Here is a 57,671-nt window from a genome sequence, read left to right on the forward strand (position 1 = left end):
TTTACCCGTTCACGAGTTTGATGCAGTTGTAATTGGTGCTGGCGGTGCAGGTATGCGCGCAGCATTACAGATTTCACAGTCTGGTAAATCATGTGCACTGTTATCTAAAGTATTTCCAACCCGTTCTCACACTGTGTCTGCGCAGGGTGGTATTACCGTAGCACTTGGTAATTCACACGAAGACAACTGGGAATGGCACATGTATGACACCGTTAAGGGCTCTGATTATATCGGTGACCAAGACGCAATCGAATACATGTGTAAAACTGGCCCAGAAGCAATTATTGAAATGGAGAACATGGGTTTACCGTTCTCGCGTTTCGAAAATGGTAAAATCTACCAGCGTCCTTTTGGTGGTCAGTCTAAAAACTTTGGTGGAGAGCAGGGCGCACGTACCGCGGCTGCAGCTGACCGTACTGGTCACGCACTTCTTCACCTTCTTTACCAGCAAAACGTAAAGAACAAGACCAAAGTATTCTCTGAGTGGTATGCACTAGACCTAGTTAAAAACCAAGACGGCGACGTTGTGGGTTGTACCGCAATTGATATCGAGTCTGGAGAAGTGGTTTACTTCAAGTCTCGCGCTGTTGTACTAGCAACAGGCGGTGCTGGTCGAATCTACGCATCTACTACAAACGCACACATCAATACTGGTGACGGTGTTGGTATGGCACTTCGTGCAGGCGTTGCGGTTCAGGATATGGAAATGTGGCAGTTCCACCCAACGGGTATAGCTGGCGCAGGAACATTGGTAACAGAAGGTTGTCGTGGTGAAGGTGGTTACCTCCTAAACAAAGACGGCGAACGTTTCATGGAACGTTATGCACCTAACGCGAAAGACCTTGCTGGTCGTGACGTTGTTGCGCGTTCAATGATGACTGAAATTCGTGAAGGTCGTGGTTGTGAAGGCCCATGGGGTACTCACATTAAGCTTAAGCTTGACCACCTTGGTAAAGACGTTCTTGAGTCTCGTCTACCTGGTATCCTTGAACTTTCACGTACGTTTGCACACGTTGACCCAGTGAAAGAGCCAATTCCAGTAATTCCTACTTGTCACTATATGATGGGTGGTATTCCTACAAATGTTGATGGCCAATGTCTAACGGTTGATGAAAACGGTAACGACAAGGTTGTTAACGGTCTATTTGCTTGTGGTGAGATTGCATGTGTATCTGTACACGGTGCGAACCGTCTTGGCGGTAACTCACTACTTGACCTTGTTGTATTCGGTCGCGCGACTGGTTTACATCTTGGTAAGACATTGTCTGAAATGGCACCAACGCGCGACGCATCAGAGTCTGATCTTGAAGCTTCTATGACGCGTTTCAATCGTTGGGAAAATTCAGAGAAAGGTAAGGGCGAAGACCCAGTTCAAATTAAGAAAGACTTGCAGAAATGCATGCAGCTTAACTTCTCAGTATTCCGTGAAGGTGAAGCAATGGCGGAAGGTCTTAAAGAGCTTAGCGAAATTCGCGAGCGTCTTAAGCATGCACGCCTTGACGACAAGAGCGCAGACTTCAATACCCAGCGTATTGAGTGTTTAGAGCTTGATAACCTAATGGAAACCGCGTACAGCACAGCAGTAGCAGCGAACTTCAGAACGGAAAGCCGTGGCGCTCACAGCCGCTTCGACTTCCCGGACCGTGATGATGATAACTGGTTATGCCACAGTATCTACGATCCGAACACTGATAAAATGCTTAAACGTGAAGTGAATATGGCGCCTAAGCTTAGGGAAGCATTCCCGCCTAAAGTGCGTTCATATTAAGAGAGGCAACGATCATGCAATTAACTTTTTCGATTTATCGTTATAACCCAGAAGTAGATGCGAAGCCTCGCATGCAAGACTACACTCTAGAAGTAGAGGAAGGTCAGGACATGATGGTGCTAGACGCGCTACTTGCACTTAAAGAGCAAGATCCGACGCTTTCTTTCCGTCGCTCGTGCCGCGAAGGTGTATGTGGTTCAGACGGTGTGAACATGAACGGCAAAAACGGCCTAGCGTGTATTACTCCGCTTTCTGCACTGGGCAAAGGTAAAATAGTAGTTCGTCCACTTCCAGGTCTACCGGTAGTACGTGACCTTGTTGTTGATATGACGCAGTTCTATACACAATACGAGAAGATTAAGCCGTTCTTAATCAACGACAGTAAGCAACCGCCAGCGCGCGAGCACTTACAGTCGCCAGAGGAGCGTGCAAAACTAGACGGTCTTTACGAGTGTATTTTATGTGCATGTTGTTCAACTTCATGCCCGTCATTCTGGTGGAACCCTGATAAGTTCATCGGTCCTGCTGGTCTGCTTCACGCTTATCGTTTCCTTATCGATAGCCGTGATACAGCAACTGAAGAGCGTCTTAACGACCTTGATGATGCGTTCAGCGTATTCCGCTGTCACGGTATCATGAACTGTGTAAGTGTATGTCCTAAGGGCTTAAACCCAACTAAAGCAATAGGCCAAATTAAGTCTATGCTTTTACAACGGGCTGTTTAGTACTATATTCTGTTAACTTCCTAAAGTTACAGATAGTGATGCTCTAAATAGCCATCCCAAAAGGATGGCTATTTTTTTATATATTCGCTGTTATAACACTTGGTTATGCTGAGAATAACCTTATAATACATCTTGATTGTTAACTAGATTTTATAAAACGTAGCAAGGCAAATTAAATGCAAGAAAGCGTGATGAAAGCGTGGTGGGATTCCTCGCACATGGCAGGTGCCAACGCTGCCTATGTTGAAGAGTTGTATGAAACCTATTTAGAAGACCCGCAAAGTGTCTCTGAAAATTGGCGACAAATCTTCGATAACCTCCCCAAAGTCGATGGCGTAGAGTTAGAAACCAATCATACAACAATTAAAAATCAATTTAGGCAACTTGCTGCGTTAGGGCCTACAGCCCGCATGTCTAGTCCGTCTGTGCCTTCTGCAAGTGTTTCAGACGACAGGCAAGTTAAAGTTCTTCAGTTAATTAACGCGTTCCGCTTCCGCGGGCACCAGCACGCTAACTTAGACCCTCTTGGTCTATGGAAACAAGAGCGTGTTCGCGACCTTGAATTATCTCACCACAGCCTTTCTGAACAAGATTTTGATTCAGTCTTCAATGTAGGGTCTTATGCTATTGGCAAAGATTCTATGCCGCTTGGTGAACTGTTTAAATCGCTTAACCGCACTTATTGTGGCTCTATCGGTGCAGAATATATGCACATCACTGATACCGAGCAGAAGCGTTGGTTACAACAAAAAATTGAATCTGTTCAAGCAAAACCTGAAATTTCTCGCGATGAGAAGTTAGGCATTCTTAAAGGCCTTACTGCGGCTGACGGAATGGAAAAGTATTTGGGTTCTAAATTCCCAGGTGCAAAGCGTTTCTCGCTAGAAGGTGGCGACGCACTTATTCCAATGCTTAAAGGTTTAATTACCAAAGCAGGCACTGCGGGTACCAAAGAAGTGGTTATCGGCATGGCTCACCGTGGTCGTTTGAATGTTCTAGTTAACGTGCTGGGTAAAAACCCTTCTGTCCTGTTTGACGAATTCTCAGGTAAGCACGACGACTCACTAGGTGCGGGTGACGTTAAGTATCACGCAGGCTTCTCTTCAGATTTTGCAACGCCTGGTGGCAACGTTCACTTAGCGCTAGCATTTAACCCGTCTCACCTTGAAATCGTTAACCCAGTAGTAATGGGGTCAGTACGTGCACGTCTTGCTCGCCGCAACAACGACACCAATACTGTACTTCCAATTACTATTCACGGTGACTCGGCAATAGCAGGTCAGGGTGTAGTTCAAGAAACCTTCAACATGTCACAAACTCGTGGCTTTGCTGTGGGTGGTACAGTTCGAATCGTGGTAAACAACCAGGTTGGTTTCACGACGTCTAAAACTGAAGATACTCGTTCTACACAATACTGTACTGACATTGCTAAAATGGTACAGGCGCCAATTTTCCACGTGAACTCTGACGATCCTGAAGCGGTTGCCTTTGTTACACAGCTTGCGCTTGAATACCGTAATAAGTTTAAGAAAGACGTTGTAATTGATTTAGTTTGTTACCGTCGTCATGGTCACAACGAAGCGGATGAGCCAAATGCTACGCAGCCGTTGATGTACCAAAAAATTAAAAAGCATCCAGTTCCACGCGTAATCTATGCTGATCAGCTAATTGCTGAAGGTGTGATAGAACAACGCGATGCAGATCGTTATGTTGAAGAGTACCGTGAAGCTCTTGACCATGGCGCGTGCGTTGTTGAAGAGTGGCGTCCGATGACAGAGCATAGCGTTGACTGGTCTCCGTACCTTGGTCACGACTGGGATACGCCTTACGATGGAGCGCTTTCAGTTGAGAAGCTTAAAGAGCTTGGTGAGTCAATCACTACTATTCCTGAAGAGCACAAGCTTCAGTCTCGTGTAAACAAGCTTTACCAAGACCGTAAAGCGATGGTCGCGGGTGAAAAGCTACTTGATTGGGGTATGGCAGAGAACTTAGCTTATGCCACTATCGTAGATGCCGGCGAAGATATTCGTATTACAGGTCAGGATTCAGGCCGTGGTACTTTCTTCCACCGTCACGCGGTATTGCACAATCAAAAAGACGCATCGACGTATATGCCACTACAGCATATTCGTGAAGGTCAGGGTGAAATTGAAATTTACGACTCTGTGCTTTCGGAAGAAGCAGTAATGGCATTTGAGTATGGTTATGCGACAGCAGAGCCTACATGTCTGACTATTTGGGAAGCCCAGTTTGGTGATTTCGCTAACGGTGCGCAGGTTGTTTTTGACCAATTCTTAAGCTCTGGTGAAGCGAAATGGGGCCGTTTGTGTGGTCTAACCGTTTTACTGCCCCATGGTTATGAAGGTCAGGGACCAGAGCACAGTTCTGCACGCCTTGAACGTTTCCTTCAAATGTGTGCTGATCACAACTGGCAAGTGTGTGTGCCTTCTACACCTGCGCAGGTTTATAACATGCTTCGTCGCCAAGTGGTGCGCCCTATGCGTAAGCCACTTATCGTAATGTCGCCTAAGTCACTATTACGTCATCCTCTTGCGGTATCTTCACTTGAAGAGCTAGCAGAAGGTAAATTCCATAACGTAATCGGTGAAATTGATGATATCGATCCGAAGAATGTGAAACGTGTCGTTATGTGTTCGGGCAAGGTTTACTACGATTTGTTAGACCAGCGCCGTAAAAATGAGCAAACAGACGTTGCAATCATCCGTTTAGAGCAACTTTATCCATTCCCACAAGAAGAATGCGCTAAAGTTGTGGCACAATACAGCCATGTAAAAGATTGGGTTTGGTGTCAAGAAGAGCCTCAAAACCAAGGCGCTTGGTACTGTAGCCAACACCACTTCTGGCAAGCAATTCCAGATGGTGCAAAATTAACATATGCAGGCCGTGATGCATCCTCGTCACCTGCAGTAGGTTATGTATCCGTTCACAACCAGCAACAGAAAGCCCTGGTTGAAAACGCACTCACAATTAAATAAGGAACAGTAATGACAATTGAGATAAAAGTTCCGGTTCTACCTGAGTCAGTTGCCGATGCCACCATTGCAACCTGGCACGTAAAGGCCGGTGACGCAGTTAAACGAGACCAGAACCTGGTTGATATTGAAACTGATAAAGTGGTTTTAGAAGTTGTGGCGCCAGCGGACGGTACAATTGGTGAGATCCTAAACGAAGAGGGTGCAACTGTTTTAGGCGAACAAGTTATTGCTAAACTAGAAAAGGGCGGAGCGGCTGCACCGGCTGAAGCCAAAACAGAAAGCAAAGCAAAAGACGATTCAAAATCAGACGCGGCACCAGCGGCTTCTGGTAAAACTTCTGATGTTAAAGTGCCAGTACTTCCAGAATCTGTAGCTGACGCAACTATCGCTACATGGCACGTTGCTGTAGGTGAAGCTGTTTCTCGCGACCAAAACCTGGTTGATATCGAAACTGATAAAGTCGTGCTTGAAGTTGTGGCACCAGCAGACGGCTCTCTTGCAGAAATTCTTGCAGAAGAAGGCGCTACGGTAACTGCTGAAGAAGTAATTGCAAAATTTGTAGAAGGTGCTGCAAGCGGCGCTTCTGCTCCGGCGGCATCAAGCGATAACGACGACAGTGACGACAGTAGCGATGCGCTTAGTCCATCAGTACGTCGTTTACTTGCTGAAAAAGGCGTTGACGCAGCTAAAGTGAAAGGTACAGGTAAAAACGGCCGTATCACTAAAGAAGACGTTGAAAAGTACCTTAAAGGTGGCGAAAGCTCAGCAAAAGCAGCACCTGCTTCAACTGAATCTGTATCAGCAGAATTGCCAACGGGTAACCGTACTGAGAAGCGTGTTCCAATGACGCGTCTTCGTAAGACTATTGCTAACCGTCTTCTAGAAGCGAAGAACTCTACGGCAATGTTAACTACGTTTAACGAAGTTAACATGAAGCCAATTATGGATCTTCGTAAGCAGTATCAAGACAGCTTCGAGAAGCGTCACGGTATTCGTCTTGGTTTCATGTCTTTCTATGTGAAAGCGGTAACCGAAGCACTTAAACGTTTCCCTGAAGTTAACGCGTCAATCGACGGTGATGACATTGTTTATCACAACTACTTCGACGTATCGATTGCTGTTTCTACACCGCGTGGCCTTGTGACACCAGTACTTAAAGATACTGACACACTAGGCATGGCAGGTGTTGAAAAAGGAATTAAGGAACTAGCACTTAAAGGCCGTGACGGTAAGCTGTCATTGGCTGAACTACAAGGTGGTAATTTCACAATCACCAACGGTGGTGTGTTTGGTTCACTAATGTCTACACCAATCATTAACCCGCCACAGAGCGCTATCTTGGGTATGCATAAAATCCAAGACCGCCCAATGGCTGTTAATGGCAAAGTAGAAATTCTACCAATGATGTACCTAGCGCTTTCTTATGACCACCGTATTATCGATGGTAAAGAATCAGTAGGTTTCTTGGTAACCGTTAAAGAGATGCTAGAAGATCCAACACGTCTACTTCTAGACGTATAAGACTTTCGTCTCACGGAATTGTGGTTAGGCGCTTAGCTTGTGTATGCTTGCTTTGCGCCTAACGCAACGCTGATATTTGCCCTATAATATCAGTCAAACTAATCAAGTCGCATTTGCGGCTTTTGTCTTACTAAAAATCGGATAGAAACACCATGAATTTGCATGAATACCAAGGTAAGCAGCTATTCAAAGAATACGGTTTGCCTGTTTCTGAAGGATACGCAGCAGACACTGCTCAAGGTGCTGTAGAAGCCGCTGACCGAATTGGCGGAAACGAGTGGGTAGTTAAGTGTCAGGTACACGCGGGCGGTCGCGGTAAAGCTGGCGGTGTAAAGCTAGTTAAAAACAAAGACGACATTCGCGCTTTCGCTGAAAACTGGCTTGGCAAAAATTTGGTGACTTTCCAGACTGACGAAAACGGTCAGCCTGTGAGCAAAATCCTAGTAGAATCTTGCACAGATATCGCTAACGAGCTTTACCTTGGTGCAGTAGTTGACCGTACAACCCGTCGCGTTGTATTCATGGCTTCTACTGAAGGTGGCGTTGAGATTGAAACTGTTGCAGAAGAGACTCCAGAAAAAATCCTTAAAGCTGAAATCGACCCAATTGTTGGTCCTCAGCCTTACCAAGCACGCGAAATGGCGTTTAAACTTGGTCTTTCTGGCGTTCAAATCAAGCAATTCACTCAAATTTTCCTTGGCCTAGCTAAGATGTTTGAAGAGCTTGACGTTGCCCTAATCGAAATTAACCCGCTAGTTATCAAAACTGACGGTAACCTACACTGCCTAGACGCAAAAGTAGGTATCGATGGAAACGCGCTTTATCGTCAGCCTAAGCTGAAAGATATGCAAGATCCTTCACAAGAAGATGCGCGTGAAGCTCACGCTGCTCAGTGGGAACTAAACTACGTAGCACTAGACGGTAACGTAGGTTGTATGGTTAACGGTGCAGGTCTAGCAATGGGTACCATGGACATCGTAAACCTACACGGTGGTAAGCCAGCTAACTTCCTAGACGTTGGTGGTGGTGCAACTAAAGAGCGTGTTGCTGAAGCATTTAAAATCATCCTTTCTGATGACAATGTTAAAGCGGTATTGGTTAACATCTTCGGTGGTATCGTTCGTTGTGACATGATCGCTGAAGGTATTATCGGTGCAGTTAAAGAAGTTGGCGTTAAAGTGCCAGTTGTTGTGCGCCTTGAAGGTACCAATGCAGAACTTGGCCGTGAGGTTCTAGCGAACTCAGGTCTTGATATCATCGCTGCTGAATCGCTAACTGATGCAGCACAGAAAGTTGTTGCTGCAGCGGAGGGCAAATAATGTCTGTATTAATTAATAAAGATACTAAAGTAATTTGTCAGGGTTTCACTGGCGGTCAGGGTACATTCCACTCTGAGCAAGCAATTGCTTACGGTACGCAAATGGTTGGTGGTGTAACACCAGGCAAGGGCGGTACTGAGCACCTAGGTCTTCCAGTATTCAATACTGTACGTGAAGCGGTAGAAGCAACTGGCGCAACTGCAACAGTTATCTACGTACCAGCTCCTTTCTGTAAAGATTCAATCGTTGAAGCTGCAGATGCGGGTATTGAGCTAATCGTATGTATCACTGAAGGTATCCCAACGCTAGACATGCTTTACGTTAAAGAATACGTTGAAGCAAAAGGCGTTCGCATGATTGGTCCAAACTGCCCAGGTGTTATCACTCCTGGAGAGTGTAAGATTGGTATCATGCCTGGTCATATTCACAAGCCTGGTAAAGTAGGTATTGTTTCTCGCTCTGGTACGCTTACGTACGAAGCAGTTAAACAAACTACTGACGAAGGTTTCGGCCAGTCTACTTGTGTTGGTATCGGTGGTGACCCTATTCCTGGTTCTAACTTCATCGACATCCTTCAGATGTTCCAAGACGATCCGCAAACTGAAGCTATCGTAATGATCGGTGAGATCGGCGGTACTGCTGAAGAAGAAGCTGCGGCGTTCATCAAAGCGAATGTAACTAAACCTGTTGTTTCTTACATCGCTGGTGTTACTGCTCCTCCAGGCAAGCGTATGGGTCACGCTGGTGCAATCATCGCAGGCGGTAAAGGTACTGCTGATGAGAAGTTCAAAGCACTAGAAGACGCAGGCGTTAAAACTGTTCGTTCACTTGCCGATATCGGTAAGGCACTTCGCGAAACAACTGGTTGGTAAGCTAACGCTTTACAAACTTGTTTAAAAGCCCGCCTAGCGCGGGCTTTTTTGTGCCCGTTTATTAACATTTCTTCAAGTTTACATGTAACAAAATTACAACTATTTGCGCCAAAAGCCCGAAAATACGCATTTTGTGTTGTTAAATTACATATTAATGTGCATATCCTTTGTTAACGCCGTGTTGCACAAATTTTATTGAATACGTATGCAGGCAATTGTGCAAACCCTAGGTCCTCTATAGCATTATGCCGACGAGATGTATTGTCATTTAATTGTCATAAGAACAACAAAAAGACAACAACTATAACCGTATGGGACACCCGTTTTATGAAACAATTTAAACCCAACCTAATTAAAGCTGCGCTTATTTCAGGCGGTATGGCGTTTGGTAGTGCACCAGCGTTTGCGCAAGATGCAAACACTGATGCTGTTGATGAAGCAAACCTTGAAGTAATTCAGGTTAGCGGTATTCGCGGAAGCCTTCAGCGTGCTCAAGCGATCAAGATGGATAACACTTCAATCGTTGAAGCGCTATCAGCAGAAGATATTGGTAAGCTTCCAGATACTAGTATTGCAGAATCAATAGCACGTCTTCCTGGTGTTACTGGTGAACGTCGTAACGGTCGTACCAGTGGTATCTCTGTTCGTGGTTTTAACGAAAACTATGTAGGAACGTCTTTAAACGGTCGTGAACTTCTAGGTATGGGCGACAACCGCGGGGTTGAGTTTGACCTTTACCCAACGGAAATCATTTCTAACATTCTGGTATATAAAACGCCAGAAGCGGGTATGACTACTCAAAACATCGGTGGTTCAATTGACCTTCAAACGGTTAAGCCTCTAACGGCAGAAAGCACGTTTACTGTAAACGGCACGTTCGAGAAAAATGCCGAAGACTCTCCAAACCCTGATTTTGACAACGACGGTCACCGTATATCTGTTAACTTTGTAGACCAGTTCGCCAACGACACAATTGGTCTAGCTTTGACAGTTGCAAGCATGGAATCTCCTCGTCAAGAACAACACTTCCGTGGCTGGGGTTATGCAGGTGTAAACCTTGATAATGAACGTCGCGACCTTGACTCTGTAGAAGTACCAGAAGGTACGGTAGTCCTAGGTGGTCACGACTCATTCCAACGTTCAGCTATGCTAGAGCGTGATTCAATCGCCGCAGTAGTTGAATGGGCGCCAACTGATAAACTTAATATCCAACTTGATGCGCTTTATATCGATTTCGTAGAAGACGACGTTCGTCGTGGTCTTGAAGAAGGCGGTGCAGAGTGGGGTACAAGTGCTTACACTATTACAGGTGTAGAGAACGGTTTAGTTACTAGTGGTTATTCTGACGGTTTCTATAGCGTTGTACGTAACGATGCACGTCGTCAAGAAGCAGACCTCACTACTGTAGGTATTAATGCTGAATACCAAATCAATGACTCTTGGACACTAGAACTTGATTACTCTACAGGTAAAGTAGAAAAAGAAATCATTGATGTAGAAAGTTATTCTGGTGTCGGTCGTGCTGGTACTGAAGGTCGTCCAATTACCGCACGTAGCTGGGAAATGACTTCTTCTGGCGTAATGTTCTCGGATCATCCAACAATTGCTCCAGTTGACCTAACCGACCCAACGCTTATCAGCCTTGCAGGTCCGCAAGCATGGGGCGCACGTCCTTTACTAGAGTCTGATGCACAAGATGGCTTTGTAAACCAACCGCTTTTCGAAGAAGAGCTTGATACGCTTCGCTTAGATGTTAAAGGTTTTGTGGATTGGGGTGTAGTTACCGGCCTTTCAGCGGGTGTCGTATATTCAGATCGTTCAAAATCTAAAGACAACAACGGTGCATACTTAACTGCTCCGGCATACCCTGGTGATGCTGCAATACCAGACGTTCTAGGTGTAACAAACCTTAACTTTATCGGTATTGATGGCGTTCTAGCATATGATTCTCTAGGTCTTTATGAGAGCGGTTATTATATTGAAAGCGATGCAAGCCGTGTGCAGAACGACCGTTTAGGTGATACTTACACTGTAGATGAAGAACTACTTACGCTTTACACTAAACTAGACCTAGAGATGGAAATTGGTGATATCTGGGTTCGCGGTAACGTAGGTCTTCAGGTTGTTAGTGCAGACCAACAGTCAACAGGTTTCTCTGCAACATCAGACCGTGAAGGTTACACCATTGCCAACCCGGTAACAGGTGGTGCAGATTACACAGACGTACTTCCAACGCTTAACCTTTCAGCTGAAGTTGCTGAGGGACAATTCGTACGTTTGGGTTTGAGCAAGGTTATTTCTCGTCCGCGTATGGATGATATGCGTCCTAATACTCAGGTTACGTTCTCATTCAACGACAACCAAATCACTAGCCCAGACATCGAAAATGGTCCATGGGGCGGTAGCGCTGGCAACCCTGAACTTCGCCCACTAGAAGCAAACCAGTTTGACCTTGCTTATGAGAACTATTTTGCAGATACGGGTTACTTCGCTGTGTCATTCTTCTACAAAGACATCAAGAACTGGCATCGTAGCACGTCTATTGTAGCGGACTTCACAGAGTTCTACATTCCAGAACTTCACCAAGGTTCTGAAGGTCAAGCGCCTGTGCTGTTCACAGGACAAGTTAGCAGCGTACTAGATGGATTTGAAGGTTTTGTTCGCGGTTACGAACTTCAAGGTTCATTACCATTTGACATGATCCACGATTCACTTGAAGGCTTTGGCTTGTTTGCAAGTGCAACCTTTATGGACGGCGAAGTTGATGCGGCGCCTGGTCAGTCTGAAACCCGTATCCCAGGCCTTTCTGAAGAGTCATACAGCATGACATTCTTCTATGAAAATGCAGGATTCGAGTTCCGTTTGGCTGCTACAAAGCGTGACCCTTACCTAACTGAAGAGCGTGGTGTTAGCTTAGCGTTAGTTGATGCAACTAAACAGGGCGGTACGCTTGTTGATGCGCAAATTGGTTACGATTTCAGCGAGTCTGGTATTGAATATCTAGAAGGTTTACGCGTTACACTTCAAGCTCAAAACCTGACTGATGAAGATGATATTCAAGCTTCTGCAGCTGATTCTCGTCAAATCACCCAGTTCCAAACTTACGGAACTAACTACTTGCTAGGATTCAACTACAAGTTCTAATTACTTCGTGTGTGTAAAGCCACCTGCTGCTTTTTGTTTTAGCCTGTGCTAAAAGAGAGAGCAAATGGTGGCTTTTCTTTTTGTGTAAAAGCGATCCCTTGAAATTTTAGGTACGAGTTGCGAGAAGTTTATGCAGAATCCTCAAAATAAACCGATTAAGCGAGTAGTCATTGCCGGAGGTGGAACGGCAGGTTGGTTAGCTGCATCACTAATGAAAAAGGTGCTAGGCAAGGCCGTTGATATCACTTTGGTTGAATCTGAAGCGATTGGTACAGTAGGGGTTGGTGAAGCGACTATTCCCCCAATTAGGCTGGTTAACCAAGTGCTAGGTATCGATGAAGCACAGTTCATTCATGATACCAAGGCGACAATTAAACTTGCGATACGGTTCGAAAACTGGAAAACAAAGGGACAAAGCTACTACCACACCTTCGGTGCTCCAGGTAAAAGCATGGCGTTTTGTCATTTCCATCACTATTGGGTAAAAGCCCGCCAACAAGGATTAACTCACGACCTTTGGGACTTTGACCTAAATTTTCACGCGGCAGAAGCGGGTCGGTTTGCGCAGATAAATGCTAAAGACCCTGTTGTCGAGTTGCCATTTGCTTATCATTTTGACGCTAGCTTGTATGCACAGTATTTACGTAAACTGAGTGAAAACATGGGGGTTGTACGTAAAGAAGGCAAAATAGCACGAGTTCAACGTTGTTCAGACAGTGGCTTTATTCAATCGCTACATCTGGAAAGTGGCGAAGAGATTAAGGGAGACTTGTTTGTCGATTGCACAGGCTTTAAGGGGTTACTGATAGAGGGAGCGCTAGGCGCTGGTTATGATGATTGGTCCCACTTGCTGCCTTGTGATAGCGCTCTTGCTGTTCCGTCCGAACGACATGAAAAAACCGCACCTTACACGCGCTCTATTGCACACGATGCGGGTTGGCAGTGGCGAATACCTCTACAGCACAGGAACGGTAACGGTCACGTGTACAGCTCGCGCTATATCAGTGATGATCAAGCCTGTGAGACCTTGTTGTCAAACTTAGATACCAAACCACTAGGCGACCCTAAGCTGATTAAGTTTACTACGGGCAGAAGACGTAAGCAGTGGTATAAAAATGTAGTCGCAGTAGGTTTATCAAGTGGGTTCTTAGAGCCCCTCGAATCCACCAGTATTCACCTTATCCAATCTGCAATCGTTCGCTTGATTCAATTGTTTCCGCACAATGGTTTTGCCCCAACGCTGGAATCTGAGTACAACAAGCAGTCTGAATTAGAATTTGAACAAATTAGAGATTTTCTTGTTTTGCACTACAACGTAAACGAGAGAACCGACAGTGCTTTTTTCAATGATATGCGAAATATCACATTGCCTGATTCTCTTGCACACAAGATTGAATTGTTCAAAGAAAGCGGTAATTTGCTACGCGAACAAAATGACTTGTTCCTTGAGAGTTCATGGCTACAGGTTATGTACGGGCAGGGTATTATGCCAATGGATTATCACGGATTAGTAAACAGTGTTCCTGACTCACAATTAAATCAAATGTTAATGAGATTGTTGGAAATTAAAAAAGAGCCAATCACTAAACTTCCAACCCATGATGAATATATTAACGGTATGGTTGCAAAGTATAAGCGTTCAATGAATTTATAAATTCAGCGAGTTACGGATCTATACCGCATTTCTATAGATATGATAATCACAATTTGAAAAAGCAGCCATTTGGCTGCTTTTTTGTTTTTGTTGGTTATTTGTTGCTATTTAGATTGGTTTTGCTCCCTAATTTAAAAATATGTTGCATACATGTAAATGAATACGTATGCATAGCATTGCTCCCTTTTTATACAAAACAGTAGTATTTGGTGTTGAACCATAAGAGGCATTTTTGGGTGTGGTAGTCCTAAAAGTGTCGATAATAAACAAGGAATGGGACACCAATGAAAACATTCAAACCCAGCACCATCATGGCGGCCTTGATAAGTAGTGGGGTTGCCTTCAGCGCACTTCCACTCTATGCCCAAGAGTCTCCAGACACCTCAGTAGACGAAGTTGAACGGCCACAGGAAGATACCCTGGAACGTATTGAAGTACGTGGTTTCAGTACCAGCTTAATCCAATCATTAAACCAGAAGCGTTTCTCTGATACGGTTTCTGAACAAATATCCGCAGATGATCTAGGCGGGCTTCCAGATGTATCTATGGCAGATGCACTGACGCGCTTGCCGGGTATTTCAGCAGTACGTACCGGCGGCCAAGCCGCACAAATTAATATTCGTGGTTTGTCTGGCGACTTCGTGTTTTCTACATTAAACGGTAGAGAGCAAGTTTCTACAAGTGGTAGCCGCGCTATTGAGTTTGATCAATATCCGTCTGAACTTATCAGTGAAGCTGCGGTTTATAAATCACCCAAGGCATCGCTTATTGAAGGCGGTATCGCTGGTACGGTAGAGCTAAAAACAGCATCGCCTCTCGCTATTGAAGAGCAACACAAGTTCAGCGCGAACATGCGTGGAATGTACAATGACCGTGCGTCAGAGATAAGTGACGCTACAGAATACGGCCATAGGCTGAGCTTCTCTTATCAAGGAAAATTCCTTGATGATACGCTTGGTGTTTCATTAGGTTATGCTCGTCTATTTCAGCCGAGTGTTTCTACTCAGTTCATTGGTTTAGCTTACAACGGGCAAGTCGATGTAGATGGACTAGAGGGTGATACTGACGGCCCTTCAGAATGTCCCAATTGTGAACTCATTTCAGAAGGTTTTGAAATGCAGCACAAGGGCGGGGAAGAGACTCGCGATGGATACGTCGCTGCATTTGAATGGGCGCCTATCGATACGTTCACACTAAAAGCTGATGCATTTGTCTCAAAATTTGATTCAGAAGCGTTTGCTCGTGGTTTTCGAGTTAAGTTAGGCGGCATTAATGCTGGGATCACAAATCCAGTTGTGGTTAACAACAGCGTAATTGGCGGTACGTTTTCTAGAACCGATAGCAGCTTTACCCGTGTTGAGTTGGTAAACGACGATAACCAAGACTTTGATAGCGTTACCAACTTAGGTGTTAATGCAAGCTGGGAGATTTCATCCGATTTGGCGGTACAGTTTGACGTATCACGTTCAAGTGCTGAAAGTGACTTCAGAAACGGCTTACTGTGGTCGCTTGTTGGCGAAGACGCAACAGCAGCGAACCCAGTCTTCGATGAAAACGTTCAAATATCTTATTTGCTTAATGGCCTAAACCTGCCCGATATTGGTTTTAACCAAACTGATGCATTTACCGATTTGGACCGTGTGATGGTCAGTAAATACGGTATCTATCCTTATGAAAACAAAGACGAGCTAGACGCCTATCGTGTAGATTTTCAATATTATGTCGATGCACCCATTATTTCAGGGTTTGAGTTTGGTTATCGTTACTCTGACCGAGAGTACAATAATGACCGCTCTGTATTTGAGTACGGAAATGACAGTGCATTTTCGGTAAGCGAGCCACCGCTGCGCTTAACTTCAGACATGGTTGAGCAGGTAAATTGGAGTGGTGATTTTGATTACTTCCCTAGTTATCTATCTGTTGATCTGGACAGTGCACTAAATGCATGGTTCCCGGGTGGCAGACCACAGCCAGTTCAAACGTGGGGTCCAGGCGCCGCAGGTGTAATCAATGGCCCTGGTACAGGACCTGCTACAGCGTGGACGTTGCAAGAAAGCGGCGATGTTTTTGAAACTGTAAATTCAGCTTACTTAATGGCTACCATTAATACGGAAATAGGTAGTATTCCGATAACAGGTAATATCGGTGTACGTTACGTTAAAAGTAAGCAAAGCTCGACTACGCTACAGCGCGCTACACAATTAATTGAAGACTTGGAGACGGGCACATCGGTTGAAGTTAGTGACCCAACTGCAGGCGCACAAAACATTACTGACGACGTTGGGTTAATCAACAACTTCTATCGCCCAGCTTTAATAAGTCACGAATATTCTGACGTTTTGCCTTCAATAAACCTCAACTTTAAACTTACAGATGACACACAACTTCGTGTAGCAGCTGCAAAGGTTATGGGTAGAGCGCCTATCAATCGCTTTGCCGCAAATGCATCTACTACTATTGAAACGGTTACCGCCTTCCAAGACAGAGATTCTGGGGAAATTACTCTTTCTAATCCGACAGCACGAGTTAGCGGTAATGCGCGTAACAGCCCTTACTTAGAGCCTTTCTACGCAACGCAATATGATGTTTCATGGGAATATTATTTCTCAGATACGGAAGGTGCACTTGTAGTAGCAGGTTTTTACAAGGACATTGAGTCATTTGTAGAAGACATCGAAATTGAACCTTACGATTTTGAAGCTAACGGTATTGTTATTCCTGACAACGTAAGCGTACCGGTTTACTTGACGCCAGAGTTTGCCGGTCAAGAAGCTGAGCTAGCTCTGGATGATAACGGCGACCCTATCTTCATTACTGTACCTACAGAAAATGGTAGCTATAGCACAGCGGTTAATAACGCTGAAGGCGGATATATTCGCGGTCTTGAAGTCGCTTACACGCAAATTTACAGCATGCTACCTGGTATGTGGTCGGGATTAGGCGTAAGCGCAAGTTACTCTTACACCGAAAGTGAAATTCAGCGCACACTGGGCGACGGTGTTTATGCTGCTAATTTACCGGGGCTTTCTGAAAACGTGGCAACACTAACCGTTTTCTGGGAATACGAAGGCTTCGAAACCCGATTGTCTAGCCGTTACCGCGACGCGTTTGTATCGCAACAGGTAGCAGTAAACGACCAAGTAGTTAACTTTGATGAAGAGTTGGTAATAGATTACCAAGCGTCTTATGAAATTAACGAAAATTGGAGTGTACTGTTCCAAGTTAACAACTTAACTGACGAGCCTACAAAGAGCTATTTCGCATCAGAAGAACAAACCGGCACCATTCAATACTTCGGCACGCAATATTACCTAGGGATGACTTACCAACTATGAGACACAGCATCTTAGGCTATCTATTTAGCGACTTTAAAAAATATTCGGTTGCCGAACAAAGCGAAGATATTCAGGAGAATTCTATGTTTACTAAAAAAAGAGTAGTGCGCGCAGCGTTGCTCATAGTAGGCGCTTATACACTAGCTGGTTGTGGAGGCTCGGGCGTTGAGTCGGGCACAAATGACCTGTTAACCTGTGAGGTTCCTAACGTGCCTAACGCAGCAGGTACAGCTTGTGAACCACCACCACCCATTCAATGCGATGCGCCGCTTGTCCCTAATGAAGCAAATGACGCATGTGAGGCTGGTGCAGATCCTAATTTACCTGCTCCAGTATTCACCCCCTCAGCTAATCAAGCTGTGTTGTACTATAACCGTGCGGCAGTGGATGCGGATAATTCAAGCAACGATGCGGCTTATGAAGGCTGGAGACTACATACTTGGAACAATGATGCATGTGATGCTTATGCCGATGCAGACACGGATTGGGCAAACGGGCGTATTCACAGCGGCATCGATCCAAACTACGGTGCATATTGGATTTTAGAGCTCAAAGAAGGGTACGGTAGCTGTCATAACTTTATCATTCACAAAGGCACCGATGACGCCGGTAAAGAAATGGGGGGCGGTGATTTCAAAGGTTCGCTGGTACAAGACGATGAAACCTTTGTACGCATGAACTTTACCCTTTCTGGTGAGCCAACAATATTTGAGTTCCCCATAATGTCGCTTGGTCCTCAGCCTGTGGATATAGAGGGCTTTGGTGCACATTGGTTAGACGCCAACACCATTTTATGGGACGTACCTGAAACGGTTTCAGAGGTAAAGCTTCACTATTCAGCGCAGGCTGATTTAGAGAGCACACTTGATGAGGGGATCAACGGTACTCAAGTAACCTTAATGAGTACAACGCTTACCGAGGAGCAATCTACCCGCGCGCCGCATTTATCTTCTATGCAAGCATGGGAAGGTGACTGGTCGGTAGAAGATTCCAAAACGGTATTGACGACACAAGCGGTTGTTGGCGGATATGATGCTGACGGGACGCTAGTAGCAGCAACAGGTATCCAATTAGCAAATGCTATTGATGCCCTGTACACCTTGGGGGAAGACGATGCTGACGAAGCTCAACTTGGTGGAATCTACACTGACGCAGGTATAACTGCTGCACTGTGGGCACCTACTGCTTCAAATGTTGACCTTTTACTTTATAACGACAACAAGACATTAAACCAACGTATTGAAATGGTTCGTGACGATACCTCAGGTGTTTGGCGCCATGAAGGTGATATGTCGCTTGACCGTCAGCTTTACCGTTATGAAGTTACTGTTTATCACCCGATAACGGGCAAAGTAGAGACACTGCTTGTAACAGACCCATATTCTGTATCACTAAGCACAAACGGCCGTTTCTCGCGCTTTGTAAATCTAGCGGATGATGATTTAAAACCTGAAGGGTGGGATTCTCACACCATCCCTACGGTTGAAAATTACGAAGACGCAGTTATTTACGAAGGTCACATTCGTGATTTCAGTGTGCGTGATATGTCGACTTCTGAAGAAAATCGAGGTAAATACCTTGCCTTCACGGAAGAAGGCACAGCGCCGGTCGAACACCTTAAAAAGCTAGTTGAGGCAGGGCTTACCTACTTCCATATCCTTCCAGCGAATGACATCGCAACCATTGACGAAGACCCTACTAAGACCGTTGATTTGTACGATACGGTAGGCAAATTGTGTCGCTTAAACAGCGGTGCGGCAGTGTGTGAAGAAGAAAGCGCAAACGCACTGCTAATCGATGTTTACAATTCTTATGATCCACTATCTGAAGCGGGCAAGGCACAACAGCTTACTAATGATTTGCGGAATCTAGATACGTTCAACTGGGGCTATGACCCTCATCATTTCAACGCGCCGGAAGGAAGTTATGCGTCAAGTGCAGAAGGTGTTGAACGCATAGTAGAAATGCGCGCAATGATCCAGGCGCTTCACGAGATGGGACTTCGTGTTGCATTAGACGTTGTATACAACCACACCAATGCATCGGGTGTTTTCAACAAGTCAGTTTTAGACAAAGCGGTACCGGGCTACTATCACCGTTACGAAGTGGATACTGGTGCGATTGTTCGTGAAACATGCTGTGATGACACCGAACCTCGTAATGTCATGATGGAAAAATTCATGAAAGACTCACTGCTTATGTGGACTGAACACTATAAGTATGACTCTTTCCGTTTCGATATTATGAGCCAAGCCACAAAAGACACCATGGTGCGCTTGCGTGATGCTGTTCATTCTATTGACGAAGACAATTACTTTTATGGGGAAGGTTGGACCAAAATAGACCGTGGTTACGAGCAGGCAAGTCAGCTGAATATGGCCGGTACAGAGATTGGTACCTATAACGACCGTATTCGTGAGGCTATTCGTCAGGGCGCTATTTTCAGACCAGAAGACGAAGGGTTATTAAGTGCTCAAGACCGTGTGAAAATGGGCATGATAGGCACGTTGAAAGACTATGTGTTAGAAACGTCTTCAGGCAGTGCTGGTGCAACGAGTAACTTGGGTGGCTATGCTGAAGACCCAGCAGATATCATTAACTACGTGTCAAAGCATGATAATGAAACACTATGGGATCAGTTAAACTATACGCTTCCGCAAGATATCACCCTAGAGCAGCGGGTTCGTGCACAAAACGTAGCTATGGGTATCAACCTTGTATCTCAAGGCATCCCATTCCTACAGATGGGCGGCGACATGCTTCGCTCCAAATCAATGGATAGAAACACTTATGATGCCGGAGATTGGTTTAACTATGTGGATTTCACTTACGAGACCAATAACTGGAATGTAGGCTTACCGCTAGCACAGGACAATGAAGCCCGTTGGGAAGAAATGGGTGAGTTTATTTATAGTCCGAACCGCGCTGCGTCGATGGCAGATATCATGTTTGCCTCAGACGTGTTTGCAGAGTTGCTAAACATTCGTATGACAAGTCCATTGTTTAGATTGACCACCGCTGAAGACATTATCGATCGAATTGGTTTCCACAATATCGGTGAGCGCCAGCAGCGAGGCCTTATTGCGATGAGCATTGATGACGGCGTATCGGAAAACAGCGATGAGTCTCGTCAAGACCTAGACATGATGAATGATGCGATTATGGTGCTAGTGAATACGGGATATGAAGAGAAGTCTATCACCGTCAACACTGCAACGGGCTTTTCGCTCCATGCCACACAAATGAATTCAGTTGATGCCAAGGTACGCGGCGCTACCTTTGTTGAGGGTGAAGACGGTAACGGTACCTTTACCGTTCCTGCGCTTACCATTGCCGTGTTTGTTAAACCACAATCTGGCGCCCAAGGTTATGGTCTTTCAGCGTTTGCTACGTCCGGTGCGCCTGATGTTGTCCCTTACGGTGACACCGTTGCTTACCTTCGTGGAGACATGAATGGTTGGTCTACTAATGACGCGTTTACGTATCAGGGTGATGGTAAATACACGGTTACTGCTGTGCTAGAAGGCGGTGTAACCTATGGGTTTAAGTTCGCGTCTGAAGATTGGAGTACGGTAAACTTTGGTGCTGCAGATGGTGAAGACGGGGCGGTAATTGCGGGTGAAGAAAAGGTACTTGCACGCACTAATACGAACTTGTCCTTTACACCTACCATCAGTGCTACCTATCTGTTTACCGTCGATGCTACTGACAGTGAAGCACCAATCTTAACGGTAGAAAATGAAGAGCCCTATGTTGGCACACCGGTGTATCTTCGTGGTGCAATGAACGGTTGGGGTACAGATGAGGAGTTCGCGTATCAAGGCGGGCGCATTTACACTTTCGCTCGTGATATTGAGCCTGGTACTTACGAGTTTAAAGTGGCTTCTGAAGATTGGAGTACCGTGAACTTTGGTGCATTCTCAGCAGATGACGCGGATCGAAACCTGGCTCCGGGTCAAACTCTAGGTCTCGCTGCAACTAACGATAACCTCATTTTGAACATTGAAACTGCAGACCGCTATGTGTTTGTTTTCAACGTGACTGATTTAGGTGCGCCTACTATTGGTGTATTTAAAGAAGCGTTTTGGGGAGACACTCAAGTCTATATCCGTGGCGGTATGAACGGATGGGGTGCGGTAGATATGTTTGAATATCAAGGAGAAGGTGTTTACACCGCTGACATCGAGTTGAGTGCAGGTAGCATTGAATTTAAGGTCGCCTCTGAAGACTGGTCGACGGTAAACCTGGGTAATCCTAATGACGCAGCAAGTAATGTTGTTATTCCAGGTGAGCCTAAAATATTAGGTGCGAGTAACAACAACCTTATGATTGAAGTTTCTGAGTCAGGGCTTTATGAATTTATGGTGTCTGGACCTGATGGTAATGCGCCTACTTTAACGCTGACGAAAAAGTAAATTCGGCAGGCCTTTAATAGGCCAATTAACAAGAGCCGATAATTTAAAAGCCGCGTCTAGTACGCGGTTTTTTTGTATTTGGCACATCTCTTGATTCTCTGTAATATGAACCTAATTTAAGTGGTCATACCAGAATGGTTGAGTTAATTCAAAAGGAGATGAATATGAAACGTGCACTTGTTGTCGAGGGGGGCGCAATGCGTGGAATATTTGCAGCAGGCGTGCTAGATAAATTCATGGAACATGATTACCACTCGTTCGATTTCGCGATCGGGGTTTCTGCGGGCGCAACCAATCTATCGACTTATGTTTCAAAAATGCATGGTCTGAGCAAAACCATTATTACGCAATATGCCACAAAGCGTGAGTTTTTCAGTCCTATTCGATTTATTAAAGGCGGACATATGACTGATGTCCACTGGCTATGGCACCACTGTAAAGAAGCAATGAATATTCCTTCCCCAGGAGAAAAGGGCAGTATGCCGCTATATGTAGGTATAACTAACGCAGAGTCTGGTGAGTGCGAATATGTAAAGGCTACGAAACATAATGTAGACGATTTAATGGTAGCCTCGTGTGCGCTACCAACAGCTTATAGAGATGAGATTTCGATAAACGGTACACGATATTTAGATGGGGGCGTTGCAGACGCGATTCCTGCTATCCAAGCGTATAGAATGGGTGCACGGGACATTACGGTTATTCTTTCACAGCCATTGGGTTTTACCAAGCCAGAGGTGAAGTCTGTGTGGCTAATGCAAAAAATGTATGGGAATCAGCCGGCAATACTGAAAAAAATGCTACAACGTGCTGCTATCTATAACGAAACGCTAAACTTTCTTAAAAATCCCCCTGAGGATTGTAACATCAGAGTAATAGCACCTGATGAGGCCTTTTGCGTTAAACGATTGACGATGGATAAGAAGAAGTTGTTGCGCGGTTATGGTCAGGGGAGGCGGATGGCACGTCGCTACCTCAAGCTTACCGATCAAATTAACAGTAGAGAGAAGCGAAAGACGGCATAGTAACCTTTTTTATGTCGACGAGTCTCATACCCTGTATGTAATTCGCAACAAACGACAAAAATTGCTGGGTTTTTTGCCCGGCTTTTTTTTTGAGCTAAAAAACCACATCCAATTCAATGCGTTAATCTGTTTCAAATTGGCAACACTAAGTTTCTAAAACACATAATTAAGCGGAAAAATGGTCTGTAAAATGTGCTTTTTAGCTCATCAAAGACACAGAAAGTGAAGTCGTGAAATTGTTTACGAACAAATGAACTCACTAATTCTGTATTCCCAAAAAAAATCTAAATGTCTAACGTTGTGAAAATCATAGTATTTTCCGAACGGGCTAGTTGTGAAACGTGTAAACATTGCACTAACGTGCAATATTTTCATGAATCTGGTCTGCATCTTGCTGAACAGAGGAAAACTAAATCTATTATCTTTAAGCTCGCTGGATAGTTAATAGCGACTGGTTAAGCACGTTACAGTACAAAATAGAGATCATTCCTTAAGAATGGCGAAGTGTACCGTTCACATGTTTAAACTTATAAAAGAAATAGAAAATAAAATAAGCCAACGTTTCTAACACCGAAAGTCGCAAAAAGTAATAAAAATACGTCTATATGTCGTGCTTTTCACGATGTTTGTTGCTTTTTGTCGGAATGTTTATTAATACTTAAGGTTAGTTTTCGCTAACGTGTATAGAAGCACTTAGAATAACGTGGCAATATCGAATTCTAATAGATAAAAATGCTAATAAAAACGTGCAAATAGCGAATCAGAAAATTTCAATTGGGTTGGTAAACCCTAAAAACCCAGTAAACGTTGCTTCTATATTGCGTGCTGCAGGCTGCTATGGCGTGGCCAGTGTTTTCTACACTGGGCAACGCTATCGATTTGCCAAAGACTTCAACGCAGATACAAAAGCATTCCATAAAGTCATTCCGACAATTGGGGTTGATAGTTTACGAGAAGTTGTTCCAGAAGGTGCATCTGTGGTTGCGGTTGAGTTAGTTGAAGGCGCAACTCCACTACCTTTGTTTGAGCATCCGGATAATGCATTTTATTTGTTAGGCCCGGAAGATGGGAGTATTGGCGAAGACATCCTGTCTTGGTGCGATCATGTCGTCTACGTACCTACCTATGCATGTATGAATTTGGCAGCAACCGCTAACGTGTTGCTCTATGACCGTTTATCAAAGTCTGATTATGTAAGTGGTGACGCGCTTATCAGACAAAGCAGAGATACGAATAATAAATCCAAAATTAACTAGTAAGTTCAAATAAGGCTGTCGTTGCGAACAGGAAGTTACCCACAAGCCTAAAAATAAATTAAATCAGGGGAGCTTTGCGTTGAATATGAGAACAATGAACGCAGTTCGGGCGTTTAATGGCGCCGTGTCTAACAGTTTAAACCGACTACCAATCAACTTTTCAAAAGTGCTTCCTAGTCGACTCTCACTTGAAGAAAGCATTTCTAACTTCTTCTTTAGCCGTTACGAACTTGTGATTGCTAACGAAGAAAGCGAAAAGCAAGTAAGCTACAAAACTCGACACAAAGTGTATTGTGAAGAGATGAACTTCGAGCAAAAAAACGCTGCCGCGTTGGAAAAGGATAGGTTTGACGATAGAGCAATAAACTGCTTTATCAAACATCTACCGACAGGGGAATGTGCGGGGACGATCAGGTTAGTTCTGCCAACCGAAGCTGGTCTTGCGCTTCCACTTGAAGAGAAATGTGCAGAGGTGATTAATGATGACTCGTTACTCCCCTCTAATTTATCGCCTCAAAGTGTCTGCGAAATTTCACGTTTAGCAATACCCAGAGAATTCAGAGTACGCCAGTTTCGCTCTAAAATATTACCTTCTCAAACGCTGGACAAAATCAAACAGAAGAAGAGTGTTCCATTCAACTTGGAGCAATTTCCATACCTTTCAATAGCGCTGTATTTGATGGCAACTAGCGTATGTCTTCACCTTAATGTCAAGCACGCATACGTTTTGATGGAGCCGAAATTAGCACGTAGGATGAAGGCTTTTGGTATCAATTTTAATTCGGTAGGTGAGGCTATTGAGTTCAACGGTAAGCGAGTTCCTTATCGAGTTTCTCCTAATGTTTTAATTTCAGAATTGGCAAAGCCTCTAAGAGGTTTTCACCAAAAGATCCACTCTGAACTTCACAGTGCTCTAAATTCAATTAGCGATGTGGCCATGCCAACGATTCAGCCTTCTCAGAAACCGTTGCGCGTAGCCAGGGCTGCATAGCGCTTTATTTGTTATTAATGATAGTGCGCCGCCCCAATGGGCGGCTTTTTTATGTCTGAATACGTATGCATGTTTTTTAACATCCGGTTAACGCGTATCCTGTCAGCATAATTCACGTTTTTAACAATGATTACCATGTCAAATTTTCAATTCCGTTTTTCTCTTAAACCTTTGTCTGTTGCTATGCTTTCAATGGGGTTAACAGCGTGTTCAGGGCCATCAACACCGGTGAGCAATAAAAATACAGCAGGAAAAGAGGCGAGTCATACAGTGCTTAGTCAGAGCAGCGGTTCGTCAACCGTAAGTGATTCGGCTGAAAGACAAGGGAAACCAGTGGTTTATCAGGTATTCACCCGTCTTTTTGGAAATGCTAATTCAAATAATAAGCCTTGGGGCACAATTGAGCAGAATGGCGTGGGTAAATTTAGCGATTTTACTCCTACGGCACTCGAGGCTATTAAATCTTTGGGCACAAGCCACATTTGGTATACGGGTGTGCCACACCATGCCGTTATCAACGATTACACTGATTACGGTATTTCAAACGATGATCCAGATGTAGTTAAAGGGCGAGCGGGCTCTCCCTATGCAGTGAAAGATTACTATAACGTAAACCCAGACCTTGCTGATGACCCTGCAAAACGACTTGAAGAGTTCGAAGCGTTGATAGCTAGAACTCACGCTGCGGGAATGAAAGTAATTATCGATATCGTGCCTAATCATGTTGCCCGTGACTACCATTCGCTTTCTGCGCCTGAAGGCGTAAGCGATTTCGGCGCGCAAGACGACACGTCTGTTGAGTACGCCCGTGATAATAATTTCTACTATGTAGTGGGTGAAGCGTTTCAAGTGCCTACAGCTGAAAACTATCAACCTTTGGGGGGCGAAGCTCACCCTTTAGCAGATGGTAAGTTTGATGAATTTCCAGCAAAGTGGACGGGCAATGGCGCAAGAGCCGCGAAGCCTGATATAAACGATTGGTATGAAACGGTAAAAGTGAATTATGGTGTTAAACCAGATGGTTCTTATGATTTTCCAATTTTACCTGAAGAGTACAGCGACACAAGCGTCGAAGAGCATGCCGCCTTTTGGGAAGGCAAGGACGTTCCTGATTCGTGGTACAAATTCAGAGATATTGCTCATTATTGGATTGATAAAGGCGTTGACGGTTTCCGTTACGATATGGCTGAAATGGTTCCGGTAGAATTTTGGTCATTTCTAAATAGCAGTATTAAACAAAAAGCGCCAGATGCATTCTTGTTAGCGGAAGTCTATCAGCCAGATAAATATCGTGCGTATATAAACAAGGGTAAAATGGACTACCTCTACGATAAGGTGGGCTTTTACGACACATTAAAAACTATCATGCAGGGTAATGGAGACGTTAGCCAACTGGTTGCTACTCATAATGAAATCAGTGATATCGCCCCGCATATGCTTCATTTCTTAGAAAATCACGATGAGCAACGTATCGCCAGCCCTGACTTCGCCGGTAGCGCCCAAAAAGGCAAGCCAGCGTTAGCAGTAAGTGCGCTTATCAGCAGTTCGCCTACGCTGTTGTATTTTGGTCAAGATGTGGGCGAAGACGGTAGCGAAGAGACAGGTTTCGGAGACCCGACGCGTACGTCAATTTTCGATTATGTAGGCGTACCTGCCCATCAGCGTTTTATGAACGAAGGTAAATTTGATGCAGGGAAATCTACCGAAGAAGAAAAAGAACTCCACAATTTCTACAAGGACATTATGGCAATTGCTGCCACTAATCCAGCCATTACAGGTAAATACCAAAGCCTTCACGCGCTGAATCTTGATGTGACAGACTCGGCCTACAGTGAGCATCAGTTTGCTTTCATTCGTGCTAAAGAAGACCATGGCTTTGTGGTAGTGGCTAACTTCAGTGATAAGCCTACTGGACTGGTGAAACTAACCGTACCTTCTGAGGTTTTAGGGGATGATGACGAGAATATCACGCTGAAACCTCTGTTATCTCATGAAGCCTTAGCATTGGAAAAAGATGGCGTTAACTACAAAGCGTCGTTTTCAATGGAAGGGCTCGAAACTAAAGTGTTCGCCTTTTAAGCCTCTTTTTACATTAAAACTGTTAGTTAACGCGAAACACCATGTTTTTTTACATGGTGTTTCGTGAATACGTATGCAGAGCATTGGTCAGATAGACCGGGCAAGGTAGTATCTCACCACCATCTTGTACTTAACGTATTTTTAACATGGGGTTGAAGTGCTTAAACGTAACAGTGTAACTAATGCCGGTAGCCAAATAAAAACATTCAAGCAACAGTGCGCGACTCCGCTGCTTATCGGCTGTATCACAACATTCCCAGTGTTTTCAGTTCAGTCTTCAATAAACAACGGCATTGAAGTTTACCCGCCCAATTGGTGGGTTGGTATGCAAAATAGTAACGTTGAATTGATGGTTTATGGCGATGATGTTGCTGATGATACTGTTTCAATAGCGAAAGGCGATGTAATTATTAAACATAGCCAAGCCCTTGATAGTGAAAATTATCTTTTTATAACGCTAGATACCTCAAAGGCAAGTGCACAAGAGTTAGTTATAAAGCTTACTGACAGCGATGGTTCAATTCGCGATTTCTCTTATGTGTTGAAGGAAAGAGAACAAGGCTCAGCATCACGAGAAGGCTTCGGGCCTGCCGATGCTATTTATCTTATCGCACCCGACCGATTTGCCAACGGCAATAAAGAAAATGATAACGTCGAGGGTTATGGCGACCCTGCAGACCGCTCGTTTAAGGGGGGGCGCCACGGTGGCGACATTCAAGGTATCGTAGATAACCTAGACTACATAAGGAATATGGGTTTTACCCAAATTTGGACTATGCCCATGCTTGAAAATGCCATGGACAGGTATAGCTACCATGGTTATTCCACAACGGACTACTACAAAATAGACCCTAGGTTTGGTTCCAACGAAGAATTTATCGCGTTAAGCGCTAAAGCTAAATCCAAGGGTGTCGGTATTATAATGGATATGGTACTCAACCATATTGGCAGTAACCATTTATGGATGAAAGATACGCCTTCACACGACTGGATTAATAATAACGGAAAGTTTGTAGGAACGACCCATAAGCGAGAAGCGCTACATGACCCACACGCAATAAATAGTGATATTAAAGGGTTTAGCGACGGTTGGTTCGTGCCAACCATGCCTGATTTAAATCAGCGCAATCCGCATCTAGCGAACTACCTTATTCAAAATGCGATTTGGTGGGTTGAAAGCGCTGGGCTTAGCGGTATACGTGTGGATACTTACTCTTATCCCGATAAGGCGTTTCTGAGCCAATGGACAAACCGCATAATGGATGAGTACCCGAATTTCAATATAGTAGGGGAAGAGTGGTCAGTTAATCCTGCAATCACGGCATATTGGCAGGCGGGTAGCCACCGTCACGATGATTACGATAGCGCATTACCATCGATTATGGACTTCCCGCTTCAAACAGCTGTAGTTAAAGCCTTGAGTAGCGACGAAAGTTGGAATTCTGGTTTTATTTCCGTATATGAAACCTTAGCCACTGACTTCCTGTATGGCGACCCTAATAATCTAGTGATCTTTCCTGATAATCACGACATGAGCCGTATCTTTACTCAACTTGGTCACAATAAAGACAAGTGGAACATGGCAATGACGCTATTACTCACCACGCGCGGTATTCCGCAAGTCTTTTATGGAACAGAAATTTTGATGAGCAATGAAGGCAGTGACGACCATGGTATTATTCGCTCTGACTTTCCAGGCGGGTGGCCTTCCGATAGTGATAAAAATGCGTTTACAGGTCATGGCTTAACGGACGACGAACGTTGGGCACAGCAGCGTATAAAAGCATTACTTCAATTGCGTCAATCGCATCCTTCACAGTTTAAAGGCCTGCTTAAGCATTATGCGCCGGAAAATGGGGTTTATACCTATATTCGTGAAACCGATAAGAGTGAAGTAGGCACTGCCGCAAAGGCAAATACTACGCAGACTGATAAAATCATGGTTATTTTAAACAAAAAGGCTGTCAAACTGTCTTTGAGCAAGTATGCAGAGGTATTGAGTAACAATCAGACATTAACGCGACTGAGCGATGGAAAGTCTTTTAAGGCGTCGGAAACCTTGAACTTACCTGCAATGTCAGCCAGCGTCTTCATCGTTCAATAATCGTATTAACTATAGTAAAACAATAAATAGAGCAAAATATGCAAGCAACTCAACCACGCCTTTCTTTCTGGCAAATCTGGAACGTCAGCTTTGGCTTCCTAGGTGTTCAATTTGGCTTTGCACTGCAAAACGCAAACGTAAGCCGTATCCTATCTGACTTAGGGGCAGATCTACACTCGTTATCTCTATTTTGGCTTGTTGCGCCAATCATGGGGTTAATCGTTCAGCCAATTGTTGGTTCAGCATCTGACAGAACGTGGAATCGATTAGGTCGCCGTCGTCCGTTTATTCTCGCCGGTGCCATAGCTGCGGTACTGGGCATGATCTTACTGCCTAATGCTCCCATTTTTGTCGCGTTTTTAGCTCCTATGATTATGGGGGCATTAATGGTTGCACTGATGGATGCGTCGTTTAACGTATGTTTTCAGCCGTTTCGTTCATTGGTGTCTGACATGGTACCTCCGTCACAACGTAACGTGGGTTATTCTATTCAGTCGCTACTCATTAATATCGGCGCGGTGATAGGCTCTATTCTACCATTTGTATTAACCAACGTTATCGGCCTTGAGAATACGGCACAAATGGGTGAAGTTGCACCTTCTGTCGTGTGGGCGTTCTACATCGGCGCTACCGTACTGTTGGGGACAGTTATTTGGACGGTTATTCGCACTAAAGAATATGCGCCAGAAGAATACAATCGCTATAAAGGGCTTACCGAAGAAGTACAAACAGCTGTCAAAGCGCCAAAAGCACCGCTTGGACAACGCTTAAGTGAGTTTTTCACTTTAGTTAAAGATATGCCAAAAACAATGAAACAGTTGGCTGTTGTTCAGTTTTTTTCTTGGTTTGCGCTCTTCATCATGTGGGTGTATACCACACCTGCGATTACGCAGCACATTTGGAACGTTGACAAGCAGTGGTTTGACCCAGCTTATATTGCAGCAGCGCCCATGGTGCCTGAAACCATCATTATGGCTAAAGGTGCCGCTGGTGACTGGGTTGGAATCCTATTCGCTGCATACTCGGTGTTCGCCGCTATTTTCTCTATTTTCTTAGCAAAACTTGCTGATAAGTTTGGTCGCAAAATTGTATACGCTTCGTCTCTAGCACTAGGTGGCCTTAGCTATGTGAGCTTTTTGCTGTTCCAAGACCTGACAATGGTAAATGTAAACCTATTGATTACTGAAGTAACGGTACCACTGGGCGCAGTGAAGCTGTTAATTCCTATGATAGGTGTAGGTATTGCGTGGGCCGCTATTCTTGCTATGCCTTACGCGATGTTAGCCGGAGCGCTACCTGCAAATAAAACCGGCGTTTACATGGGTATCTTCAACTTTACCGTTGCTGCGCCACAAATTGTGTCTGGACTAACGGCGGGTTGGATCTTAAGTAGCGTATTCGATAACGACGCAAAATACATCATCGTTGTTGCTGGTATTTCTATGTTAATTGGCGCGGTGTCAGTGTTTTTCGTAAAAGAAACCGACAAGCAAGAACTTGAAGTTGCGCAGGGAGCTTAATATGTCATTCAATCGAACAACAATTGCTTTAACTTTAGCCGGTCTTTTTTGTTCAGCTTGCTCGAGTACATCCGTACCTTCATCTGACCGCAAACAACAGAATAGCAACGCTATCGTAGGAACTAGCACACCATTTGCCAGCGAAGCTGTGTACTTTGTTGTAACAGACCGTTTTGTAGACGGCGACCCTTCGAACAATCATGTAGATCAAGGCGGAGAACATCCTACGTGGCAACTTCCCCTTGAAGGCCCAGAAGGCAAAAAAGCTTATGTGGGATACATGGGCGGAGATTTACAGGGTATCTTAAATAACGCCAATTATATTAAAGAAATGGGCTTCACCGCGGTATGGATGACGCCGGTGCACGATAACCCTGACTATGCTTTTAACGGCGATGAACCCATTACCTATGGTGGCGCATTTAAAGACGGCGGTAAAACTGGTTATCACGGCTACTGGGCTACAAACTTCTATAAAGCTGACGAGCATTTGGTTAGCGACAATTTAAGCGTAAGTGATTATACGGCGAAAATGCGTCAACACGGACTTAAATCAGTGTTTGATATTGTGGCAAATCACGGCACACCAAGCTTCACCATGGAAAAGGATTTACCCGGCTACGGCGAAATTTATGATATGGATGGCAACCTGGTTGCTGACCATCAAAATTTAGCGCCTGAAGACTTAGACCCTGAAAACAACCCGCTACATAGCTTTTTCCATAATTATCCGGATTTAGTAAAGCTTTCTAACCTCGATGATGAAAATCCAGCTGTGCGCGATTACCTCATCAACAGCTATTTGTATTGGATTTCTCAAGGAGCTGATGCATTTAGAATAGATACGATCAGGCATGTGCCTCATGCTTTTTGGCGTGAAGCGTCGGATCGCATACGCGCACAAAATCCAGACTTTTTTATGTTTGGCGAAGCATTTGACTACGAAGCTAACAATATTGCACAACATACGTTACCGAAAAATGGGGGCGTTAGCGTATTAGACTTCCCTATGCAAAAGGCCATGGTTAACGTATTTGAAAAGCCACTAGAAAGTGATTTTGCTGACTTACAGAAGGTGCTTCACCTTACACACGGCCCATATAGTAATCCGTATGAATTAACTACGTTTTACGATAACCACGATATGGCGCGAATTAATGCCACTGATGAAGGCTTTATCAATGCGCATAACTGGCTATTTACAGTGAGAGGCATTCCGGTAGTTTACATGGGCTCTGAAATTGGCTTTATGCGGGGCACGGCGGAACATGCAGGTAACCGTAATTATGTAGGTCAAGAGCGACTAGACCAAGCGAAAACCCATCCTATTCAGCAGGCGCTAACAAAAATTGCCAATGTGCGTAAAAACACCGTAGCGTTACAACGCGGCGTTCAAGTTAATCTTGAACTTAACGGTCATCGTGCGGCGTTTTATCGTGTTGTTGATACTAAAGACGCGAAGCAGACTGCACTCGTATTACTTAACAAAGGTAATGTGGCAGAGTCGTTTGATGTTAACGACTTTATGCAATCGGGCGAGTGGAAAGAGCAATTATCTGGTAAAACGCAAACCGTAAAACAAGGGGATGCGTTAACCGCTACGGTTGAGCCAAATGGCGTTCAGGTGTGGGTGCGTGAAGGAAAAGTAAGTAACAGTGAGATACTTGCTCAAATTAAATATCAGTTGGCGCGTCAATAGAACGTTATGGGGTAAACCCACATTGCTAAAAAGCCCCGAGCGTGAACCACTCGGGGCTTTTTTTGTTTGTATTGTCAACAGGCTTGGGTCGTAAACAGCTAAGGTTTATTCGCTGCCACAAGATTGACGAATAATGATGTCTGCAGGCATCAAGTAATCCTGTACTTCTTCATTATTAATGGCTTTCAACAGAGTATTCACCAGCAGTTCACCTGCAAGTTTAGTATTTTGCTGAACTGTCGTAAGCGAAGGTGTAGTGTAAGCTGACACAGCAATGTTGTCATAGCCGACCACGGCTACATCATCGGGCACATTTACTTTTGCCTGACGCAGAGCTCTTAGTACGCCCATTGCAATAAGGTCTGATGCACAGACAATCGCCTGTGGTAGTTCGCCACTTTGCAGTAATGATTTCACTGCTTCAGAACCCGCGTCTTCGGTAGAAATAGCATCGCGCTGAACACTAAACTGGTCTAATCCATGGGTTTTAAGCGTCTCAAAATAACCGTTAAAGCGCGCTTTGAATTCAGGGGCGTGGTCACCATTGTCACCAATAAAAGCAAACGAAGTCTTACCAAGACTAATTAAGTGGGAAGTTATACTTTGACCACCTTGGTAATTATCACACCCAATACTTACTCCCGGGTGGGCTTCATCAGGTGCGCCCCAACGAACGAAGTGGGTGCCTTGCGATTCAAGCTGAGCAACTTTGTTTTGGTAATCGGTGTAGTCTCCATAACCGAGTAAAATGATGCCGTCCGCTTTATTTGAATCTTCGTACTCTGCGTGCCAGTCATCGTCTAAGTTTTGAAACGATACGAGAAGGTCGTAGTTCGCTTGAGCACATGCACGAGTAATACTACCAAGCATTGCCAAAAAGAACGGATTGATCATCGAATCATCAGACGTAGGATCTTCAAATAAGAGTAGGGCAATTGTGCTGCTCTTTTGTTTTCTCAGATTACTTGCGTTCTTATCTACTTTGTAATTGAGTTCCCGGGCAATACGCTGAACGCGATCACGAGTTTCTTGGTTTACTAACGGGCTATTATTTAATGCTCGCGATACCGTTGATTGAGAAACCCCTGCCAAATGGGCAATATCAAAAGAGGTTGCTTTTTCTTTCATAAACACCATGTTTTGCTGCTACGACATTGTTGTCGCGAAATTAGATTACCATATTTTTTTATTTCCGCGTGTTTTTTGCGACGTTGTCGCTTAAATGCTTTACACGGTGAGCATGTCGCTTGCTCTTATTGGCAGTATGGCTGTGTTGACTAAACTGAATTTGTATAGAAAATTTCGCAGATCGCTCTTAATTCATCCACTTGTCAGGCTTCTTTGAATAAAACATGGTTGAAGTAAATGTGAGAGTGTTATACTCGTCGAGATTTTGAAATATTACGTGCATAAGGGGAACATGCGAATGGCCGAGACTGAACACCGTCCGACCAATTTTATCCGTCAGATTATTGATAAAGACCTGTCTAGTGGTCTGCATGACGCTATTAAAACTCGGTTCCCACCAGAGCCGAATGGTTTCTTACACATAGGCCATGCCAAGTCTATCTGCTTGAATTTTGGTATTGCGCAAGATTACACGGGCACGTGCAACCTTCGCTTCGATGATACCAACCCGGCGAAAGAAGACATCGCTTACGTTAACTCTATTAAAGAAGACGTTCAGTGGCTGGGCTTTACGTGGGACGGAGAAGCGCGCTACTCATCCAACTATTTTGACCAACTTCATGCATACGCGGTTGAGCTTATTGAAAAAGGCTTAGCTTACGTAGATTTTTCTACTCAAGACGTTATGCGTGAAATGCGTGGTACGCTTAAAGAGCCTGGTCAAAACAGCCCTTATCGCGATACAGACGTTGAAACAAACCTTCGTGAGTTTGCCAAAATGACGGCAGGCGAATACAAAGAAGGCGAGTGTAGTCTGCGCGCGAAAATTGATATGGCATCGCCATTCATGTGTATGCGCGACCCGGTTATTTATCGTGTTAAGCATGCACACCATCACCAAACAGGTGATAAATGGTGTGTATATCCAATGTACGATTTTACGCATTGTATCTCTGATGCCATAGAGGGTATTACCCATTCTCTATGTACCTTGGAGTTCCAAGACAATCGTCGTCTTTATGATTGGGTAATTGAGAACATCTCTATTGATTGTACACCGCGTCAGTATGAATTTTCTCGTCTTAACTTAGAGTACACTGTCTTAAGTAAGCGACGTCTTATTCAATTAGTTGAAGAGAATCACGTAAGTGGCTGGGATGATCCGCGCATGCCTACTATTGCAGGTTTGCGTCGTCGTGGCTATACACCTGGCTCAATCGTTGAATTTTGTAAGCGCATTGGTGTAACCAAAATGGATAACATGGTTGAAATGTCCATGTTGGAAGCCTGTATTCGCGATGACTTAAATGCTAACGCACCCCGTGCAATGGCTGTGCTAGACCCAATCAAACTGGTTATTGAAAACTACGATGAAGGCAAGACCGAGACATTGGTCGCGCCAAATCACCCCAATGATGAGAGCATGGGTACGCGTAACATAGGTTTTAGTCGCGAAGTGTACATTGAAGCAGAAGACTTCCGTGAATCGGCGAATAAAAAGTTCAAGCGTTTGGTACTAGATAAAGAAGTACGACTTCGCAATGCCTACGTCGTTCAAGCTAATCGCGTTGAGAAAGATGAAAACGGCAACGTAACTACTGTTTACTGTACTTATGACCCTGAAACCTTGGGTAAAGATCCGGCTGACGGACGCAAAGTTAAAGGTGTTATTCACTGGGTGGACGCAGCTACGGCACAGGCAGCAGAATTTAGACTGTATGACCGTTTGTTTAATGTCCCTAATCCAGCAGCTGAGGAAAACTTCACCGATGCTATTAATCCTGACTCTTTGGAAATCAAACAGGGCTGGGTAGAAGCTGGGTTGGTTAACAATGTTCCTGAAGTTGGCGCGTGGCAGTTTGAACGTACTGGTTACTTCTGTGTAGACAAAGACAGCACAGACGAAAAGCCAGTTTTCAACCGTACAGTGGGTCTAAGAGACACATGGGCAAAAATGGGCGAATAAACACTCGCTTTAACATGTTCTAAATGTAGAAATTAAAAAACCGCTTAAGTGCTACTTAAGCGGTTTTTTATTCTCAAAGTAGATAACACTGACTACTTTGGCTGGCAATCGAGCGATTGACCGTTTACGGCTTTGCTGTCTTCACCCATTAAATATAGATACATAGGCATGATATCTTTTGGGGTTTTCAAAGTTTCTGGGTTCTCAGCTGGAAAAGCTTGTGCACGCATATTTGTTCGAGTACCACCTGGGTTGATGCAGTTAAAACGCAGTGTTTTATTGCGGTATTCGTCAGCAAGGGTTTGCATAACACCTTCTGTTGCAAACTTAGATACGGCGTAGGTACCCCAAAAAGCACGACCTTTTCTACCAACGCTAGAGGTTGTGAAAATGATTGAGGCAGACTCGGCTTTCTCTAGCGCCGGAATTAGCGCCTGGGTCATATAAACCATGCCGTTAACATTGGTTTGCATAACGTCTTGCCATTCTTGAGCGTCAATGTCTTTAAACGCACTTAAGTGCCCTAAAATACTCGCATTGTGCAAGACACCATCTAGTCGTCCAAACTGGTCAATTATGGTTTGGGTCATTTGCTGATAATGAGAGGGCGTTGCACCTTTGATATCTAGTGGAACAATGGCTGGTTCCTCACCGCCTGCAGCAATTATCTCATCATACACGGCTTCAAGTTTAGACACAGTACGACCTAATAAAATACAAGTAGCGCCATGTGCAGCATACGTTTTAGCGGCCTGTGCACCAATCCCATCGCCAGCACCGGTGATAAGAATAACTTTGTCGCGCAATAAATCTGCTGGTGCGTTGTAATCGTTCATCGTATTCCTTTAAAAGGTTAATTTTTATCGCAATGATAAGGGTAGTTATACCGAATGTAGAATTAGAGCCCAGATCATACCCAGCCTGACTCACAAGTAAAACAATGAATGAAAAATTCTTCAAACGTAAAAAAAGTTAACAAAAGTAGTTAACAAAACTTTGCAAAGTTGCAACAAAGTCAATAAGATTGAGGAAGATACAACTGGTCTAACATGTTTAAAACTATCAACTACACCTGTAAAGACAGGGTAGACCAAGCTACTTTTAATAGAGTTAAGTTTTAGACACAGAATAACAACAATGCTTGTAGGGAGTAGAGATGAGAAAACTCGTATTAAGTTCCAGTGTGGCCCTTGCGCTGGGTCTAGCAGGCTGTGGTGGCTCCGATGAAACCCTTTCCGACATTCAGGCCGATACAGAAGTCCAAACACCATTTTCACGAATCGTTTTCGACCCAGCAAATGGGAACTTAAACATTCCTAACGACCTTCTTATGCTTCCGGGCGATGATGGTTTCTTCGATTACACACTAAATATACCGGTTGATGACCCTACAGATTTTGGTGACCCGCAAAACGCACTAAATGTACTAGACGGTTGGTCTACTCAGCATCCATTTGTTATCAACGTTGAAACACCGGTAGGCGCATCGCTTGATGAGAGCACGCTGGCTTCTGGTGTTTTACTGTTTGAAGCCACGCTAGGGCTTGACCAAAGTGACCCAGACTGCGCACAAGTTACTACGCCATCAGCGGGTTGTAAGCTTGGCGATCAACTTACTTACGGCGTTGATTATGTTTTAAGCCTGGCTGACAGTAACACCATTACTTTCGTACCTCTTAAGCCGCTCAAAGCAGCGCAGGGCTACATGTTGGTGATGACTACTGATTTAAAAGACTCTTCTGGAAAATCGGTTCAAGGCTCTACAACATGGGATACAGTAAGACAAGATATTAACACCAACCCGCTATCTAGTGCTGCTCAGCTGCAATTACAAGGTTTGGTTAACTCATTGGTAAATCCTGTGCTTGGTGCTGGTTTCGACCGTGAAGACATTACCTATGTGTCTGCTTTCACCACCCAATCGGTTGCGAATTCGCTAGATACTATCAAAAAGGTAATGATTAGCCGCTTTGCACAATTAGCTGCAGCGGGTAGTCCGGCTGCAGCAACAGCGCTTCCTGCTATCACAGTAGGCGATGCGGCGGCGGCGCCAAATGCTATGGAAGCATTAGGACTAGTTAATTCGACCGTTGTTGCTGGCGCGGTAGAGCAGGGTAAACAAGGCTTACCTGAGCAAGTACAGGCAGCAATTGATGCGACTGATTTCAGCGTTCTTGAAACCTGTGGTGGCCTAGTTGGCACAGTGTCAGGACAACTCGCAGCGCAGTGGGGTGGATTGAACGATTTTGCAGTGGCAATTTCAACTGGCATTCTTGCGCAAGCAGGTCCTTTCTGTGCTGCGCAGCGTTACGAAGGTAATATTGCACTGCCTTACTTCCTAGGCGTACCTAGCGCAGAAAACCCACTTGCTCCAGTCAACGACTTCTGGAAAGCAGCGTGTGACAGCGGCATTGTATTAGCTGGCGCTCCGCAGGAATTGCTCGCTGATGCAGAGCCTGGTCCAAATGCACAAATGTGTTCGGCACTGGGTCTTGCAGATGTTCGTATCAACGGCGAGATGTTGGACAACGCTAGAAACATCACTAAGTTCAATCCATACCCTCAGCCAACAGGTGGCAATATGGGTACTGAAACGCTAGACGTTCAGGTGACCATACCAGACCCGGCAATTGCGGGCGCGTTAGGCTTCCCAATCAGCATGCCTGAAGCAGGGTGGCCAGTGGTTATTTTAGCGCACGGCATTACCAGCAAGAAAGAAGATATGCTTGCTATCACAGGTACACTTTCTCTTGCGGGTGTCGCTTCGATTGCCATTGATCAACCATTACACGGTAGCCGTGGTTTTGATTTAAACGGCGACGGCACGGATGAAATCAACGCGACGACAGTAAGTGCAACGCACTACATGAACTTGGCGAGTCTACCTACTGCACGTGATAACTTACGTCAAAGTGTGTCTGATTTACTGGGCTTGCGTCTAGGTCTAAACGCTGTGATTGATAATACAACAACTCAAAACGTTAAATTCGATATGGGTCGTGTATCAATTATGGGCGTGTCGCTTGGCGCTATTACTGGCGGTAACTTTGCTTCTGTTGCCAACACCTCAATGGGTGGTGATTTAGCCGCACTAGACGGTATGTTTGCTGTTAAACAAGCTTCGCTTGAGTCTCCTGGGGGCGGTGTAGCGCAGTTCCTTCTAGAGTCAGCCGCCTTCGGCCCGCTGATTAAAGGCTTACTGCTTTCACAAGCTTCAGAAGATTTTGTAGCGTTGCTTAACCAACTGTATGAAACAACTGATGTAAGTGAAGCGCAGCTACGAGCGGCAGTATCAATCTTTGAAGACAACTTGACTGCAGAACAAGCTGCTGCTGTAAATGCCGTATTCGCTGAGTTCGCATTTGCCGCACAAACTGTGATGGATGCAGGAGACCCGACTAACTATGCTGAGGTACTAGGTAGCAACACGCCTGTCCATATGATGACAGTAGTGGGTGACGGTAGTGAAGAGAACCTGCCTGATCAAGTTATCCCAGTTTCAACGGCATTACCGTTGTCTGGTCAGCTTCCACTTGCGGCGACTATTGGCCTAGAACAAGTAACCACGACGCAGGGACCTGCAGCAGATCCTATCAGCGGTATTGTTTTGTTTAATGCCGGAGCACACGCGTCTAGCTTGAGCCCAACGGCGAACGCAGCGGTAACCACAGAAATGCAAAAAGAAGTAGCTGGTTACATAGCGTCTGACGCTTTAGTACTTCCAATTTCTGATGAAAGCGTAGTTGCTAACTAGTCAAACTCAATTGACGCAAATTGCAGTGTTATAACTGCTTAAAATTAAACATGTAAAAGCCGGCATTATCGCCGGCTTTTTTGTTGAAAAATTAGAATGTTGTTTGAATGTTTCAGGTTGTTAATGTAGTGTAAATTTCAGGTCGGATCAGTTTTACTTTTGTTGTAACTAACACCGCATCAAAGACGCGTACAGTACGAGTGGTTGACCTTTTTCATTTATCATTAGGGAACATTTGAGATGATTACTACCAACACCTTTACCGCTAAACGGACACTTATTGCACTGTCTCTAACAGCGTTACTTGCAGCTTGTGGGGATAACGATAACGACTTTTCTAACATAGAACAGCCTTCGCCGACCACACCAACAACGCCAGACCCGGTACCGACGCCCATTCCCTCTTTTGCCCCTAACGGGACATTGTCTGCAGAAGTGACGTGGACCACATATGGTGTACCTCACATAAAGGCAGATAACTTAGAAAGCATGGCTTACGGGGTAGGCTACGCGTTTGCACGTGACAACATGTGTGTTTTGGCTGACCAAATTGTTAAGTACAATTCTGAGCGAGCCAAATACTTCGGTCCAGATACAGTTCCGGGAAGCGGTGATTCTGAACATCTTATCAACGATTTCGGTTTTCTCACCCTAGGAATAAGAGCACTAGCGGAAGAAAACTTACCAAGGTTGTCAGCCAATTCACGTGCCATGTTTCAGGGTTATACCGCAGGTTACAACCGTTATTTAAATGAAACGCCTGTCGAAGAACAAGACCAAAGCTGTGCGGGGCAGCCTTGGGTTAGCGAAATCGACAGTGTAGATCTCTTGACCTACTCGCTAGGTGTTGCGTTGCTCCCCGGGGCTGCAAACTTCCTGGGTCCCATGTTCATTGCTGCGCCAGAGGGTGAAAGCTATTTACCTACGCCTGCAGCGTCACCAAGTGAAGTCGCGTCTTCTTTTAAAATCACACCAACCGTTGGCTTGCCTCAACGAAATCCTCAGGAAATGGGGTCGAACGGCTGGGGACTAGGCAGTGATAAAACTACCAATGGTAAAGGTATGGTTTTAGGGAACCCACATTTCCCGCATACCGGCAATTTACGTTTTTGGAATTTCCACGCTCAAGTGCCAGGGCATATGAACGTGACAGGGGGCTCATTGATGGGCTTGCCAGGCGCAGTGAATATAGGATTTAACGATAACGTTGCGTGGACTCACACCTTCTCTACTGCAGAACACTTTATCGTTTATCAGTTAACGCTTGATGAAAACGATGGGTCAGGATTAACTCATGTAGTTGATGGTAATAGGCGAACCATCTATGAAAAGCCACTTCAAATTGAAGTCGCTGTTGGCGGTGGCCAAACTATAAAACTCAATAAAACCGCGTACTACACTAATTACGGTCCAATGATTGAGGTTCCAGGAAGTTTTGATTGGAATAGCAATAACGCATTTGCCATAAAAGACGCTAACTTACCTAATTTTGATATCGTCGATCATTGGCTTGCTATGAATATGGCTACGTCGATGGATGAGTTTAAGCAAGCGTTTAAAGACTACGACGGCGTAATATTTAATAACACCATGGCGGCTTCTGCTGACGGTCAAGTTTTCTATATAGATGACTCAACTGTACCTAATTTAACCGAAACGGCTATTGAGCAACTAACGACAAATCCATTGCTTATTCAAACCAAAGCAGCCGCTGGTTTTACCGTTTTGCCAGGCCATATTTCTCAATTCGATTTCGAAGGGCCAGTGCCGTATGAAGAAGCGCCGAAATATGAAGGGACAGATTCAGTTCAGAACTCAAACGATAGCTATTGGTTAACAAATTTGAATTCCCCGATAGTGGTGAGCAATCCGTTGTTCGGAAGCGTGGAATATCAACAAACCTTGCGCTCGCGCATGGGGCAACAGTTTATTGAAAACGAAGCGGGTAGTGATGGCACATTCACGCCTGAAGAAGTAGAAGGTCTTCTACTAAACAACCGCAGTTATCTAGCTGAAAATATCCTACCCTCACTCTTAGCGCTTTGTGCTACACAAGGGGATACGCCTGTTGATGTAGATGGCAATAGTGTAGATGTTTCCCAAGCTTGTGCGGCATTAGAAGATTGGGACGGCACCATGAACCTAACAAGCACGGGAGCTCACGTATTCAGAGAGTTCGCTTTTCAATTCAATCAAGCTCCGCAGTGGGAAATACCTTTTTCCCTTGAGGCGCCCGTTACTACGCCTTCAGGCCTAGTGCAAAACGACGTCACTCTTGAGCAATTGGCGAGAGCTACGCAAATTATTGAACAAGCAGGTGTGGCTTTTGATGCGCCTTTAGGCGACGTGCAGTTTGTAGAGCGAAGCTTACCAGATGGTTCTGCTTCTGGCGTTAAACTGCCATGGGCAGGAGCGCACAATATAGAAGGTGGCTTTAACGTTTTTGACGTAATTCGAAACAGAAATGGCACCTTACTTCCACGTCATACTTACAATACGGTGAACAGTAGCACAATTATGAGTGCTGAAGCTGAAGGCTATCATATCAACTATGGAACTAGTTGGGCGATGGTCATCAATTTCACTGATGAAGGTCCTAAAGGCCGTGGAATTTTGACGTACTCGCAGTCACGCAAATATGGCAGTGAGCATTTCTTGGATCAAACTCAGCTCTATTCAACACAACCGACATTGAGGGACATCTTTTTCACAGACGAGGAAATAGAAGCTAACAAGATAGAGCAAGTTACCCTATCGTCAGAATAAGATGAGGCTGGTATTATAGCGTAATTAAAACAGCGACTTTGCTTTGGTAAAGGCAAGGTCGCTATTTACGTTGTGGGTAATCAACCACGCTTACCCGTTTATCTTACTAGGAGTAAAGTTTGGAGTTTTTGTACGAATACGGTTTGTTTGTTGCCAAAGCAGTGACATTAGTTATCGCTTTTGTAGTGGTTGTTTCAACCATTGTTGGTGTAGCGAGTAAGCAAAAACAGGGGAAAGGCCAACTTGAAATCGTGTCTATATCTGAACAATTAAAAGATATCACGAACTATGCAAAACAGGTGCTTTTAGACAAGAACGCGTTAAAGAAGCTAGCAAAAGAGCAGAAAAAAGAAGCTAAAGCTAAAAGCAAATCTAAGAACAAAGAACAGGGCGAAGAATCTCAAAAGTCCCGTCTTTATGTGATCGACTTTAAAGGCTCTATGGATGCCCACGAAGTTGAGCATTTGCGCGAAGAAATCACAGCCATTTTATGCGTAGCCAACAAAGAAGACGAAGTTTTGGTTCGCCTGGAAAGTGGTGGTGGTGTAGTGCATGGGTATGGACTAGCGGCGTCGCAACTGCAGCGCATTAAAGAAAAAGGCCTTAAACTTACCATTGCTGTCGATAAGGTTGCTGCAAGTGGTGGTTACATGATGGCGTGCGTTGCAGATAAGTTACTAGCTTCTCAATTTGCCTATATCGGCAGCATTGGTGTGCTTGCTCAGTTACCAAACTTTAATAAGTTACTAAAGAAGAACGATATTGAATTCGAGCAACATACAGCAGGGGAATTTAAACGTACCCTAACCATATTTGGCGAGAATAACGATGAAGGTCGTGCGAAATTTAAAGAAGAAATCGAAGAAATTCACGTATTGTTTAAAGATTTCGTACACAGCCAACGTCCAGATATGGACATAGATAAAGTCGCGACAGGAGAGTACTGGCCCGGTGTAAAAGCAAAGGCACTCGGTTTAATCGACGATATTACAACATCTGATGACTATATTCTCTCTCATTACCCAGAACGGGAAATATTTAGTGTTAAGTATTCAGTGAAAAAGAACGTAGCAGAAAAGCTTGGTATGTCGGCAGCAAATGTTGTCGAGCGCGTCTTTATGAAATCAATGAATAAAGCGCGTCACTGGTTTTAATGCCACCAGAGCGTCTGTGTCTATGAGTCAGGACAGAGTGACACTTTATAGACACAGATGCCCATTAAGTTTCTAACCTACAAAAAGATAATAAATAGAATATGGCACGGCATACTAAAACCGATATATTGGATGCAGCAGAGTACTTGTTTTCTCAAAGCGGGTTTACACAGACTTCCATGCGTGAAATTACCGCAAGAGCAGAAGTAAATTTGGCTTCAGTAAACTATCATTTCGGCAGTAAGAAAAACTTGATTCAAGCCGTATTTAAACGGTATTTCGATCATCTAATGCCGGAAGTAGAGGCTTGCTTAGCGTCCTTGCCGTCCATCAACGGCGCAAAAGGTGTTGAACAGCTGCTATATTCTTTGATCCCCCCGATGTTAAACCTTAATGCTATTTCCGATCAGGGTACTGCTACTTTTGTGAAATTGTTGGGTCGCGGCTATAACGAAACACAGGGGCATTTGCGTAAATTCTTAATGAATGACTACGGTAATTGTATAAGAGCGTTGGTTGATGCCATAAGACGTTGTTTACCGGAACTACCCGAAGAAGAGTTATTTTGGCGATTGCATTTTGCGATGGGTAGTTTTGTATTTTCTATGGCGTCAAGCCAAGCGTTAACGGAAATCGCAGAGTCTGATTTTCACAAACATGTCGATATAAAAGAGGTAATCCAACACCTTGTTCCTTTTGTAGCTCAAGGTCTTGCGGGTAAATAAATTTAAACGAAATGACACGAGCTCAGCCATACTAAGGCTCATTACCAGTAGAAGTGAACTGTGCGCTGATATAACGCTAGTCACCCTTAAAGGCGACTAAACGTTATATACGACACACCAATCTCTAAAAGCGAGTTAGCGTGGAAGGGTTGCGCCAGGCACTTCTGCATTAAGCTTTTCAGCCCAGAAGTCTTTAACCGAAAACCCTGATTTTTTAGAAGAAGATGCTTTCTTCTTAGCAGGTTTAGCCGCCGCTTTGGTTGATTTTTTCGGCGCTTTTTTCTCTACGTTTTTACTCGTACCCTCAGACGAGCCAGAAGCTAACGACTCTGTCATTTCTTGAAGCTGTGCTAAGCGTACGTTCTTGCCACCGTCTACGCTGTACCATCCGCTTTTACTTTCAATAGATGGAGCTTTTCCGTTTGCCTTTTTATACGCTGCAGTAAACGCCGCTACGACTTCGTCTTTATCTAAGTTTGCCATGCTTTTTTGCTCTTTATTTTGTTAAGATGACGAACGTTTTAGGTCTTTTGCTACCTTTGCAAAGCTTAAAAATAAATGCCCCGCAAAAACAAACCTGATAAGTGTAGCAACGCCAGTGACAGGCTTACTTACCACTCAAATTTGTCTAATAACGGGTATAATGCTTAACGTTCGCGTCTTTTTATAACGTTTTTTGAACAATATGTCTAACTTTCGACCGGAGGACCTGTGTCTGTTACCAATGTAGAGCTACAAAATTATCTTGATGGGATGTTAAGGGTGAGTGAAATTAGTGATTACTGCCCGAATGGTTTACAGGTAGAGGGCGCAAGTAAAATTGAGAAAGTCGTAACTGGCGTTACTGCGTCACAAGCACTACTCGATGCTGCCATCGAAGCCAAGGCCGATGCGCTAATCGTTCACCATGGTTATTTTTGGAAAGGTGAATCACAAGTGATTGCCGGTATGAAAAAGCGCCGCCTTCAAACGTTACTCTCAAATGATATCAATTTATATGCATATCATCTTCCATTGGATGTACACCCAGAATTTGGAAATAACCGCCAGCTAGCGTCTCTTCTAGACATACAAAATGTAAGCGCAGTAAGTGACGTCAAACCTGTTGGTGTTGTTATGCAGGGAAACTTTGAAGTAGAAATCACAGGAACTGAGCTACAGGCCAAGTTACAGCAAATTTTAGGAAGAGACGTACTATTAGAGGGGCCTGCGTCTAAGCCTATTTCAACACTCGCTTGGTGCACAGGCGGAGGTCAGGGGTTTATCGAACAAGCCGTTGAACTCGGCGTCGATGCTTTCATTACCGGTGAGGTGTCTGAGCAAACAGTACATACTGCTAGAGAAATGGGTATCACGTTTTTTGCAGCGGGCCATCATGCTACTGAGCGCTATGGCGTGAAGTCGTTGGGCGAACACTTAGCGCAGCAATTTGATGTTTGTGTTGAATTTATTGATATTAACAACCCCGCTTAATGATGAATGTAGTGTATGAATAACGATCGTATTTTCGATGGTATCGCGGAAAAATTCTCAAACAACATATATGGCACTACAAAGGGAAAGCTTAGACACACTCTATTATGCGATGTTCTAGACCCTTATTTGGAAACCCCGGTTCACGCGATTGAGATAGGCGGAGGCACAGGGGTTATGACTGCGCACATTGCATCTAAAGGGCATTCAGTGGTGTTAACCGATGCGTCAAAAGATGTTCTCAAACAAGCAGAGTCGCTACTTGCTGATGCGCCAAATATTACAATTAGACATCAATACCTTCAGCAAATCGAGGATTTAAACTGCTTTGACTTAGTCATTTGTCATGCTGTATTAGAGTGGCTGGACGCGCCATTCGATGCTATCGAGTTTATGTATAACAACATGAAGCACGGCGCTCGATTAAGCTTGAGCTTCTTTAATCAGGATGCAAACTTATTTGCTAATGCTATATACGGCAACTTCGATTACATTGCTAAGGGAATGAAGGTTAAAAAGCAAGTAAGGCTAAACCCTAAACAACCGCTAAGTGCAATGCGGGTTGTGGAATACTGCAGTTCGCTGGGTTTTAAAATAGTAGACAAAGCGGGCATCCGTTGTTTCCATGACTACATGCGCGATGTTACACATCAAAACAGCAAATTTGACGATCTACTTGCACTAGAGCGTCAGTACCACAAGCAAGCCCCTTATCTTTGGCTGGGAAAGTATTTTCAGCTGATTTTAGAAAAAGAATAAACCAACTATGTTGTAAATGGCGCTGTAGTTGCGCTATGCGTATTGAAGGCGCAAGGATTACCCGCGTAGGTACTTATTTAGCGCTACTAATGTTAGCTATGTTAATGCAGCTACGCGGGAATTTTGCCTTGTAAAGGTATGTTCTGAAGGTGAGGGGCTAGAGTGTATTCTCACCTGTAAGAATATTATTCAATGTTGTTGCAGCTATTTCTTCCAGCGCTTCTTGAGTGAAAAAACCCTGATGGCCGGTGATCAATACGTTGGGAAAAGTTGTTAATCGCTGAAAGATATCATCTTGAATAATCTCTTGTGAGTGATCATTGAAGAAAAGTTCGGATTCCCTTTCATAAACATCTAATCCTAAGTAGCCAATTTTTTTGGATTTAAGTGCTTTGATAATGGCGCTGTCATCAACAAGACCGCCCCTCGATGTATTTATCAGCATGACACCTCGCGGCATCATATCAACAGTCTCAGCATTTATAATATGGTGGCTCTGTTCGTTAAGAGGGCAATGCAATGTAATAATAACACTTTGCTCAAGCAGTTCGTTCATTGGTACATAGCAGGCGCCCATTGCAGTCACATCATCGTCTTGTTGGGGATCGAAGCAAAGTACCTTGCACCCAAAGCCCAATAATATTCGAATAACGGCTTTACCTATTTTACCTGTGCCAATCACACCTACGGTTTTACCGTGAAGGGTAAAACCCATCAGTCCTCCAAGGCTGAAATTACCTTCTCGAACGCGGTTGTATGCCTTATGGGTTTTACGGTTCAGCGTAAGTATAAGCGCAAGGGTATGTTCAGCTACTGTTTCCGGGCTATAAGCTGGCACACGGCTCACTGCAATATCAGCGCTTGCCGCTGCTACAACATCAACATTATTAAAACCTGCACAGCGAAGCGCGATGTGTTTAACACCACACTGTTTTAGAACATCAATAGTTGACGCGTTAACATCATCGTTAACAAATACCACCACGTCGCTATAGCCTTTACAGCTAACGGCGGTTGACGAGTTCAGTGGATGTTCGAAAAAAGTCGCTTCAATAGAAGGTGGAAGCGACTGGTTTAAGGATGCCAGTAACGTAGAAAATACGTCTTTCTCATAAGGTCGAGTACTAAAAAATGCAATTTTTTTGCTTTGATAGTGGTTTGTTTTAGACGAGTCTTTCTTGTTCATTACTGTTGTCATGCGCTTACCTAATTACGCCTGTTAGATACTTAAAAGTTACGCCAGATAACTACATTTTGAGTAGACGCAGATCAAAAAAACTGATTTTAATGTCACAGACATACATATATTGAATTTAATCAGCCCACGTACGCACTGTCGAAAGCCATTCTTGCTGTAAAACGTAGCTACGCGATGGAGATTAGTAGCTACGGATAGTTCTTCGATACTTAACAACTAGCTGGCTTGGAGCAATTTAACAATGTCTTTCTCAATAGCCTCTGGCTTAACGGTGGGGGCATAACGCTTTAACACCTTGCCTTGGGCGTCGACTAAAAACTTGGTAAAATTCCATTTAATACGCTTTGTTCCTAGAAGGCCTGGAGCTTCCTTTTTTAATTCCTCAAAGAGCGGATTGGCATCGGGTCCATTTACATTTGTCTTCTTAAATAAAGGGAACGAAACACCAAAATTAAGACTACAAAACTGGGCAATATCTTCATCGCTACCCGGCTCTTGATGACCAAACTGGTCACATGGGAAGCCTAATATCTCAAAGCCGTTGTCATGGTATTTTTTGTAAAGCGTTTCTAGCCCTTCATACTGCGGAGTGAAGCCGCATTTACTGGCCGTATTAACAATAAGCAATACCTTTCCCTTGTATTGTTCTAAGGTAGTTTGTTCGCCGTTATTCAATGTAATAGGGTGTTCATAGAGTGCCAAAATTATTTTCCTATATTTTTGTTGTTGTTAAGTCTGTTACTCTTAGGTAATCCAAACATCTTTGTTAAGTATCTAGAGTATATTTTGTATGAGTAATTTGAAAGTGAGTTTTTTGGGCTTGGGTGTAATGGGCTATCCTATGGCAGGGCACTTGAGCAAAGCTGGCTATTCGGTCACTGTTTATAATCGTACCTCTCAAAAGGCGCAGGACTGGCTATCAACCTATAACACTGGTGGCGCTAACGTTAGTGCAAGCGAAACTATCGCTCAGGCCTGTGAAGGTGCAGATGTTGTCTTCATGTGTGTGGGTAACGACAACGATGTAAAAGATGTTGCAACACAAGCACTAGCAGTGATGAAAGCGGGCAGTGTACTTGTTGATCACACAACAGCATCAGCAGATATCGCCAGAGAACTTTATGAGACCAGTAAAGAAAAACAAATTGGATTTCTAGACGCGCCAGTGTCTGGTGGTCAGGCGGGAGCTGAAAATGGTCAGTTGACAATAATGGTTGGTGGCGATGAAGACGTATACAGTAACGTTGAGCCGGTAATGGCGCAATATGCTCGCCATAGCCAACTACTCGGTAAGAGCGGCAGTGGGCAACTGGCTAAAATGATGAATCAGATTTGTATAGCCGGCATTGTCCAAGGCTTGGCCGAAGCCCTGCATTTTGGCCAGCGCGCGGGACTTGATTGTAAAGCTGTAGTTGATGTTATTAGCAAAGGCGCAGCGCAGTCGTGGCAAATGGAAAACAGAGCCAGCACTATGCTAAATAACAGCTTTGATTTTGGCTTTGCCGTTGATTGGATGCGTAAAGACTTAAGCATCGCGTTGGATGAAGCCCGCAAGAACGGTTCAACGTTAGCGCTGACAGCACTTGTCGATCAATATTATGCTGACGTACAAAAACTTGGTGGCGGCCGCTGGGATACATCAAGTTTACTTACTCGATTAAAATAACCTAAGCGTAGTGGAGTAATTTAAAAGTCTGCTGGTTTTCTCTGATATGTGAAAAAGTGTATGAAACAGGGAAAATCGGCGGGCCGGGCTCGTATATTGACGTCTTGAGCGCGTTTTTTTACTTGGGTTCAGTTCTATAGGCATTTGAACCTGGCTACTTCACCTGGCTACTACAGCGATTGCTCCTGAGCAGATAGAATAAGTTGCTCTAAACGAGCTTTATTCACATCGTTCAACGGCAGTGACGTTATTTTATCGAGCAACTGTTTAACGCTAAATTTCCGGTAAACCGCTGTATCAGCCTCAATCATGCATTGAAGAAGGTTTAGACCGAAAGCGGCTGTATCCGGAGAAAGCTGAAAAGCGTCATAGAAATGCTTCATTGCCTTATTAAACAAACCCTCGATAAAAAGTTGTGTGCCAGTTTCGTTAATAGAAATGGCCTGTTCGTGATTTAAACCCAACCGCTCCCCACCTGAGAAAATCAGCTCGTCATTCATCACTTGTTCCGAGATAGCCTGTAAATCTGCGTTTTTCCGCTTAGCCATTAAAAGTAATTCACCGGCTTTACGTTCGTCTCCAAGTCCGTGATGAACTTTAGCGGCGATTACAAGGATAGATGGCTCGGTACGTAAATAGTTATCAACGTAATCGCTTTCAAGCAGGTGCGCAGCTTTCTCTAGATCACCGTCTAGCACTGCTGAAAACGCCAAAAGATAGTCTCTTTTTTGTAACGTCTGAGGGTCACCCTGACTTCTCCCAGCAATACCCACTAACTTTCTAGCCTGAGACAAACTTTCTTGACGATTGGTCTCTGGAGACTCTTCTGCTAAAAATAGATAAAACTCAGCAAGCTCAAACGTGAAGTCGTTGAAACTGTCTTTAGCGCTTCTGTGCATCGCGCGCTTTTTCTGCAATAGGTCTATGGCTTCAACAACCTTGTCTTGTTTCTGATAGGCAATGGTTTTTAACTTAGCTGCTGGCAGGCTTAATTCACTGAACTTAATTTCGTTTAAGTATTTTTCTACCTGATCGTAGGAATCTTGTTCAAACGATATGGATGCTAACCATTCAAATGCTTTATCACGAGCCAAACTTGAGTTAACCATTTGGCTTAAATGACTTTTACAATGCGGCCATTGACCTGAGGCGTATTGGCACTTCACCTTTCCCCACTGTGCCCATAACACTTTGTCAGAGCGGGTTAACACATCGTCATAAATACTCAATGCTCGTTGAATTTCACCATTTTCAAAAAGTAGACGCGCGTAAAGCTTCCTAATATCGGCTACTAGGCGAGGAGGGATACCTTCTGAAATTTTAGCTCTCACGACACTAATCGCACGGTCTAATTGCTTGTTATCCAGCGCGTGCAACACATTTTTGACAAAATCTCGATAACTTAGGTAATGGTTAATTTGTCGGGTTAGCGAAGCAATAGTGTATGGCTTTATAAGTAAAACGTCTGGCTGTAAGTCCATTATACGGCCAATAATTTGCGGTGAGCGATCTGAAGTCAGGAAAATTATGCCCGTGCTAGGTCTAATAAATCCGGCTTCTTTTAAACTCTGGATCCATTCCACGCCAGTTTTACCTTGCCCAAGGTGGTAATCCATTAACAGGAGTTCGAAGTTTTGCTTCTTAAGCGCCGCCTTCAGTTCTACACCTGACGCAAAACTGCTTACCGATAAGTTAGCGATAGACATTAAATGTCCTCGAAGGGCAGTACGAGCAGTAGCGTTGTCTTCTACTATGGCTATTCTGAATTCCACGGCGACCAAACAAGGTTAACTTATATCAAGCTAGCTTATCAGTGGCTGGAAAAAAGTGCATTATTAAAAAGGCTAAGATTTGTGTTTAGGCCATTGATGTAATAACTCAAACTTCATTCTCGTCACAAAATATTTACGTTAAACATCACTATTTTTAAATAAATGTTTACCTTTACGTTTACGTAAGGGGTAGGTATTGGTTATTGTAGTTTAAAAGCAAATTAATTGAAGGTATGCCTAATGAACTTTGAATTAACCGATGACCAATTAGCCTTTGAAGAAACAGCCCGTCAATTCGCCCAGCAAGAGCTTGCGCCTAACGCCGCTATGTGGGACAGAGAGCATCACTTCCCAGTAGAAGCAATTAAAAAAGCGGGTGAATTGGGTTTCTGCGGTTTGTACGCACCAGAGAGTGCGGGCGGGCTTGGCTTATCAAGGCTCGATTCTTCTATTATTTTCGAACAGCTTTCAATGGGGTGCACAACAACAACGGCCATGTTAACCATTCACAATATGGCAACGTGGATGATTGCGACTTGGGGTACCAGCGAAGTAAAAGATAGGTGGTGCGACCAACTGGTAACCGGTGACAAACTTGCATCTTATTGCTTAACCGAGCCTGGCGCTGGCTCTGATGCAGCATCGCTTAAAACAAAGGCTACGAAAGCTGGCGATGGTTACGTTCTTAACGGGTCTAAGGTATTTATTTCGGGCGCAGGTAGTACTGACGTACTTGTTGTTATGGCTCGTACCGGTGGCGATGGTCCTAAGGGTGTATCAGCATTTGCGGTTCCTGCCAATGCCGACGGGATTGAGTACGGAAAAGCCGAAGAAAAAATGGGCTGGAATGCCCAACCCACTCGCATGATCACGTTCGACAACGTGAAATTAGATGCAAGTTGGTTACTTGGCGAGGAAGGACAAGGCTTTAAAATGGCCATGCAAGGGCTTGATGGCGGTCGAATTAATATTGCTACCTGCTCGGTCGGAACTGCACAGCAGGCGCTTAATGTTGCTCGCGACTACATGAATGAACGAGAGCAGTTTGGTAAACCTATTGCTGGTTTTCAGGCATTACAGTTTAAATTAGCCGATATGGCCACTGAACTTGTCGCAGCAAGACAAATGGTGCGTATGGCTGCGTGTAAGCTAGATAATAACGACCCGGACAAAACTACCTATTGCGCTATGGCGAAAAGGTTTGCTACCGACGTAGGCTTCAATGTGTGTAACGATGCACTTCAACTGCACGGTGGGTACGGTTACATCAAAGAGTATCCGCTAGAGCGTCATTTCAGAGATGTTCGCGTACATCAAATTCTGGAAGGCACTAATGAAATTATGCGCGTTATCATTGGTAGACGTTTGTTGTCAGATGAGAGAAGTGTACTGTAGTACACTACGGTAATAGATTTATCAGGCATCATTTGATGGACTATAAAAAGGAGTGGAAATGACAGACGTGGAATCGGTAGTCATTGTTGATGAATTAAAAACGTCTAACAACGACTACACAATAGGCCGTTTGACACTTAACAAGCCAAAAGCCTTAAATGCATTGGATTTAGAAATGGCTGGTATCATGCTTGACGCACTTCAGCAGTGGCAGTCTCGCAACGATATTGTGGCTGTAGTGATTGATGCAGCAGGCGAAAAAGCGTTTTGCGCTGGTGGCGACATTGTTTCGATGTACAAATCGATGGTGGAAGCTAAGGGGCAAATTCCAGCATTTTTAGAAACATTTTTCGAAACTGAGTACACGCTAGATTACACCATTCATAATTACAATAAGCCCATCATCGTTTGGGGTAGTGGAATTGTTATGGGTGGAGGTATGGGGCTACTATGCGGTGCAAGCCATCGAATAGTAACTGAAACCTCTCGCCTTGCCATGCCTGAGATCACAATTGGTCTATACCCGGATGTGGGAGGTAGCTATTTTTTACCTCGCTTACCTGGCAAAGCAGGTCTGTTTCTAGGTTTAACGGGGGGGCAAATGAATGGCACCGACGCTTGCTTCGTGGGGTTAGCGGATAGTTTGCTGGCCAGTACAGAAAAAGATGCTTTGCTTAACAGCCTTTCAGAATATCCGTGGGAAAAGACCGACAGCGAGAGTCTGGCTTCTTCTGTTACAAATATCATCGATACAATGAAAACACCTGAAGAACTGCCAAAAGGTAATGTTGAGCCCAATATGGCACTGATCAATGACCTGTGTGCAGCAGACAATGTTACTGATGTTGTGCATGCCATTCTTGACGCCGACATGAATGAGGACAAGTGGTTGCAAAGAGCGCAAAGCACTTTAGCCAAAGGTTCTCCCATCACCATGCATTTAGTATTTGAGCAATGTAAGAAAGGCGCGAACATGACACTGGCTGACTGTTTCAGAATGGAAGCGGATATGTCCTGTCGATGTGGAGAAAGTGGGGAGTTCCAAGAGGGTGTAAGAGCGCTTTTGATTGATAAAGACATGTCACCGCAGTGGAAGTATAAAAAGGTAGATGAAGTGCCAGATGACGTAATAGCACATTTCTTTACTTCGCCTTGGGCTAAAGAGAAGCATCCGTTGGCAAAGTTGTAATTACAAGACTCATCAAATAAGCACTGAAGGCACTATTGGAGTAGGCTGACTTAAGTTTTGAGATAGTGTCTCTTATTGCCGTAAAGGCATCAGTTTTGATATCCTTTGCGGCAAATTCACAGTAAAAAGTACCCGCCATGTGGCACTGTCCACTTTGTAAATCATCAATCTCATTGCAATCAACGCCCATACGTTGTGAAAACAATCATAGTTTTGACAAAGCGAAATCTGGCTATGTCAATCTTCTACCCGTTCAGTTTAAAAAGTCTAAACTACCTGGCGACAACAAGGATATGGTAAGGGCCAGAAGGGAATTTCATCAATTGAATGCTTATAAGCCTTTAAAAGACCATCTGGTTTCGCTGGTGGAAAGTGCGTTAATTGAAACTATTTCTCACAAGGATGCACCGGAAGAACGCCATGTGGAAGTCACCAAGGTTTATGACGCAGGGTGCGGTGAGGGGAGCTACCTGAATGCAATGTTGCAAGGTCTTTCTTCGAAAGAATTCAGGGTTGAAGGTGCAGGTAGTGATATTGCTAAAATTGCCGTAGAACTTGCAGCTAAAGCCTACAAGCATGCGCAGTTTGTTGTTGCGAGTAGTTTCGACTTACCCCTTGATAATAACTCGCAAAACGTAATGATGCAGGTCTTTGCTCCAGGGAGTAATGATGAATATGTGAGGGTTCTTAAAAATAATGGCCTTTTAGTGACGGTTGACCCTGCACCAGAACACCTCTTGGAGCTTAAGCAGCAGGTTTACGACAACCCGAGACGTCATGAAATAAGCGAAGAGGAACGACAGGGTTTTAAACGGCTTTATAACGAATGTTTTTCCTTTCCCATTCAATTCGAGAGCAAAGAACACGCGCTGGCACTAATAAAGATGACGCCGTTTTACTGGAAACTTCCTCAGGGTAAAATCGACGGGATTGTTGAAACGTTGAAAGGCGTTACCGCAGACTTCCACATTCAGCTTTGGCAAAAAACACCGCAGTAATATCTATAATGGATTACCCATCGATTCTACCGATGGGTAGACAGCCACTCCTCTAAAGCGGGACTTCCTACAAGTATAGTCTGTACTTGTTTTGTGCCGTTTAACACAACGTAGGTAGGGAACCCGTTTTGACCGGTAGCTCGCAATAGTGCAGATTCACTGTATTCTCCTTCAAAGATGATAAAGGGGTATTCAACCTCATGAGTAATCAAATGCTGCTTAAATTCGGCTATATTGTCCGTGCCTGATAACCCAACTACTTTTATACCCTTATCATTGTTTAAACGATTGACTAGCGGAATGGACAGCTTACAAAAGCCACAGAAAGGGCTATATAGTTGGACGATAGTCGTAGTCGAAGTCTCAATGACGTCGTTGAGTGTTTTGTCGTTAGATGTGGTAGCGGAGAAGCGCCAAATCTCTCCAACTATTGGAGCGTCCAAATGCATTTTAGCCAAAGCGGTAGTGATACCTTTGTTTCGCTCTTCATTATTGTTATGTAACTGTTGAAGCTTTGTACGATTCTCAACTGAGTTAACTCTATATAACTGAACGATGACCTGGCCGTTTTCAAAATTCTCAGAATACAGATTAGCAATACTAATCCCCGTCTCGTTTTCAAAACCTACGGATGTCATCTCGGGGATAAGAAAATGCGTTGTTCCCTTGGTGTCGGTAACCGCCACTAAAAACTTATTTGCTGGGTTGTTATCTGCGCTATCAAAAGAATAGGGGGATGCCAGTGTTCCTTTCACCGTATCGCCATCAACGTACAGGTTCACAGGAGGATAGAGTGTAAGTGATGAAGAGTAAGGTAGTTGCGTTTTAACTTTGTACCACTCAATCCAATTATTTGGGTCGATGTTAGCAGAACTTTCAAAGCATGGTAGGCAAAATAAGCTAAAAAAAAACTGCAATTTTATAGGGTTAATTTTAATCATGAAAATCCTTTTCATATTAATATTTAGAGAGTTACGCTCTTTTTATGTTACGCGTAACCAAAAAAATCCGTTTACATACAACATCAAAACAAAGCGCGACAAACGTTTATTCGTTTGCCGCTGTCTTTTTAGTTCTGTGTTGAGAATCTAGAAAGATGTTTGATAGCTTGGCTTAATAAATCTACGTTAAGCGCTTCTTTGCTGCGCTTGCCGGTGGCCATATCGCTTATTTCATAGCTGCCGTTACTAAGTACATCGGTACGCTTATTGTCATGAAACACTACAATACGTTCTCCTGATGTACTAACCAGCCAAGGTCTTGAAGGAGAAAGTAAGCTTTGACCAGTAGAGTAAAACGTAGCAGGGGCGTTACATCCCAACGCGCCTAAGATGGTAGGCGCCAAATCTTCTGTGCTGGCTAAGTTAGCATTAAGTTTAAGAGTACTGTACAGCGTGCCTTTGCCACTTTCGCTACCAAAGCCGGTTGCAACAATCACATCGTGTTTACGCGCTAGCGTGTTTTTCACATAGCTTTCGATATCAGCACTCTTTAAAAACGCAATGTGCAAACCATCATGGTTGTTGCTCAGTGGCTGCAGATATCCCGCTAATTGAGGCAGCGGTAACGCTTCATCGCTGTGAATCGACACTGGCATGCCAGACCCCAATGGAAGTGCTAATAACACCGGGCGCTTTTGAGATAAAGCGTCTTGGTAGATCTCGGGTACACCAAATAGCGTAGTGGTCATCAAACCTTCAATGCTGCTTGCTGTCGAGTAATAATTAGCCACTTTGTTTAGCGTGTTTCGCTTGATCGTACTCAAGTCAACGCTCTTTTGGTTGTCTACTTGAACAACCACGGTTAAGTTTCTATTGGTTTCAATAGAACAATAAACCGGTTCGGCGGGGTAAGTAATATTATGAATATCAGGGTTAAACTGAAGTTGCTTTCGCTCTTCGTAGGCCGCTAAGTCTAGCAAGCCATAGCGTGACATTGTCGTTTTAGCCGTCGCTGGATAGGAAAGCGGAAACATGTTGTCTTGCTTGATGATAGGTTGATACAACTTAGCATCAGCCCACACGTGTATAGCGTGACTGGTAACAAAGCAGCTGACAAAAAATGTAGTAACGGGAATACCCACTTTGTGGCGAGTAAAACGCTCAACACGTTTCCAGATTGCATTGGCTAAGACTAGTTGAAAGCCAAGCCACACAATAAACAGCAGAAATAAGAATGCCCACTGTTGCCAGCTTTCAATTGCCATTGTCGACTGAGCTTCACTACGCAATAAATCCGCGGCGTGAAAGCTAATATGAAAGCCTGTACGGTTAAATAGCAGCGCGTCGAAAGCTAATAGTGCTAAGCCTACAGCAGCAATAACAGACGCACTTACTTTTATGACCCTGGGATTATTAACTAAGTAGCAAAGGGGGAGGATAAAAATAACAAAGCCAAAAAAGGTCATAAAACCAATATGACCGAACCAGTTGGCTAGAAGATACAATGTGCCGACACCTGTGCCAGGCATAGGTGATGAGAAAACAAAAATCGAGGCAATGACAATGGCGATGATTATGTTCGCCAAGGCAAACCAATGCCCCCAATTTACCAGTTTAGTAACACGCTGGCGACGAGGTGATTCGGCAAGTATCATGCAATCCCTTAGCTATTTTTAACGCTTTTCTTCAGTACGTCGGCAAATTGCGTTGCCATGGCTTCGCGATTTTCAGGGGCTACCTGAGTATTTAAAATGTGCGTAATGACATTTCCTAACACCATAAGTGAAAGATCACGGTTTGCACCGCCTTCTTCAAGGGTTAGAATAACGTTATTCATTAGCGTTTCGAATTCGTCGTTGCTATAGCGGCTCTGTTGGGGCATTGCTACGCCTCTTTTTTATGATTTCTTTGATAAAAAGAATGGTTTTACACGTAAAATGATTATAATCGTTGTTTGAGTGAGTACAATCATTCATTCTAAAATCCCGCAATTCTTTGGATATTTCTGACACTTTTTAAGCAACAGGACACCCGATACTCTATGAGTGCACTGATTCATCACTTTGTTGTACATCGTTTGATTGTAAACAAAGAAGAGAAAATTGAAGCAATTCCACGTGACAACTGCTTGGCTGTTACCCCGGAAATCGAGCTTCTTGCCCATCAAATAAACCACAGTTTTAATGCTAAACCTGGAAAAGGGGTTGGCCACTTCGTGACGGAAGTCACTCGCGAAGCAAAAGTGGAAAACGAAGAAGGCGAAGAGACTACGCAAAAAAGCACAGAGAACGTAGCAGAGTTCGCGGAAGGTCTTAAGCAATACATGGATATTCAAAAAGCGGCGGGGGATAATGTAGAGGACGC

The 57,671-nt window shown here is 44.2% G+C and carries 38 protein-coding genes (2 of these 38 running past the window's edge); 29 read left to right on the forward strand and 9 right to left on the reverse strand.

Annotated features, from left to right (window positions below; genetic code table 11):
* The 17 genes from sdhA to BGK61_RS10075 all read left to right on the forward strand — a co-directional run.
* On the forward strand, nucleotides 1–1,768 hold the 3' portion of the coding sequence (gene sdhA, locus BGK61_RS09995) for a succinate dehydrogenase flavoprotein subunit (protein ID WP_014949447.1). Its footprint begins 5 nt before the window's first position; only the last 1,768 of its 1,773 coding nucleotides appear in the window; its start codon lies off the left edge, out of view; its stop codon occupies nucleotides 1,766–1,768.
* 14 nt (nucleotides 1,769–1,782) lie between these two features.
* Nucleotides 1,783–2,493 (forward strand): succinate dehydrogenase iron-sulfur subunit, encoded by a 711-nt coding sequence (locus tag BGK61_RS10000; RefSeq protein WP_012518362.1) that lies wholly within the window; start codon nucleotides 1,783–1,785, stop codon nucleotides 2,491–2,493.
* Nucleotides 2,494–2,669: 176 nt separating this feature from the next.
* On the forward strand, nucleotides 2,670–5,489 hold the full coding sequence (gene sucA, locus BGK61_RS10005; protein ID WP_014998323.1) for a 2-oxoglutarate dehydrogenase E1 component: 2,820 nt from the start codon (nucleotides 2,670–2,672) through the stop codon (nucleotides 5,487–5,489).
* 9 nt (nucleotides 5,490–5,498) lie between these two features.
* On the forward strand, nucleotides 5,499–7,010 hold the full coding sequence (odhB, locus tag BGK61_RS10010; RefSeq protein WP_076011510.1) for a 2-oxoglutarate dehydrogenase complex dihydrolipoyllysine-residue succinyltransferase: 1,512 nt from the start codon (nucleotides 5,499–5,501) through the stop codon (nucleotides 7,008–7,010).
* A 152-nt stretch (nucleotides 7,011–7,162) separates the two neighbouring features.
* The gene (gene sucC, locus BGK61_RS10015; protein WP_014998325.1) at nucleotides 7,163–8,329 is read left to right on the forward strand and encodes an ADP-forming succinate--CoA ligase subunit beta; all 1,167 of its coding nucleotides are present in this window, start codon (nucleotides 7,163–7,165) and stop codon (nucleotides 8,327–8,329) included.
* Entirely contained in the window at nucleotides 8,329–9,201 is an 873-nt protein-coding gene (sucD, locus tag BGK61_RS10020) for a succinate--CoA ligase subunit alpha (RefSeq protein ID WP_014998326.1), read from the forward strand. The genes sucC and sucD overlap by 1 nt, the downstream gene beginning before the upstream one ends.
* A 327-nt stretch (nucleotides 9,202–9,528) precedes the next feature.
* Complete coding sequence (locus tag BGK61_RS10025; RefSeq protein WP_014998327.1) at nucleotides 9,529–12,345, forward strand: TonB-dependent receptor; 2,817 nt, start codon at nucleotides 9,529–9,531, stop codon at nucleotides 12,343–12,345.
* Nucleotides 12,346–12,475: 130 nt separating this feature from the next.
* Entirely contained in the window at nucleotides 12,476–13,999 is a 1,524-nt protein-coding gene (locus tag BGK61_RS10030) for a tryptophan halogenase family protein (protein WP_076011511.1), read from the forward strand.
* Nucleotides 14,000–14,283: 284 nt separating this feature from the next.
* Nucleotides 14,284–17,334 (forward strand): TonB-dependent receptor, encoded by a 3,051-nt coding sequence (locus BGK61_RS10035; RefSeq protein ID WP_076011512.1) that lies wholly within the window; start codon nucleotides 14,284–14,286, stop codon nucleotides 17,332–17,334.
* A gap of 83 nt (nucleotides 17,335–17,417) precedes the next feature.
* Nucleotides 17,418–21,749 (forward strand): alpha-1,6-glucosidase domain-containing protein, encoded by a 4,332-nt coding sequence (locus BGK61_RS10040; protein ID WP_076011518.1) that lies wholly within the window; start codon nucleotides 17,418–17,420, stop codon nucleotides 21,747–21,749.
* A gap of 164 nt (nucleotides 21,750–21,913) precedes the next feature.
* The gene (locus tag BGK61_RS10045; RefSeq protein WP_076011513.1) at nucleotides 21,914–22,774 is read left to right on the forward strand and encodes a patatin-like phospholipase family protein; all 861 of its coding nucleotides are present in this window, start codon (nucleotides 21,914–21,916) and stop codon (nucleotides 22,772–22,774) included.
* A gap of 746 nt (nucleotides 22,775–23,520) precedes the next feature.
* The gene (locus tag BGK61_RS10050; RefSeq protein WP_076011514.1) at nucleotides 23,521–24,030 is read left to right on the forward strand and encodes an RNA methyltransferase; all 510 of its coding nucleotides are present in this window, start codon (nucleotides 23,521–23,523) and stop codon (nucleotides 24,028–24,030) included.
* An 85-nt stretch (nucleotides 24,031–24,115) separates the two neighbouring features.
* A complete protein-coding gene (locus BGK61_RS10055; protein ID WP_014998333.1) occupies nucleotides 24,116–25,021 on the forward strand; it encodes a PEP-CTERM/exosortase system-associated acyltransferase in 906 nt (301 codons plus the stop codon).
* 126 nt (nucleotides 25,022–25,147) lie between these two features.
* Nucleotides 25,148–27,100, forward strand: a complete 1,953-nt coding sequence (locus tag BGK61_RS10060) for an alpha-amylase family glycosyl hydrolase (protein ID WP_076011515.1) — start codon at nucleotides 25,148–25,150, stop codon at nucleotides 27,098–27,100.
* A 157-nt stretch (nucleotides 27,101–27,257) separates the two neighbouring features.
* Nucleotides 27,258–29,204, forward strand: coding sequence for a glycoside hydrolase family 13 protein (locus BGK61_RS10065; protein WP_076011516.1), 1,947 nt, complete (start codon nucleotides 27,258–27,260; stop codon nucleotides 29,202–29,204).
* Between the two features lie 38 nt (nucleotides 29,205–29,242).
* Entirely contained in the window at nucleotides 29,243–30,724 is a 1,482-nt protein-coding gene (locus BGK61_RS10070; protein WP_014998336.1) for an MFS transporter, read from the forward strand.
* A 1-nt stretch (nucleotide 30,725) separates the two neighbouring features.
* On the forward strand, nucleotides 30,726–32,423 hold the full coding sequence (locus tag BGK61_RS10075; RefSeq protein WP_076011517.1) for an alpha-amylase family glycosyl hydrolase: 1,698 nt from the start codon (nucleotides 30,726–30,728) through the stop codon (nucleotides 32,421–32,423).
* Nucleotides 32,424–32,528: 105 nt separating this feature from the next.
* On the opposite strand, the gene BGK61_RS10080 is transcribed toward BGK61_RS10075, so the two are convergent.
* Nucleotides 32,529–33,551, reverse strand: a complete 1,023-nt coding sequence (locus tag BGK61_RS10080) for a LacI family DNA-binding transcriptional regulator (protein WP_014998338.1) — start codon at nucleotides 33,549–33,551, stop codon at nucleotides 32,529–32,531.
* Nucleotides 33,552–33,849: 298 nt separating this feature from the next.
* Between BGK61_RS10080 and glnS the strand changes: the two genes are divergently transcribed.
* Entirely contained in the window at nucleotides 33,850–35,517 is a 1,668-nt protein-coding gene (gene glnS / locus BGK61_RS10085) for a glutamine--tRNA ligase (RefSeq protein WP_014998339.1), read from the forward strand.
* Between the two features lie 92 nt (nucleotides 35,518–35,609).
* Here glnS and BGK61_RS10090 read toward each other — a convergent pair whose 3' ends face one another.
* On the reverse strand, nucleotides 35,610–36,353 hold the full coding sequence (locus BGK61_RS10090; RefSeq protein ID WP_014998340.1) for a YciK family oxidoreductase: 744 nt from the start codon (nucleotides 36,351–36,353) through the stop codon (nucleotides 35,610–35,612).
* 320 nt (nucleotides 36,354–36,673) lie between these two features.
* Between BGK61_RS10090 and BGK61_RS10095 the strand changes: the two genes are divergently transcribed.
* From BGK61_RS10095 to BGK61_RS10110, 4 genes are all read left to right on the forward strand, one after another.
* Nucleotides 36,674–39,271: a VolA/Pla-1 family phospholipase gene (locus tag BGK61_RS10095; protein ID WP_076026054.1), complete on the forward strand. Its 2,598-nt coding sequence runs from the start codon at nucleotides 36,674–36,676 to the stop codon at nucleotides 39,269–39,271.
* Nucleotides 39,272–39,511: 240 nt separating this feature from the next.
* A complete protein-coding gene (locus tag BGK61_RS10100) occupies nucleotides 39,512–42,037 on the forward strand; it encodes an acylase (RefSeq protein ID WP_076026055.1) in 2,526 nt (841 codons plus the stop codon).
* Between the two features lie 119 nt (nucleotides 42,038–42,156).
* Nucleotides 42,157–43,191 carry a protease SohB gene (sohB, locus tag BGK61_RS10105; protein ID WP_014998343.1) on the forward strand — a complete coding sequence of 345 codons (1,035 nt, stop codon included), beginning with the start codon at nucleotides 42,157–42,159 and terminating at the stop codon, nucleotides 43,189–43,191.
* A gap of 101 nt (nucleotides 43,192–43,292) precedes the next feature.
* The gene (locus BGK61_RS10110) at nucleotides 43,293–43,916 is read left to right on the forward strand and encodes a TetR/AcrR family transcriptional regulator (protein ID WP_014998344.1); all 624 of its coding nucleotides are present in this window, start codon (nucleotides 43,293–43,295) and stop codon (nucleotides 43,914–43,916) included.
* Between the two features lie 135 nt (nucleotides 43,917–44,051).
* Here the strand turns inward: BGK61_RS10110 and BGK61_RS10115 are convergent, their stop codons facing one another.
* A complete protein-coding gene (locus BGK61_RS10115) occupies nucleotides 44,052–44,399 on the reverse strand; it encodes a hypothetical protein (RefSeq protein WP_014998345.1) in 348 nt (115 codons plus the stop codon).
* A 228-nt stretch (nucleotides 44,400–44,627) separates the two neighbouring features.
* Between BGK61_RS10115 and BGK61_RS10120 the strand changes: the two genes are divergently transcribed.
* Nucleotides 44,628–45,389 carry a Nif3-like dinuclear metal center hexameric protein gene (locus tag BGK61_RS10120; RefSeq protein ID WP_076011264.1) on the forward strand — a complete coding sequence of 254 codons (762 nt, stop codon included), beginning with the start codon at nucleotides 44,628–44,630 and terminating at the stop codon, nucleotides 45,387–45,389.
* A gap of 15 nt (nucleotides 45,390–45,404) precedes the next feature.
* Entirely contained in the window at nucleotides 45,405–46,148 is a 744-nt protein-coding gene (locus BGK61_RS10125; protein WP_076011263.1) for a methyltransferase, read from the forward strand.
* 157 nt (nucleotides 46,149–46,305) lie between these two features.
* Here the strand turns inward: BGK61_RS10125 and BGK61_RS10130 are convergent, their stop codons facing one another.
* Together BGK61_RS10130 and BGK61_RS10135 are read right to left on the reverse strand one after the other, a co-directional pair.
* A complete protein-coding gene (locus BGK61_RS10130; RefSeq protein WP_014998348.1) occupies nucleotides 46,306–47,346 on the reverse strand; it encodes a 2-hydroxyacid dehydrogenase in 1,041 nt (346 codons plus the stop codon).
* A gap of 216 nt (nucleotides 47,347–47,562) precedes the next feature.
* Nucleotides 47,563–48,048, reverse strand: coding sequence for a glutathione peroxidase (locus BGK61_RS10135; protein WP_014998349.1), 486 nt, complete (start codon nucleotides 48,046–48,048; stop codon nucleotides 47,563–47,565).
* An 88-nt stretch (nucleotides 48,049–48,136) separates the two neighbouring features.
* Between BGK61_RS10135 and BGK61_RS10140 the strand changes: the two genes are divergently transcribed.
* Nucleotides 48,137–49,012 carry an NAD(P)-dependent oxidoreductase gene (locus BGK61_RS10140; protein WP_076011262.1) on the forward strand — a complete coding sequence of 292 codons (876 nt, stop codon included), beginning with the start codon at nucleotides 48,137–48,139 and terminating at the stop codon, nucleotides 49,010–49,012.
* Nucleotides 49,013–49,182: 170 nt separating this feature from the next.
* Here the strand turns inward: BGK61_RS10140 and BGK61_RS10145 are convergent, their stop codons facing one another.
* Entirely contained in the window at nucleotides 49,183–50,766 is a 1,584-nt protein-coding gene (locus tag BGK61_RS10145) for a response regulator (RefSeq protein ID WP_076011269.1), read from the reverse strand.
* Between the two features lie 258 nt (nucleotides 50,767–51,024).
* On the opposite strand from BGK61_RS10145, the gene BGK61_RS10150 reads away from it, so the two are divergent.
* The 3 genes from BGK61_RS10150 to BGK61_RS10160 all read left to right on the forward strand — a co-directional run bounded on the left by BGK61_RS10150 (nucleotide 51,025) and on the right by BGK61_RS10160 (nucleotide 54,366).
* The gene (locus BGK61_RS10150; protein ID WP_076011261.1) at nucleotides 51,025–52,179 is read left to right on the forward strand and encodes an acyl-CoA dehydrogenase family protein; all 1,155 of its coding nucleotides are present in this window, start codon (nucleotides 51,025–51,027) and stop codon (nucleotides 52,177–52,179) included.
* A 58-nt stretch (nucleotides 52,180–52,237) separates the two neighbouring features.
* On the forward strand, nucleotides 52,238–53,368 hold the full coding sequence (locus tag BGK61_RS10155) for an enoyl-CoA hydratase/isomerase family protein (protein ID WP_076011260.1): 1,131 nt from the start codon (nucleotides 52,238–52,240) through the stop codon (nucleotides 53,366–53,368).
* A 137-nt stretch (nucleotides 53,369–53,505) separates the two neighbouring features.
* Entirely contained in the window at nucleotides 53,506–54,366 is an 861-nt protein-coding gene (locus BGK61_RS10160; protein ID WP_076011259.1) for a putative RNA methyltransferase, read from the forward strand.
* A 26-nt stretch (nucleotides 54,367–54,392) separates the two neighbouring features.
* Here the strand turns inward: BGK61_RS10160 and BGK61_RS10165 are convergent, their stop codons facing one another.
* The 3 genes from BGK61_RS10165 to BGK61_RS10175 all read right to left on the reverse strand — a co-directional run bounded on the left by BGK61_RS10165 (nucleotide 54,393) and on the right by BGK61_RS10175 (nucleotide 57,189).
* The gene (locus tag BGK61_RS10165; protein WP_076011268.1) at nucleotides 54,393–55,307 is read right to left on the reverse strand and encodes a TlpA family protein disulfide reductase; all 915 of its coding nucleotides are present in this window, start codon (nucleotides 55,305–55,307) and stop codon (nucleotides 54,393–54,395) included.
* A 128-nt stretch (nucleotides 55,308–55,435) separates the two neighbouring features.
* A complete protein-coding gene (locus tag BGK61_RS10170; RefSeq protein ID WP_076011258.1) occupies nucleotides 55,436–56,962 on the reverse strand; it encodes a DUF3413 domain-containing protein in 1,527 nt (508 codons plus the stop codon).
* An 8-nt stretch (nucleotides 56,963–56,970) separates the two neighbouring features.
* A complete protein-coding gene (locus tag BGK61_RS10175) occupies nucleotides 56,971–57,189 on the reverse strand; it encodes a YejL family protein (protein WP_014949499.1) in 219 nt (72 codons plus the stop codon).
* A 159-nt stretch (nucleotides 57,190–57,348) separates the two neighbouring features.
* Between BGK61_RS10175 and yejK the strand changes: the two genes are divergently transcribed.
* On the forward strand, nucleotides 57,349–57,671 hold the start of the coding sequence (gene yejK / locus BGK61_RS10180) for a nucleoid-associated protein YejK (protein WP_076011257.1). Its footprint extends 784 nt past the window's final position; the window shows 323 of its 1,107 coding nt (coding positions 1–323); its start codon is at nucleotides 57,349–57,351; its stop codon lies off the right edge, out of view.

This window comes from Alteromonas abrolhosensis (assembly GCF_001953635.1).
In the GTDB taxonomy this organism is placed as follows: Bacteria; Pseudomonadota; Gammaproteobacteria; order Enterobacterales; family Alteromonadaceae; genus Alteromonas; species Alteromonas abrolhosensis.

Coding starts and splice junctions, on each gene's coding strand:
- BGK61_RS10000 (WP_012518362.1), top strand. CDS start 1,783: ATGCAATTAACTTTTTCGATTTATCGTTATAACCCAGAAGTAGATGCG.
- sucA (WP_014998323.1), top strand. CDS start 2,670: ATGCAAGAAAGCGTGATGAAAGCGTGGTGGGATTCCTCGCACATGGCA.
- odhB (WP_076011510.1), top strand. CDS start 5,499: ATGACAATTGAGATAAAAGTTCCGGTTCTACCTGAGTCAGTTGCCGAT.
- sucC (WP_014998325.1), top strand. CDS start 7,163: ATGAATTTGCATGAATACCAAGGTAAGCAGCTATTCAAAGAATACGGT.
- sucD (WP_014998326.1), top strand. CDS start 8,329: ATGTCTGTATTAATTAATAAAGATACTAAAGTAATTTGTCAGGGTTTC.
- BGK61_RS10025 (WP_014998327.1), top strand. CDS start 9,529: ATGAAACAATTTAAACCCAACCTAATTAAAGCTGCGCTTATTTCAGGC.
- BGK61_RS10030 (WP_076011511.1), top strand. CDS start 12,476: ATGCAGAATCCTCAAAATAAACCGATTAAGCGAGTAGTCATTGCCGGA.
- BGK61_RS10035 (WP_076011512.1), top strand. CDS start 14,284: ATGAAAACATTCAAACCCAGCACCATCATGGCGGCCTTGATAAGTAGT.
- BGK61_RS10040 (WP_076011518.1), top strand. CDS start 17,418: ATGTTTACTAAAAAAAGAGTAGTGCGCGCAGCGTTGCTCATAGTAGGC.
- BGK61_RS10045 (WP_076011513.1), top strand. CDS start 21,914: ATGAAACGTGCACTTGTTGTCGAGGGGGGCGCAATGCGTGGAATATTT.
- BGK61_RS10055 (WP_014998333.1), top strand. CDS start 24,116: ATGAGAACAATGAACGCAGTTCGGGCGTTTAATGGCGCCGTGTCTAAC.
- BGK61_RS10060 (WP_076011515.1), top strand. CDS start 25,148: ATGATTACCATGTCAAATTTTCAATTCCGTTTTTCTCTTAAACCTTTG.
- BGK61_RS10070 (WP_014998336.1), top strand. CDS start 29,243: ATGCAAGCAACTCAACCACGCCTTTCTTTCTGGCAAATCTGGAACGTC.
- BGK61_RS10075 (WP_076011517.1), top strand. CDS start 30,726: ATGTCATTCAATCGAACAACAATTGCTTTAACTTTAGCCGGTCTTTTT.
- BGK61_RS10080 (WP_014998338.1), bottom strand. CDS start 33,551: ATGAAAGAAAAAGCAACCTCTTTTGATATTGCCCATTTGGCAGGGGTT.
- glnS (WP_014998339.1), top strand. CDS start 33,850: ATGGCCGAGACTGAACACCGTCCGACCAATTTTATCCGTCAGATTATT.
- BGK61_RS10090 (WP_014998340.1), bottom strand. CDS start 36,353: ATGAACGATTACAACGCACCAGCAGATTTATTGCGCGACAAAGTTATT.
- BGK61_RS10095 (WP_076026054.1), top strand. CDS start 36,674: ATGAGAAAACTCGTATTAAGTTCCAGTGTGGCCCTTGCGCTGGGTCTA.
- BGK61_RS10100 (WP_076026055.1), top strand. CDS start 39,512: ATGATTACTACCAACACCTTTACCGCTAAACGGACACTTATTGCACTG.
- BGK61_RS10110 (WP_014998344.1), top strand. CDS start 43,293: ATGGCACGGCATACTAAAACCGATATATTGGATGCAGCAGAGTACTTG.
- BGK61_RS10115 (WP_014998345.1), bottom strand. CDS start 44,399: ATGGCAAACTTAGATAAAGACGAAGTCGTAGCGGCGTTTACTGCAGCG.
- BGK61_RS10125 (WP_076011263.1), top strand. CDS start 45,405: ATGAATAACGATCGTATTTTCGATGGTATCGCGGAAAAATTCTCAAAC.
- BGK61_RS10130 (WP_014998348.1), bottom strand. CDS start 47,346: ATGACAACAGTAATGAACAAGAAAGACTCGTCTAAAACAAACCACTAT.
- BGK61_RS10140 (WP_076011262.1), top strand. CDS start 48,137: ATGAGTAATTTGAAAGTGAGTTTTTTGGGCTTGGGTGTAATGGGCTAT.
- BGK61_RS10150 (WP_076011261.1), top strand. CDS start 51,025: ATGAACTTTGAATTAACCGATGACCAATTAGCCTTTGAAGAAACAGCC.
- BGK61_RS10155 (WP_076011260.1), top strand. CDS start 52,238: ATGACAGACGTGGAATCGGTAGTCATTGTTGATGAATTAAAAACGTCT.
- BGK61_RS10160 (WP_076011259.1), top strand. CDS start 53,506: ATGTGGCACTGTCCACTTTGTAAATCATCAATCTCATTGCAATCAACG.
- BGK61_RS10165 (WP_076011268.1), bottom strand. CDS start 55,307: ATGATTAAAATTAACCCTATAAAATTGCAGTTTTTTTTTAGCTTATTT.
- BGK61_RS10170 (WP_076011258.1), bottom strand. CDS start 56,962: ATGATACTTGCCGAATCACCTCGTCGCCAGCGTGTTACTAAACTGGTA.
- BGK61_RS10175 (WP_014949499.1), bottom strand. CDS start 57,189: ATGCCCCAACAGAGCCGCTATAGCAACGACGAATTCGAAACGCTAATG.